Genomic DNA, 57,671 nt, shown 5'->3' with positions numbered 1-57,671 from the left:
TCTCTGCGTCTCGAGCCAATAAACTATACTCACCTTGATACACATCTACATAACCGTATTTGTTAGCTTCCTTTAACTGATCCATGGAAAAATTAGAAACCCCAATTGCTTTAATTTTACCTTGATCCTTCAAGTCCTTCAGCATGCCGACAGCTTCTTCCTTTGGCGTGCTTTCATCAGGAAAATGAATATAGTAGAGGTCAATATAATCTGTTTGCAGGCGTTTCAAACTATCTTCTACAGACTGCTTTAAAAAAGCTGGAGAGTTATCAAAAACCGTGTTTTCTCCTACAAATTTATGTGCGCCTTTTGTAGCAATAATGGTTTCGGAACGAAGTCCAGTTTCTTTTAAAACTTCCCCAATCAATTCTTCAGAACGCTCTGGTCCATAGATATAAGCAGTATCCAAGAAATTAATATCATTTTTCAAAGCAGTGCGGACTAATTCTTTCCCAGTATCTTCATTTAAATTTGGATACAGGTTATGGCCGCCAACAGCATTTGTACCAAGGCCAATTGGATTTACATATAAACCAGTTTTGCCAATCTGAACTTTATTCGTCAAACCTTCCACTCTCCTTCATTTTCTGGATAATTTTATGCTATCAAAAGATGAAAAGAAATGAAACTATCATGCCTGACATCCTGCTGACATGATCAAAGGGTAAACTCAGGTAGACGAAGGTAAAAAAGAAGGGGTATCATATACACAAACTAGTACAATGTTTTGCGGGGGATGAGCAGTGAAGACGATACTAATTGTAGAAGATGAATTAGCGATAAGCCAAGTACTGAAAGTATATGTACAGAAAGCAGGCTATACAGCTGTACAATCTTTTGAAGGCAATGAAGCCATTAGGAAATTTGAAGAACATAACCCTTCATTAGTCCTTTTAGATGTAATGCTTCCTGGAAAAGATGGCTGGACGATTTTAAAAGAAATCCGCAAAATCAGCAGCTGTCCTGTCATTATGCTGACAGCACTTGGAGATGTGAATTATAAATTGGATGGACTGAATGGCGGAGCTGATGACTATATTGCAAAACCATTTATAGCAGATGAAGTAATTGCAAGAATCAATGCCGTATTAAGACGAGCGCAGACAGACGATACGGACATTAAGCAATTCGGCTGCCTCCATATCGATATGAAAGCTCATCAAGTAAAGGTTAAGGATCAAATCGTGGAACTAACTCCCCGCGATTTGTCTTTACTGCTTTTTCTTGCAGAACATCCTAACCAAACGTTCACAAGAGATCAGCTGATTGAGCATGTTTGGGGATGGGAATATGATGGAAGTGATCGTGCAGTAGATTTGGCAATTAAACGTCTTCGAAAGGGGCTGCAATTCTGGCCAGAGGATGAAGGAGAGATTAAAACATTACGCGGATTGGGGTATCAGCTCAGTGTTTACAAAAAATCATAAAAGGGTTTCGCTGCTCCGGTACTGGACTACAAGATATTTAATTACTTTATGCATCGGTCTTATTGTGATAGCGATCATCTCAGCCGTTTGGATTCGGCATACCACATTGGAAAACCGCTTGAAAATTATGACACTCATGTCTGAAGAAGTGGCAGACCGATTTATAGATATTAGTGAAGGTCGGCCAATGCAAAATGGAGATGTTCCTGGCCTGCTGTCTGAACGAGGAAGATATATGGATCTGGAAAAAGACCCATATATGTACATTGTGGATGTCAATGGAAGGATACTAACGAGCAATCGCTCTAATGACCGTATATTTGCAAGGTTTCCGGGTGCCATTTTAACGAATGAAGAACAGGTGCAGAAACTGCAGTTAACTGACAGCGGTGAAGATTTTTACATTGTCAAAACGCCGATTCAGTCAGAAGCGATTTCTTACGGATGGGTGGTGTTTATTGAGCTGGAAGATAATCTCACCGAGGTAGATCAGGAATATACGCTGCTTGGGGTAATGATTATCAGTTTAGCGCTCCTTGGATGGGCGGCCATCTACTTTTTATCGCGGCGGCTTTCTAATCCGATCAAGGATGTTGCTTTTGCCGCGAAGCAGGTAAAAGAGGGAGATTACAATATCCATCTCCCAAGCAATATCAATGAGCAGGAAGTGTATGAGCTCGTGCATTCTTTCCAGGAAATGTCCGCAAGGCTGCAAAAGCTCGAATCTCTCAGAACAGAACTGCTTGCTGGAGTGACACATGAACTTAAAACACCTGTTACATCTATAAGCGGTCTCCTTCAGGCGATTAATGATGATGTGGTTACCGGTGAAGATGCTAAGGAATTTTTAACATTATCATTAAAAGAAACAGCTAAAATGAAAAAGATGGTGGAGGATTTGCTTGCTTTTAATACTTTTGCGGCAAACTCCATTCCTGTAGCCAAAGAAGAATACCATATAAATGAATTGATCCGGGAATTTACGCATGACTGGGAAATTGTTCAAGAAGACCAGAGAGTAACCTTAACAAGAGAGTATCTATCAGAGGATGCAGTGGTAAGTATTGATAAAATCCGATTGCAGCAAGTATTAACAAATTTGCTCAATAATGCGCGTCAGGCCATTGAGGATCACGGCCAAATTCATGTTACTGTTAAAAAAGATCAGTTCAACGTTCATATTCAGATACAAGATACTGGTTCTGGAATACCCCTAGAAGAACAGAAACTGATTTTTGAACGATTTTACAGAGGCGAAGGAAAGAAATATAAAGTGCGGGGGTTGGGACTTGGCCTGCCCTTCAGCAAAATGATTGCCAATGCACTTGGAGGAGACTTGGAGTTAACTGAAAGCTCAGCTGCCGGTACAACCTTTACGATTACCTTGCCCCAATATACTGTTTTAAATGAAGGTCAATAATAGTGGTGGCTGGGACATATAAATTTACCATTGTCATAGAACCGGGTGATTAGGAAGTGACTATTTCTAATCATCCGGATTTTTATTTATTTTAGAATTTATCTTACTAATATGAGTGAAATGGAGCGGAGGACCCTCAGGCTCCGGAGGGAAATAGAGGAAAAGGTGAGACCCCGCAGGCGCGCCGAGGAGGCTCTCCTTCCTCCCCTCGGAAAGCGAGGGTCCGCAGCGCAGGTGGAACGGACTTGTTTAAAAACCCAAACCAAGATAATGAATATTCGTATTTTAGAGATATGTATTTGTTTTTTTGTCCCAGCCTTATCTTTTAGAAGGAAAATGATAGCAGATGTTGGTATAAAGTAAATTCCCTCATCCATACTAATAAGGATATTAAATACATATGAGGTGAAAGCCATGCATCAGCTAACGATGAAGGAGCTTGCTTTAATAGAAGATGAAATCAGAGCAGAAGCGATAACTGCCAAAACACTTAACTGGTGTGCCACCCAATGTGAGGATCCGCAAGTGCAGCAGATGCTGGAGACAATTGCAGAAAGTCATCAGCTTAATGTCGCGAATCTTTCTCAATATTTTAACAGAACAAAAATGATGCAGTAATTGCAATTAAAGTCATTAAAAGATAGGAGCTGCAAATCCCAAATGCCTAACAATATGGATGAGAGAAGTTTGACAGAGCGAGAGATTCTTCAGCTTTGTCTGGAGCTTGAAAAAGCGAGATGCACTGGAAGCGGACGCAGTTTATTAGAATCAGCTCATGATGAACTTCGTGATATTTATAACCAATGCTTTGAACATGCCAGTACAAATCAATATAAAATCTTCAGTTACTTAGAGCAAAAAGGCTGGTATGAAACAGAACTTGCTGCACAGGAACAAGTTGTAAAAGTACAAGAACTTATGCAAAACAACCTGCACCCAAATTGATAATATCTATCGGTAAACCTTTCATCAGCATAATAGATGAAAGGTTTTTTCATTTTCACAGATTTATTTTCCCCTGACATATTCCTGACACATAACGTGTGTAAAGTATGAAATGTAAGGAACAGCTTATATAACAAAAACCATTTAGATATGGAAGGATGAATAGATTATGGAACACCAAAACGAAAATAAAAACAATCCATTTTCAGATCAAAACAATACAACTGAGAGTCAAAACGAAAATAAATATGACACATCATTTAACGTTCAACAGGAAAATGACAGAGAGGAAAATGCTCAAAGTGAGACTGTACATGAAAAGCCTTTTCAAGCAGCAAGCAGTGAGGGAAGCCGCGCTACTGTAAAAGAAACAAAAAAATCCGGCAAGTGGGGAGGATTTATGAAAACCATTGCTGCCGGAGTTGTTGGCTCAGCACTAACTTTAACTGCCCTGCCTTTTGTAGAATCAGCCCAGGATGATACACCTGCAGCAGTTAGTCAAACTGAAACTGCAGTATCGGATGTTAATGTTCAAAAAGTAAATTCGGCAGCGACTGGGAATTTAGCAGACACCATCGAACAAGCATCCAAGGCTATAGTGGGAATCGTAAACTATCAGGATCAGCAGCAGGTTGATCCTTTTGGAAGAGCGGTATCTGGTGAAGAAGCAGAGAGCGGTTCCGGTTCTGGAGTAATTTTTAAAATGACAGATGATGAAGCATATATTGTTACGAATAATCATGTCATTGAAAATGCCAGCAAAGTGGAGGTCACCCTTCATGATGGAGAAAAGCTATCTGCAGAATTAGTAGGCACAGATCCATTAACAGATATAGCTGTTATTAAAATAAAAGGAGATATTTCAGCAGAAGTTCTGCCATTTGGCGATTCATCAAAGCTTCGAGCTGGGGATCAAGTGTTAGCAATCGGAAATCCGCTTGGACTTGATTTATCAAGAACGGTTACACAAGGGATTGTTAGTGCGGTAGATCGTTCTATTGCTGTATCTACATCAGCTGGAGAATGGGACTTGGATGTTATTCAAACAGATGCAGCCATCAATCCGGGAAATAGCGGCGGTGCCCTTATAAATTCTGCCGGTGAACTGGTTGGCATTAACAGCTTAAAGATTTCTGAAAGCGGTGTGGAAGGGCTTGGATTTGCAATTCCAAGTAATGATGTAGAGGCATTAATCAATCAATTGATTGAAGACGGACAGGTCGAACGTCCTTACTTAGGTGTTGGGCTTGCAGCATTAGAGGAGATTCCGCAATTCTACTTAAGAGATGTACCAGAGAATGTAACAGCAGGTGCTATTATTACCAATGTTGATGAATCATCTGCTGCAGCGAAAGCAGGACTTCAGGCAGAGGATATTATTGTGTCCATTGGCGGAACAAAGGTTACGGGTCCAGATGATTTACGGAAAGCACTATATACCGATTTTAAAATTGGCGATAACGTAACAGTTGAGTATTACAGACAAGGTGAACTAAAAGAAGTGAAAGTAACGCTTGCCAGCAAACAGCTTGAAACAGAATAAGGAATATAAAGGAGATTTTATGAAGAATAAAAAGTGGATATACGTTGTTATTGGAGCAGTGTTAGTAATCGGGATTGGGGCCGCTATATTCTTTACTCCCAAGAATTTGGCTGCCAAGGTAGATGGAGAAGAGATTAGCATGAATGAGCTGCAAGAGCAGCTTGTCTCTCAATACGGAACAACTGCTTTGGATGCGCTGATTACAAATAACATCATTGAGCAGGAAATGAAAAAAGAAAATATAAAGATCACCCAAGAGGAAATAGATGAAGAGATGACTGTTTATATGGATTCATATGGCGGAGAAGATGCTTTTAATGAAATCCTAGCGACGAATGGCATTGAACAATCAGCCATTGAGAAGGATATTGAAATGTATCTGGCTACCAAAAAACTGATTGAACCTGCTATCGAGATTACAGATGAAGAAATGAAAGAATACTTTGATGAAAATAAGGATAGCTATGGTCAAGAAGAGCAAGTGGAAGCAAGTCACATTTTAGTTGAAGATGAAGAAACGGCAAATGAAGTGGTGAAAAAATTAACTGATGGCGGTGATTTTGCTGAACTGGCGAGCGAATATTCAACAGATGAAGCGACAGCAGAGTCAGGCGGAGAATTAGGATACTTCGGGAGAGGGGAAATGGCAGAGGCTTTTGAAGATGTAGCCTTTTCCCAAGAAGCAGAGACTATTAGTGAACCTGTAAAGACTGAATTTGGCTATCACATTATTAAAACAACAGGAAAAAAAGAAGCGAAGGAAGCAGTATTTGAAGACGTGAAGGATGAAATTAAGACGGCATTGCTTGATACTAAGATGCAGACAGAATATCCAGCTTGGCTTGATAAGAAATATGAAGAATACGAGATTACTAATTATTTGCAGGATTAATTGAGAATGTCACCAGAAACGATAATAAAAAAAAGCAAAGCTATTGGCTTTGCTTTTTTTTATTATCTGCTGTTCAAGCGTTTAATTCGTTCATCTATGTCAGGGTGTGTTGAAAACAGCATGGATTTGCCTTTGTTGTTTATTTTTAAAGTGGAAATGGCTGTTTGTTCTTCACCCTTCATACGGTTTGAATAGGCTTTTAACATTTGCAGTGCGTGTGTCATTTTATCTCTGCCCGCTAAGTCAGCTCCGCCTCGGTCAGCATGATATTCACGATGTCTTGAATATGCGTAGACCACTATGCTTCCTAAAATCGAAAAGGCGATCTGGAAAACGAGAACAGCAATAAAATGGACAATTGGCGCTAGCTCTTCTTTAACAAAACGCGATACAATCCACGCCGCAATACGTGAAAGAAAGACAACGAATGTATTGACCACACCTTGCAGTAACGTCATTGTAACCATATCACCGTTTGCAATATGTGCAACTTCGTGGGCAATAACGCCTTCAACAGCATCCTCGTCCATTTCTCGCAGCAACCCGGTGGATACCGCTACTAACGACCTTTTTTTAGACGGTCCAGTTGCAAATGCGTTTACTTCAGGAGAATCATAAATCCCAACTTCAGGCATATGTGTCAGACCCGCTGCTCTTGATAAGCGATGTACTTTCTCAACAATGTCTCTTTCATAAGAAGATAGTGCATCCTGCGGATTTAACACTTTGACATTCATCATGCGTTTTGCCATCCAGCGCGACATTGCCAATGAGATGAAGGAGCCAGAAAAACCAATGACAGCACTGAAAATTAATAACGATGTAAAATCAATATTGCCTGCTCCGTTAATATAATTCCCCCCGCCAATTAACGAGAAGATAATGCTTATAGTTACAAGAACTAAAATATTTGTCAGTAAAAAGTAAAAAATACGTTTCCCCATGTCTTCACCCTTTTATATTTTTTAAAAGATCATACTTTTACAATATACGAGAGGAGGAGATTCTGTCCATTCGCTGATGTTTCAAATCTACTTATCTCCAATCGAAATCATATTATGTTACGAATCAAGAAGGTAAAAGGTTTCAAATTACTTTAAAAATATTTTCAAAAAAGGGCAATTGATCTTCAGCTGAAGATCAATTGCCCTTCATATTATTCCAGCCCTTCAATCGTCATGGATTTTACAGGCAGGAAGGTTTCTCCTGTATCCAAGTAAGTTACTTCTACACTGTCACCTTCTTGCAAGTAGATGGCAAGCGGACTGCTTTCGGAAGAAATTAGGAAGTTATTGTTATTATCGAGCAGGAAGGAAATCGTTGTATAATCTCCTACCTTTTCCTTGTAAACTCGTACAACCGAACCGCTAATTGTTTTTTCTTCTGCATCTGAACTGCCATCAACTGAACCGCCGCCGCGCTGCAAGGCTGTTTTATATAATCGTAATGCTTCATTAGGTGTCGTGCCATATGCAGAAATCTCAGGATTTGCTGCTGAAACGATAAAGTAATTCTGCAAAAAGCCATTGGCATCAAGGACAGGTGTCAGCCAGCTTGCTTCTCCGTAAAAGTTGTATAGAATCGGCATCTTGCCTTCCCATTTCTTTTCAATAAATCTCTTCTCGATAATTTGCAGAGCCCCTTGTGAATCCATATATGATTCTTCCAGGTTGCCGGTGTAGTAAACCGCCTCACCAGTACGGGAGTTTGTTAAGGAGTAGCCGAGCATAGAATCTACGCCTTCTTTTGGACTGGTAAAGTCAGTAAAGTAATACATATCACCGTTTTCGTCAAAGATTGGACTGACATTTGCTTCTGTTCCTTCATCGGATGGAAGCTTAACATCTGATTTGCCAAACTTGCTGTTCCAGAAGCCATGAATATAGTTTCCATAATAGCTATTTGTCAGGCTAACCGCTTCAGGGGAAACAGCACCATCGATAAAGGCTGGCACATCTGCAAGTTTATATGTTTCTGTATTACCGTTTGAAGGGTCAACCATCACAATCCCTTTCACATCAAAACCATTTCGCGCTGAAACAAATTCACCATAAGAACGAATATAAAAAGGTTTGCCATCATCATTGATTTCGAGCTGAGGATCACCATAAAAGATGTATTCAGGGTGCTTCATTCGGATATGTCTCTCGATATTTTTATGGAAATAGGATGATGGAGTATATTCCATTTCTGTCTTCATAAACTTCGGATTTGCTGTTGAATCAGTGGCACTAACCGTAAAATAACCAGGTGTGGTATCTCCATTTAGCCATTTAAAAAGACCAGAGAATTCTACTGGAGCAATATATACATATTCACCGTTTACCTTTTGAATTTGCAGATTGCCTAGTTCATAGTAGCTTGTATTCGGAACCTGGCCGAAAGCCTTTTTCATTTTATTTCGGGCAAACTGCGGCGGAACGCTGGCAGGTGTTTCTGTTTCATCAAAAGCTTCAATTTCAGTTTGCTCATCCATGTTAGCTATTTCATACTTTTCATCAGCATTAAAAACAAAAGCTGTCAGCAAGTAAACTCCGAATAGGAGGCTGGCGATAAACAGGACTGTTTTTACCATCCGCTCTGCGCCGGTGGAAAACAGGGCACCCAGAGCAGAAACAACAATCAGAAGTCCCCATAGGGAAGTGAAATTCCGATCTAGATTTGTAAGATAATATACTGCAAATACCCCGACAGTAAATAAAATCACCGCAGCACCTAAAAGCTTGATATTAAACGTTTTCTTCTTATCGTCTGATTTAGCCTTGGGAGAAAAAGGCACAAGAATTAAAGCAGCAGCAAGGCCTGCTATGATTGAAAATAATAAAAATTGACTCATAAGATCCCTTCTTTCAATTGACTAATAAGTATTACGTAAAGCTGGGGAAAAAGTTTCAAAGTTTAACATCACTAATAGGATGAACTGCTAAGGAACATGGGAATCATCAATGCAAAATTTCTCTGTGAGCTGTTATTTCTGAGATTTATTATTCACTTGTGAATGAGGGCCAGTAAAAGTCAAGAGCAAGTACTGAGCTTGGGGTTGTACACTGTATAGATATTTTTAATAACTAAGAGTTATGAAATAAAAAAGAAAATATTGCCTTTATTTTATCGAATGTGTATATTAATAATTAACCACTGGTTAATAAAGGGGAATTAGGATGTCAGCAAGAAGAGTAAATGCAGATGAGCTGTCACGGGATAAAATCATTCGTAAAGCTCGTTTTCTATTTGAAGAAAAAGGATATCGTGCCGTATCAATGCGCAGTATTGCTGCTGAATTAGGCTGCAGTCATGGAGCTCTATATTATCATTTTAAAAATAAAGAACAGCTTTTTTATGGCATGATTGAAGAAGATTTCGCACAACTTAATCAGATCATTGATACGGTTATGGCTAGTGAAGAACATAGGGCACAGAAACTTCGGACACTCTTCCTGAGATTTATCGAATACGGATTAAATAATCAAAATCAATATGAGTTTATGTTCTTGATGAAGGGTGAAGGAGTGGATGGGTTAATGCAGTCTCCTGCAAATGAAAGCTATGAAAAATTCGCACAAGCGGTTTTTAAGTTAATGGACCGCCCTCCAGCCATCTATTTAATATGGTCTGCTTTTCTTTCTTTACATGGATTTGTTTCACATTTCTTAGGCTATGCCCAATCCTATTCAGAAGCAGAAGCGGCAGCAGAAAATCACGTTACATTTGTGCTGAGAGGATTAGGGAATGAAGGATCTTGTTAGATGCTTGAAAAAATAATTAGCCCACGTATATTAGACTCAAATAGAACCGGACATATTGTTCAGTTCTATCTTTTTACTATTAATTGACCATTGGTTAATAAAGGGGGATGAAAAGATGAAAAAGGTATTGGTAGCAGGAGCAACTGGAGGAATAGGGTATGCTCTGGTAAATGAATTGACTGCTAGAGGAATTGAGGTAATTGCCTTTGCACGAGGGGAACAAAAACTTACAGCGTTATTTAATGACAATCATTTGGTAACCATTTTTCCAGGAGATGCTCTAGTAAAGGAAGACATGATGGAAGCGGCAGAGGGAGCTGAAATTCTTTTTCATGCGGTCAGCTTTCCGTATCAAAACTGGTTGGCACAGCATCCGCTATGTATTGAAAATATGTTGGCTGCAGCACAGGCGCATTCAGCAAAAATAGTGCTTGCCGATAATATTTATGCATATGGCTTTCAGGATCAACATGTTAAAGAGAGCAGTGCAAAAAATCCGCAAACGAAAAAGGGGAAGATTAGACTTGAAATGGAGAAAAGGCTATTAAGCAGCGATATAGATGTGATTATTGCTCATATGCCGGATTTATATGGACCATTGGCGGTTAATACAATCCTTTTTGAAACGATTAAAGGAGCTGCACAGAATAAGAATGCTATTTATGTAGGGAATAAACAAAAACGAAGAGAGTTTCTATATACAATCGATGGAGCAAAAGCGATCATTGAGCTTGCGCTTAAGGATAAAGCCTACAATCAAAACTGGAATATCCCTTCTGCCCATCCTATCTCAGGAATTGAAATTGAATCCCTTTTACGGGGGGAACAATACAGGAAAAAGATCATGTCCGTATCTGCAGGGATGATTGCCTTACTGGGAATCTTCAATCCGTTCATGCGGGAAATGAAGGAGATGATGTATCTAACAGAAAAGCCTGTCATTCTCAATGGGGAAAAGTATGAAGCTGAAGTGGGACCAGTTCCAAGAACCCCCTACAAAGATGGGCTCCGCAAAACATTAGAGTGGACGAAGGAATATTTAGCAGAGAAAACGAATAAGTGATTAGAGGGAACTCTTGATTTTAGTAGACAAGAATCCAAGAATACAGCTGAAATGGGGGCCTGCTGTGAACAGTCATATTAGAGTGAGAGCTGCTGCAATGATCATTAATAAAAATAACGAGATTTTATTAGTGGAATATGAAGATGAAAATGGAGTTCATTATAATATACCAGGCGGGGGTGCAGAGCCTGGAGAAACAATTATTGAAGCAGTCAGGCGTGAGGCTATGGAGGAAGTTTCGGCTAGAGTGGAAGTCGGAGATCTTGTTCTTGTTTACGAATATGAACCAGTTGAAAATCATTCAAAATATGGTCCGCAGCATAGCATCTGCCTTATGTTCGAATGTACAATCCCAGATGGAGAAACAGCTCAGGTGCCAGAATACCCAGATTCCAATCAAACAGATATTAAATGGATATCTTTAGCACATTTAAAGAATATTATCCTATATCCTGATATTAAGGAGCAGATACTTGAGTTTGCTTGGGAGAAAAGAAGTTTACCAATCATTGAGGAAAGCCAGCTAAATATATTTGAAAGTTAGCAGCTTAAAAAACTGGATAAAACAAGAAAAAGGATCCAAGTATTCATCCGGATCCTTTTATGTATGTATTAAAATATGCAGGTGCCTTTGTGGGAAACATTAAAACCTTTCATTTTTACTTGAGTGATTGTATGTAGGGAAAGTAAACGAAAAGGTGGTGCCTTGATTTATTTCGCTTTCAACCCTTATCGTCCCTTTCATTGCTTTTACAATGCTGAACACAACCATCATTCCTAATCCAGTGCCTTTAGACCCCTTCGTAGAATAATAGGGTTCGCCGAGACGCTGAATTTGCTCTTGGCTCATGCCGACTCCAGTGTCTTCTATCTCAATAATGATATGTGTTTTTGTATAATGTGTATAAATATAGATATGTCCGCCTCGAGGCATGGATTCAATTGAGTTTTTGATGACATTTAGGAAACATTGATGAAATTTTTGCCGATCGCCTTCAATGGAGCCCAGAATAGCAAAGTTCGTCGTAATTTCTACTGAATTTTGGTTAGCTGAAGGCTTTAAGATATTTATGACTTTTAGAAGTTCTGTTTTAACTGGTATTTCTTCTATATAACCAAGTGATGGCTTAGAAAACGTTAAATAGTTTTGAATAACACGTTCTGCTGATTCAAGTTCCTCTTTTACGATAGATAAATATTCCATCCGTTTTTTGGGTGATATCGCTGGCTCCTTCATTAAATGGACAAATCCCATTGCTGCTGTAAGTGGATTGCGGATTTCATGTGATATTGCAGCCCCCATTTGCTCAACCGCTTCCATTTTCTCCGTAAGAATCACTTTTTTTGAATATCTGCATTATGAAGAATAAATTCAATGGTATAAGCGATCATGCCGACACCTAAGGCCGGTATAATCAAGTACGCAAACCATAAATCAAAACGATTCTCTACTATAATGGTTAACTCGATAACAAGTAAGCTTATAAGTGAGAACATAATGGTGCTTAGAATAGAATAATTGATTCTTTTTGAGGCAGGGAGTTTCCAAAAACTAGAATAATGGAACCAAGTAATAAGACCGAAAATAGTAAATAGTACTGTATGAAGCAGAAATCCTTCATCCAATCCATAAAACCCCCGCAGGATAATCGCCAATACAGCCACAATAGGACCAATTCCAATATATAATCCAGCGATCGCTATGGGAATAATCCGTAAATCATAATGCAATTCAGGATGCGGTTTATAGGACAATTGTATACAAATAAAAAGCATAAACATCACGCAGCATAAAGCTCCAAACTTAGGTACAGTAGTGTAATTAAGCTTTCTGGCAATAACCAAAGAAAAAAAGAGCACAATAATGAGCAATGAAAGGTTAAAGAAAAAATGAGTTGTTATTTCCATTTTTTCACGTCCTATTGAAGTATTAAGAAAATTTTATATTGTTTTTCAATATTTAACAACACCCTATTCCTCAAATAGGAAAATATTTTGTCGATTTATAGAAAAATGGGAAAAAAATGACGCGATTTACCTAGTAATTTAGGAGACTATTATCAGAAACTGTATTTTTTGTTTATTAGAAGAATTGGACGGGTAAGGGACAAATAAATATACATAGCAGCATATTTGGCGGCTAATAGTAGGAGGTACAGTTCAATTGAGCAATGAAAATCGCAAAGACGAACAATTAGAGCAGTTCCGCAGTGATAACAAAGGCCAATATATGACAACCAATCAGGGGGTTAAGGTTTCAGAGGACGAGCACTCTCTGAAAGCAGGCAGCAGAGGACCAACGTTAATGGAGGACTTTCATTTCAGAGAAAAAATGACTCATTTCGATCATGAGCGTATTCCTGAGCGGGTTGTTCATGCTCGCGGCTTTGGAGTACATGGATTCTTTCAGCCGTATGAATCAATGGCAGAATATACGCGTGCAGGCTTCCTCCAAGATCCTAATGTGAAAACACCTGTTTTTGTCCGGTTTTCAACAGTCGCAGGCTCAAAAGGTTCAGCAGATTCTGTCCGAGATGCCAGAGGTTTTGCGGTGAAGTTTTATACAGAAGAAGGAAACTATGATCTTGTCGGCAATAATATTCCTGTGTTTTTCATACAGGATGCCATCAAGTTTCCTGACCTTGTTCATTCATTTAAGCCAGAGCCTCATAATGAAATGCCGCAGGCTTCTACTGCACATGATACTTTTTGGGATTTTGCCGCCAATAACCAAGAGTCAGCACATATGATCATGTGGACAATGTCTGACCGTGCAGTACCGAGAAGTTTACGAATGATGGAAGGCTTTGGTGTGCACACCTTCAGATTTGTTAACGAACAGGGCAGAGCACGCTTTGTGAAATTTCACTGGAAGCCAGTGCTTGGCGTTCATTCGCTTGTTTTTGAAGAAGCCCTTACTCTAGCTGGAAAAGATCCGGACTATCACCGAAGAGACTTATGGGAAGCAATTGAAAGAGGCGATTTTCCAGAATTTGAACTGGGTGTTCAAATGATAGATGAGGAAGAGGAATTCAATTTTGACTTTGACATCTTAGATCCGACGAAAATTTGGCCTGAGGAAGTTGTTCCTGTTAAGAAGATTGGTAAAATGACACTTAATCGCAATCAAGACAATGTGTTCGCAGAAACAGAGCAGGTTGCTTTTCACCCAGGCAATGTGGTGCCGGGAATCGATTTTTCCAATGATCCACTGCTGCAGGGCAGACTGTTTTCTTATACCGATACACAATTGATCCGTCTTGGCGGTCCAAATTTTCATGAATTGCCAATCAATCGCCCGGTTTGTCCATTCCATAACAATCAATACGACGGCTACAATCGGATGACAATTAATAAGGGACAAGTCGCTTATCATAAGAATTCCCTGCAAAATAATGATCCTCGTCCTGCCACAGAGGAAGAAGGCGGGTATGTACATTATCAGGAAAAGGTAGAGGGCCGAAAAATTCGTGCACGGAGCGACAGCTTTAAAGATCATTTCAGCCAGGCAAAACTCTTTTGGAATAGTATGACAGAGCCTGAAAAGATGCATATAATTGGAGCCTTTCAATTTGAAGTCGGCAGGGTGAAAAGTAAAGACGTACGGCAGCAGGTTGTAAATATGTTCAGTCATGTTGATACGTATTTGGCAGAGCAAATTGCTAAAGGTGTTGGCGTTTCAATGCCTGAGAATGCTGAAGAATCAAAAGTGACCGCATCCTCTCCTGCATTGAGCCAGGAGAATACAGCAAAACGGCCACAGACTAGAAAAGTGGCTATACTTGCTGCCGACGGTGTACGTGCTGAGGAAGTAATGGAAGTGATGAAGGCCTTTAAAACTGAGGGTGTTCTAGCTGAAATTGTCAGTACACATCAAGGAATGCTGAAGAGTGAAACAAACGAACAAGTAGAAGCGCACCAAACATTCCTTACAGCGGACTCTGTTCATTATGACGCTGTTTTTGTACCCGGAGGTCAAGGAAGCATCGATCAGCTAAAGACAGAAAGAGAAGCAATAGATTTTCTTCGACAAGCACATAAGCACTTTAAGCCGATTGGATTTGTAAACGAGGGTGCGGAGCTTGCACAATCTGCTGGGTTAAACGACCTTGAACTTGAACCTAGAAAGGTATGTGAGCAAGAGGGCGTTGTTTGCATCACAAACGCAGAAGAACTGAGTATGTTTAATAAAGCCTTTATTCAGGCTATTGGCCAGCATCGTTTCTGGAATAGAAAAGTATAGGCTATAATATTGCAGCTATTGAAAAACCGAACCATTAGTAGATATTTATCTGTCTAATGGTTTGGTTTTTTTGCTGTTTCTGAGTTTATTAATGAAATATGTAAGTAATGCCACTTTAAAATTCGCTTTCCGGCTGGGCTGATGTGCTGAGTCTAAGCAGGAGTCTTGCACTCTTTCGTTTCAAGTTTTCTTGCCAAATCAAAAATTTAAATTTTCATAAATAGGCGGAAGAATTCCGCTTAAATCGTAAAATCACTTAAAATAGGCTTAAATAAACGGAAGAATTCCGTCTAACTAACCAAAAATCAAGAAAAAAAGCGATTTTATTCTATATAACCGGAATTTCTCCTCTTATTTCGCCCCAAAATAGCTCAATTCTATTAATAAGGGTAAAATCTCCGCTTATTCCACTGGTTCCTTCAAATGAAGAGCAAGAAAAAACCAGATAAGAACCATACTCGCTCAAAAAAGAACCATTTTTTAATGAGTGAGTTACATCTGTCGAATTTTCGTTCTAAGTTATTATTGCATTCTAAAAAGTTAGAACATATAATAATTTTGTAATATACGATTAACTCAGACTAATTTATCTTTATTAGTTTACTAAGGATCAGAGCTTTAATACTCAACATAAAAGAAGAAAAGCGGATGTGAAAAAAATGAAATTTGAAAAGAAATCAATGGAAATCAATCTAGAACAGCAAAAGCTCATTTCCAGCACGCTGCGAGTGAAAATTATTTATCTGCTGGCTGAAGAACAGATGACAGCTAAACAAGTGGCAGATGAAATGGGGAAAACGCCAGGAAGTATTCATTACCATATTCAGCAGCTGTACAATGGCGGCATTTTAGAAATCACTGAAACGAAAGAAAACAGGGGAATCATGGAAAAGTATTATCGCTCTAAAGCAACCCATTTTGTTTTAAAAGGGGAGGAGTTAGCAGATGTAAAAAAAGGAACAAGCAGAACGAATTTGTCCTTAACTGAGGAGGAGAAGCAAGCGTTTGATGCTGACATTGATGCACTAATTATGAAGTACATTAAAATGACGGTTAAAGAGCGTGAAGGCAGAAAACCGTATGTTTTTGATTTTAGGGTTGAGGAAATGACTGAGGAGGAAAAAGAATGAATGCTGCTGTCAAAAAGAATCTAATCCTTTTTGTCTCTGGAAAGATGATTGCAGTTTTAGGATCTTCTCTTTATGGGTTTGCGATTGGTTTATATATTCTTGCTGAAACAGGATCAAGCTTAAATTTTGCGATTACATTAATGCTGAGTGTTCTCCCGCGTATTCTTCTGGCCCCGGTGGCTGGAGCACTTAGTGACAGGCTTGACCGCAAAAAAATCATCATCATTTCAGACTTTGCTTGTGCCGTTTGGTTAACGATTATTTTGCTGCTGTTTCACTTTGTATTTCCTGAAATTTGGCTCCTCTATACGGCGACAGCAGTTTTAAGTACCCTCAACACCTTCTATACTACAGCAGTGACCTCATCCATCTACAATATGATTGGTCCAGATCATTTACAAAAAGCTATGTCACTCAATCAAGCCGCAGCATCATTATCGACGATTTTAGGTCCAGTATTAGGCGGAGTATTATTCGGCTTTATGACGCTGCCTTTTTTTATGATGATTAACATCATCGCCTTTACCGTATCTGGGATTGCCAGTATTCTCATTAACTATCATTTGTTTTCCGAGAAAAAAGAGGAAAATGAACACAATAATTTCTTTGAAGATATGAAAACCGGATTTGTTTATGTGAAAAATCAGCCGTTTATTTTTAATCTCATTCTTGTTTGTATTTGGATTAACTTCTGGTTTGCAGTATTCCCAGTGGCAATGCCATATTTAGTTCTGACGGTTAAGGGGATGGAACCTTTTCAATTAGGGATTATTGAAGGCTCTTTGTCTGTAGGAATGCTTATTATGGCTATATTCTTATCTTCACGCCCTGAGATGAAAAAGAAAGAGAATGCCATTATCGGCGGAATGATTGCATTATCTCTTGTTTTAATATTGCTGGGAATTCCGAGTATGCCCGGATTAAGTGCCATTTCGAATAACTTTGTGTTTATTTACTTAATCATTTTGGTGCTCCTGCTATCGACCTTTGTTATGCTGATCAATATGCCTGTAATGGTTTTACTGCAAAAGAGCACACCAGACTCCTATAGAGGCAGAGTTATGTCCATTATGGAGATGGGTGCAAGTGCAATGACACCGCTTGGTTTTATTATCTTTGGTGCATTGCTTGAGAGTGTGCCTGTCTGGTTATTATTTGCAGTATGCGGATTGAGTATTTTCCTTCTGCTTTGTTATCAATTATGGAAACGGACGCTGATCATTCATTTAAGGGAATTGGATGCTAAACCAGATCCAGCAGTAACTGCTGAGTTATAAAGCTGTATTTAAAAAGCCGGTTCAGCTGAACCGGCTTTTCATCTAATTTCTCATGATAATATAAACGAGATAAATGATATATGCTGCTGCTAATATAATTCCTTCGAATTTGCCAATTTTATAATGAGAACGAGAGAAAATAAGAAGTACAACGGTTAACAGTATCATAATGGTAATATCAATGAAAATTTTCGGGTCTGCAGGCAGTGGTGCGATGGAAGCCGAAGCACCAAGCACAAACAAAATATTAAAGATATTACTTCCAACAATATTTCCTAGCGCAATTTCGCTTTCTTTCTTTATCGCTGCAGCAATTGAAGTAACAAGCTCAGGAAGAGAGGTACCAATTGCAACAATGGTTAATCCGACTAATGTTTGGCTCATCCCTAAGGAATAAGCAATTTCAGTACTGCTGCTGACAACAAGATCGCCGCCAAATATAATTGCCGCAAGGCCGAGCAGGGTGAAAACAATCTGTTTTAGCCAGACTGCAGAAGTTGGTTTAACGTGATCAGCTGGTGCTTCTGTTCTGTTTTTTCTGGCCACTTCAAACAAATAGTAGAGAAAAACGGCAAAAAAGAGCAATAGAATGAATCCGTCGCTTCTGGTGATAACATTGGCAGAGCCGCCGTCAAGAAGAACATCACTGATAAAAATAAATAAAGCAGCACTTGCCAGCAGAGTGAATGGGATTTCTTTTCTTATTGTTGTACTCTCAACTTGTAAAGGAAAAATAACGGCTGTTAGTCCAACAACGAGGGTAATATTAAAAATATTGCTTCCAACAACGTTTCCGATCGCGACATCTGCACTATTATCTAATGCTGCTAAAATACTAACTGTAGCCTCCGGAGAACTCGTTCCAAAAGCAACGATGGTTAAACCGATTAAAAGAGGGGAAATTCTAAGAAAGCCTGCAATTTTAGAAGCACCATCAACAAAGAAGTTGGCTCCAAAAATTAACAGAGCAAAGCCTGCAATTAACAATATGTATGACATGTATGGTTATCCTCCCAATTTTACTTGATCTATTCATAACTATATCATTCCCAAAAAAATATTCGTGAAAACACGGGATTTTTATTGCAAGTACTTACGAAGCTTGTTAAACCAATCCTTTGTGACAGATGTAGATTGATTGTTTAGAAAGATGGGGTTTTCATTTGTTTGGATTAAGATAATTGGCAGGCTATCACTATGAATATAGAGCAAACTATTTCCATAACCTTTTACATTGAAATGCCCTTTAGCCAATGTTCCAACTCCAACACCGTTTGTTTTAAATTCGATTTCAGGCATTTCATCCAGAAGCTCCACTGATTTCAGGTCATCAATTGGCAACTGCTGTCCATACATTCCGGTAATTTCAAGCTGATCATTATCCAAGGTTACTTCATAATCCTGGTAAGTAAAAATCATTAATGCGCTCACCCCTCCAACGACTAGAACAAATAAGGAAATACTAATAATATAGCTTTTTTTCCGTTTATGCTTTAGTTCATATTTTGACAGATAAATAAAACCTCCAAATATAAAGAGCAAAGTGTAGCCAAAAATAATCTCAGCTGCATACGGGAATGAAGTAAAGAGTAAAGGCAGAAGCAGCAGTGTTCCAACTGCTGTAATGATCAGCATGCTGCCGACCTTTTGAGGATATCTATTCTCCAGAAACTCTTTTTGTTCAGCCTCGGTCATAGTGGCAAACCCTGATAATAGAAAGTAAGCCTCTTTATATCGAATTGCCCATCCAAGTAAACCAAATATAATGACCATAATAATTAAAGTTACGATTAATCCAATCAAAATTGTCCTCCTATCTTGATTTATCTTGATAAACGTACTTTATAGCGATTATAAAAATTGACTGACATGTCATATTTTACATGAGAACAAATAAAAAGGTGAAAAAAGTAAAAAGCAGCAGTGTAATCCTGCTGCTTTTTACCTTTAAAGTGACTTTTCGTAAATAGTGATATTTGAATAAATAGCTGAAAGAACAGGTGAAGAGGTATATGAATTCTTTTGTTCTAGCAAATACCCAAAGAAGTGATCGCCTTCAGTTGGAAGGTTTTTTTCCATATCACGCTGAAGAGACGATTTCATTTGAAAACCAAGTATTTGCAGTTTATTTAAAACGATCCCTTGCAGATTATCTGCCACGGGAGCGTTTATCGCTTTTGCAATCTCAGTAACCTCCTCTACGACAGATTGAATAACGCTTTGCCCATTCTGATCGTCTCGGATCGGACCAATAGGCGAGCGAAAGAGAGAGGTCACACCAGATAAGGCAGAAATAAAAACATATTTATGCCACATCTCCTGTTCAATCGAATCCGAGTAGCGGATCTCTGCCTTCGTGCCTGACAATACCTCTTTTAATTGAGGCAGGTTTGCGCGTTCTGTTGAAGGCAGCGGTCCAAACACAAGCTCATGAAGTGGACTCATTTGAACAATATTTCCGGATTAGATCAAGATGAGCGATCCCATTTAGAAGGGGAAGAATATATGTATGTTCTCCAACATAAGGCTTCATACTCGCGACAGCCTGATCGAGGTGATAGGATTTTACAGAAAGCAAAATAATATCAAATGGATCAGCTTTCTCTCCGCTTAAAATCATCTTAGGAGCAAGCTGCATGCTGCCATTCACACTTTCAATCGAAAGCCCATGCTGATCAAGGTATTCCTTTCTTTTCTCCCTTACTAAGAACGTTATATCTTCACCCTTTTCAGCAAGTCTGCCGCCAAAATAACCGCCGATCGCTCCAGCACCAACAACTAAAATTCTCAATTCCAATTCCTCCTTATAAGGTAAAGAGCACATGCTTTCTGCACGTGCCCTTCTTCTAAAACAATTTTTATGATGCGATATTTTTATTATAATCAGAGATGTCAATCTCAAGCGGAAGATTATTGGCCCGCGCTTTTTTCGCTGCTCTAAAGAATAGTACAACTAATACTGTGGACGCTACAGCAGATACGATCCATGAAATATTCATCGGAAGATTAAATCCAATCTGTGCATTTAAAATATAGGTCCATACCATGACGAGCATAAATGTTCCTGGTATTAAAGAGATCCAATAATTCTTTTTCGCAATATATAGATACATTGCTCCTACAAACAATGCAATAACGGCCGTTGCTTGGTTTGCCCAGCTGAAATATCTCCACAGGATGTTAAAGTCAATTTGCGTAAGAACAACAGAAATTGCGAATAGTGGAAGTGCAATCCAAAGGCGGGAAGAAAGTTTCTTTTGCGCCATGTTGATATACTCAGCAATAATCATACGAGCACTTCTAAAAGCTGTGTCTCCAGAAGTGATTGGTAAAACGACAACCCCTAAGATGGCAAGTGTACCGCCGATAGCGCCAAGAAGTGTTGTTGAAACTTCTGAAACAACAGCACCAGGACCACCATTTGCAAGCATGTCACTTAAACCGTTGTAACCATCAAACATACTCATCGCAGCAGCTGCCCAGATCATAGCAATAATACCTTCAGCAATCATCATTCCGTAGAAAATTTTACGGCCTTGCTGTTCTTTTTGAGTTGTTCTAGAGATAATAGGTGTTTGTGTTGCATGGAATCCAGATAATGCACCGCAAGTAATCGTAAAGAAAATCAGCGGGAAGATTGGTAAATTGTCAGGATGGAAATTTGATAATGAAATCTCAGGAATTTTTGCACCTGTTACAATTAGGCCAATTCCTACTCCTAGTGCACTAATAATCAGAAGTGCCCCGAAGTAAGGGTATAAGCGACCGATAATTTTATCAACTGGCAGTAAAGTAGCCAAAACATAGTATAAGAAAATGGCTGCAATGATAATCCATAAAGCAACGCTTCCATCTGAAAGTACATATAAAAGATCTGCTGGTGTAGAAACGAAAACAGTTCCGACTAGTAACAGAAGAAGTACTGCAAACGCGTTAACAACGTGTTTCATTACTTTACCAAGAAACTTGCTCGCAAGCTCTGGTAAATGGGCACCGCGGTTGCGGATGGAGATCATCCCTGTTAAATAATCATGAACAGCACCTGCAAAAATACAGCCAATAACAATCCAAATGAAAGCGACTGGTCCGTAAAGTGCTCCCATGATTGGACCAAATATCGGCCCTGTACCTGCAATATTCAAAAGCTGGATCAATGAGTTTTTCGGCGTGCTCATTGGCAGATAATCGACTCCGTCAGAATGGGTATATGCTGGAGTTGCTCTCGCCGTTTTAACGCCGAATACTTTTTCTACATACTTGCCGTAAGTAAAATATCCGATAATTAAAAGTGCGATAGAGGCAAGAAAAGTAATCATAAATAATTCCCCTTTGTATGCGTTTACATTAAGTATAAAAGATCAAAAAAGAAATATGAACATTTTGTGACTAAGATGTAAGATTAAGAGGTTAATATGTTGAAAAGGCTTTCTAAGATGCAAAATAACGGATAAATGCGGGTGTATGGAAGGATTGTGTATAAGTAAAAAAAGAAAAAGGCGAGCTGCCGTCCAGAATATAGACGGCAACTCACCTCATAAATCTGTGTGTAAGTTAGATTTCTAATTTAGCACGCAGAGCCTTAACATAATTTCGGCTGACAGACAATTTTTCACTGTTTCCTTCAAGTTCAAGCTGATATGCCCCGTTAAACCATGGGCTGAGCTTGCTGACATAATCCAGATTAACAATATAGCTTTTATGAATTCTGAAAAAACGATAGGAAGAAAGGCGATTCTCTAAATCCTTGAGCGGAAGCTTTGTTTCAAAGGATCCTTGTTTTGAAATGATTTTTGTGACTTTATCATCTCGGGAAACATACAAAATCTCAATGGGATCGACATATAAGATCTCTCCATCTTCTTCGACGGCGAGTTTTCCTGCTGGCCGAAGCTGTGTGCTCTCATTTACCGTCAGCAGTTTAGAGATCCTCCCGATTGTGTCAGCAAGCTGTTCTTCGTCATACGGTTTAAGTAAATAGTCTGTTGCTTCGTAGCGAAATGCCTCTGCAGCAAACTGCGGATAAGCGGTTGCAAAAATAATAATAGGCTTCTTCTTCAATTCCATTAATATCTTTGCAGCTTCCATTCCGTTCATCTTTGGCATTTCGACATCAAGGAAGACAACATCAGGCTGCAGCTGAACTGTTTTCATCACAGCACTTTCTCCTGATTCCGCTTCTCCAATTACATTGATGTTCGGAAAGGAAGAGAGAAGATGCTTCAGCTCTTCACGGCTATAGTGTTCATCATCGGTAATCAACACGGAAATTTGCTTTTCCAATTAAGTTTCCTCCATCGTATTTAATAAAAAATGAATGCTTGTACCTTCATTTATTTTTGAGTGTATTTTTAAAGCTGACTGTTTGCCGAACATCATGGTGAGACGGCGATTTACATTATACAAGGCAAGACCAGAGCCTGTTTGTGATTGAACTTCTTTAACGCCAAGCTCCTTGATTCTTTCTTCTGTTATGCCATTTCCGTTGTCTGTAACCGTTACTTTTACTGCTTCATAATATTTTTTTATTGAGACGGAAATAATACAATTTTCCTCTTTATCCATAATTCCATGCTTAATTGCATTCTCCACAATCGGCTGCAGTGTCAGCGGAGGAATCTTTTCGAGGAGCGTTTCTTCATCAATATCATATTCTACAGTAAGCTTATGGAAAAAACGTGTTTCCTCAATAGCCAGATATGCTTTTGTGTGCTTTAATTCCTGTTCCAGTGTGGTCATTGTTACTGTGGTCGCCGTTAAGTTTTTTCTGAGAAAGTGAGAAAGTGATACGAGCAGGCTGCGTGCTTTATCAGGATCAATTCTTGTTAAAGAGATAATGGTGTTTAACGTATTAAATAAGAAATGAGGACTGATTTGCGCTTGCAATGCCTTAATTTCTGCCTCTTGTGCCAGCTGATACGCTTTTTCGGCTTGTGCAATTTCAAGCTGATTGCTTAAGAGCAGGCTTAAACCTGTAATAAGTTCGATGGATAGATTGGTAATTTCTTTTTCCGAGCTGAAGTAGAATTTAAGTGTGCCAATCGTTTCCCCGCGCTGCTTTAAAGGTGCAATAACAGCTGCTCCAAGCGGGCAATCCTTATTTCGGCAATGGATCGTATCATCCTTTGCAATCACAAGCTCGCCATTTTGGATTACATCCCTTGTGATTTGTGTTTGGATTGTGCTGTTTGCTTTATGATGGTCATCACCAAGCCCCAAATGAGCAAGAATCTCAGTCGTGTTTGTAATGGCGACAGCGCTTGATTGTATTTCTTTATGTAAAATATGACAAACAGCATTTGCAGATTGGGCATTCATCCCTTTTCGCAAGTATGCAAGTGTTTGGTCTGCAATCCTTAGTGCTCTTTGTGCCTGTGCTGCCCCGGCTTTTTCTTCTTCATTGATCACATTTTTAATAATTAATAAGAAGAGAGCAGAGCCAAGTCCGTTGGCTAATATCATGGGCAGACCAATAATTTCAACAAGTGTTAAGCCTTATCGAATGGTTTGGCTATTAAGAGAATGATCAGCATTTGTACAGACTCGGCTAATGCGCCAATGAAAAAAGCAGCAGGGAGCTTTACATGGCGATCTTTTTTATGAAAAAATCCCGCAATGATCCCAGCTAACATCGCAGCCAAGCCACAGGCAAGTGCTGTAAATCCGCCTAATGTAAAACGGTGAATGCCCGCAATGATTCCTGCTCCAATCCCGACCTTATAGCCGCCCAGCAGGCCGGCTAGTACGACGCCAACCACACGTGAATTGGCAATCGCTTCATCTGAAGTAAGTTCTGCCACCCAGCGGTCAAATTGCTGTGTGCCAGTATCTAACGCCATTCCAGAGTATGTACCGATAATGCCAAAGAAACCGAAAAAAATGATCGCTTTATATTGCTGCTGTGTATCTAACCGTTCTTGATGAATCATGTCACGAAAGAAGCTAAAACGTGTTAAGACAAATGCGATCGTAACAATAATTCCAAGACGCTCAACCATGGTGATCAGGAGCTCAAACATGCCAAGCCTCCTCTGAAAGTATAATATTTAAACATATTAAGTCAGCTGAATCTCATACATTATATTACATTTTAACATGATTAAAGAAGAGGAAGCTTCTCAAATCAGAGAGTGGTTCATTCACAATTGAAATTACGTTGAACGTCTTTAGCTGTCCAGCTGTACGATGACACGGGTGTCTGCTCTTAAACTAAGTGCATTCATTACTACTCTCCAGCAAAATAGACTATAATAATGATACAACTTTTAAAAAGGTAGGATGTAAAATGATTATTAAAACGGAAGAAGACTTAGCAGCTCTAAAAGAAATTGGCCGCATTGTAGCGGAAATCCGAGATAAAATGATTGAAATGACAAAGCCTGGCGTAACCACTAAAGAACTTGATGATTACGCAGGAGAACTTTTTGAAAAAAACGGAGCTATTTCAGGTCCGAAAGGCGAATATGATTTTCCTGGCTTTACTTGTATTAGTGTTAACGAGGAAGTCGCTCACGGAATTCCTGGCAGCCGCGTAATCCAAGATGGAGATTTAGTGAACATAGACGTTTCTGGTTCGAAGAATGGCTATTTTGCTGATACGGGACGTTCATTTGTTGTTGGCGGCCAAAATGAAAAATTAACGCATTTATGCGAGACCGCTCAAAAAGCGTTTGATGAAGGTCTAAAGAAATTGAAAGCAGGCTCAAAGCTTAGTCAGGTTGGGAAAGTCGTTCATAATACAGCGAAAAACAATGGCTATACCGTTATTATGAATTTAACCGGTCATGGAATAGGACGCTCGCTTCATGAAGCTCCTGATCATATCCTTAACTATTTCGAACCTTGGGATAACCAGCTTTTAAAAGAAGGAATGGTTGTCGCTTTCGAACCATTCGTTTCATCTGGAGACGATCAAGTCATCGAGCTTAGTGATGGCTGGACATTTGTAACACCAAATAAAAGCTTTGTTGCTCAATGTGAACACACGGTGGTCATTACTAAAGATCAGCCTATTATTTTAACTTTATAAGTAAGAATGAGGCATGCCTGCATTAGGGGTATGCCTCTTTTTTTCTCTATAAGGTTTTGTGAATTGCCACTAATCAAAAAATAAAAAGTCAGATTGTTGATCCTAAAGTACTTTTCCTTGTAGTATGGAACTAAGAATTTGAATAAGGAGTGGTATAAATGAGAGCGTTAGCACATGAAGGCACAAATGGAATGGAAGGCCTCTCGTATAGGACATTAGATAAACCGGAACCTGCTCAAGGAGAAGTAAGGGTAAAGCTTCTGACAGCAGGACTAAATCATCGTGATTTATTTGTTCTTCACCGCCATCATTCTGCTGATCCTGCCCTAGTAATCGGATCTGATGGTGCAGGGATCATTGATGCTGTTGGAGAAGGGGTGGAACCATCGCTGATTGGCAAAGAAGTCATGATTAATCCTGGTCTCGGCTGGAAGGAGAACAGCGATGCACCGCCAGCTGGCTTCGAGATTGTGGGATTGCCTTATCACGGCACATTTGCTGAGTATATTACCATTCCGGCAGAAAATGCTGCTGCTAAGCCAGGTTTCTTAACATGGGAGGAAGCGGGCGTTACATCCCTTGCCGGAATAACAGCATACCGCGCCTTATTTACTCGAGGAAAGCTGAAAGAGGGGATGAAAGTATTCATTCCAGGGATTGGAGGCGGAGTAGCCACATTCCTGCTCCAGTTTGCAGTTGCTGCAGGAGCTGAAGTATATGTTAGCTCCCGTTCCAAAGAGAAATGTGACGCTGCGCTGAAGTTAGGAGCAAAACAAGCAGTTGACAGCAATGAAGACTGGCAAGAGGCACTTGGGGGCATAGGAATGGATTTAATTATTGAATCTGTAGGTGCTGCCACCTTTAATCAGTCTATGTCTTTATTGCGAAAAGGCGGAACCATCGTAACATTTGGATCATCTACAGGTGATACATTTCAATTTAATTTAAGGGAATTTTTCTACGGCCAGTTTAATTTGCTTGGATCAACAATGGGAAGTGCAGAGGAATACTTAGAAATGCTCTCATTTATTGAGAAACACGGCATCAAACCTGTTCTTGATGAAGTCTACACTTTAGATCAATATGAAGCAGCCTTTACTAGACTTGAAGAGGCGAAACAACTTGGAAAAATTGCTTTTCGAATCGGTGAATAACGAATTAGGACAGGTAGAAAGATAGATTAGCTGCGAGCTAGTCTATCTTTTTTATTTCGATTATTTCCTAAAGAGTATCAATCCCTTTCCCGATTTTTTCGGGTCAATTCGAAGATATTTTCGATCATTCCAGGCAGACGTTCAATCATTTCTCTGCATTTAACGGTCAATTCCTAGTGCAGGATCCACCATATTAAAGATTTCTGAAAAAGTTACACTCTACTAGCTGGAATATATTGGACTAAATTTAATGCCGTGTAAATCCACACTATTTATCCAACAAAATGCCCTCATTTTTAGTTGCTTTCTTTGCAGCTTCACAGCAGATTAGTTAGCGCTTTTAAGCTAATATCCCACTAAATCAATATGAATTAATCCATTTTTCCTGTTACTTTTTTATATCTATGAAACTTCACTTAATTTTCACAGTTTAAATGTTGCATAGATTGACATATGTTTTAATTTGGAAATTTTCACTATACTGAGGTCACATCCATGAAACACAAATAAATAAATGGAGAGGAGAAATAGGATGAAAAAAAGAAAGCTTGGTGCCGTGCTACTTAGTTTGACTTTGGGCGTATCTCTGTTCACAGGAAATGCATTTGCAAAGGAGGATTCTGCAGCAGAAGCGAAAGAAACCTATCGTGTGTTAATTCAAGGATCTTCTTCAGCAAAAGCAAGTCTGCAGTCGCAGCATGAACCCCGCTGGAATTTTGGCAATGATGGATTCACTACAACAGTAAATGCAAAGCAATATCAAGCACTGCAGAACAATAAAAATATTAAAGTAGAAATTGTTCAAGAGGTAAAGTTAGAAACGGCTTCGACAAAGCGCAAACAAAATAGCCTGTCAAATGACATAAACGCAGTTCCTAGTGACCAGACACCATGGGGCATTCAGGCGATTTATAATGATAGCGGCATTAGAGCCACATCAGGGGGAAGCGGCATTAAAGTAGCTGTTCTTGATACAGGCGTATATACATCGCATATTGACCTGGCAGGATCAGCTGAGCAATGTAAAGACTTCACACAATCGAATCCGCTCGTAAACGGTTCTTGTACGGACAGACAAGGGCATGGAACACACGTGGCTGGCAGTGTATTAGCGCATGGAGGCCATGATGGATTGGGTATTTACGGTGTTGCTCCTCAATCGAAGCTCTGGGCATATAAAGTGCTTGGTGACAATGGCCGAGGTTACTCGGATGATATTGCTGGAGCCATCCGCCATGTAGCAGATGAAGCATCAAGAACAGGCTCTAAAGTAGTTATTAATATGTCTTTAGGTTCAGCTGGTAAGGACACATTGATCACAAATGCGGTTAACTATGCATACAGCAAAGGTGTATTAGTTGTTGCTGCATCAGGTAATAGCGGTCCTTCTAGCAATACAATTGGATATCCTGGCGCCTTGCCAAACGCAGTTGCTGTTGCCGCTCTTGAAAATGTACAGCAAAACGGAACTTATCGGGTTGCAAACTTCTCTTCAAGAGGAAATCCAAATACAGATGGTGACTATGTCATTCAGGAGAGAGATGTTGAGGTTTCTGCACCTGGTGCGAACATTGAATCAACATGGATAGGCGGTGGCTATAATACAATTAGCGGAACATCAATGGCGACTCCGCATGTTGCAGGATTAGCAGCTAAAATCTGGTCTTCTAATCCATCTTGGTCACACACACAGCTTCGCACAGAATTAAGAAACCGTGCCATTCAATACGATATTAAAGGCGGAACTGGTGCTGCAGCTGGAGATGATTATGCTTCAGGATTTGGCTTTCCGCGTGTAAGATAATTCGAAAAAGAAAGAAGCAGTCCAATTCCTAGTTGAATTGGACTGCTCTTCTATTTTTGCATATTCATAAAATCATAGGACTCATTATAGAGGAGAAATTCCGGCTATTTGGTATAACAGGGAAAAATAAGCAAAAATAAAGGGAGAATTTCCGGCTATTCGTTATAACAGGGCAAAATAAGCAAAAATAAAGGGAGGAATTCCGGTTAACTCCTCTATTTAGAGCAAAATTCATTGAATATGTGCATATAGTCGGAAATACTCCGCCTATTTTGGGGGAAATGTAGGTATTTCTCTAAATAAACGTAATTTCTCCGTCTATTTCTAAACCAATTATCATTCCAGTGTGAACAAAATTGAAAACAGCCTGGAGAGATCTTACTCCAAGCTGTTTTCATATCAAGTATAAATGGACATTGGAAATACAAGGTCTGTTCAAATTCCGCCTTCAAAATCAGGCTTTCTTTTTCAAATTCAAGTCACCGAATCCTTCGATAGCTCTGGGTGCCGATGTGTTGATGCAAGTAAAATAAGACCGCTTATAATCAGAAGTGAACTTGTAAGCAGGAAGACGGCTGTAAAACCAAAATAAGCAGATATGATTCCGCCCATTGCAGGTCCAATAACATTGCCTAGGAATCGCAGGCTTGTATTGTAGCCGAGCACCTCGCCTTGCATGGTGAGCGGTGCCTCTTGGCGAATATATGCGACACGCACTGGTATAATGCCGCCGATGGTTACTCCGAGCAGAAAACGAACAAGCACAAGCTGCCACATATTGGTGACAAATCCGCCTGGAATATAGAAAATACCAGCCAATAATAATAGGATTATAAGCACCTTAATATAGCCATGCTGATCTCCAATTTTCCCCCATTTACGTGCCATTAATAAATTTCCTGCTCCTGCTGCAGAAAAGGCAACTCCAGCGAAGAAAGCGAGATTTTCTGGGCCATGTAGCTCGCTGACATATAGAGATAAGATAGGCTGAATACTAAAATGCGCGATTTGAACTAAGGAGGAAATGAGCATAACGGTTAATAAAACCGGATGGCGGATGATGTGTAAAATAACTTCTTTGCTTGAATACTTTTGCTTGGTTCCCTTCGTGCGTTCGATTACATATTCTTTTGTAAACATCACGAGGATCGCGGAGAGAATAATGGCAAAGGAAGTTCCCTGGAATGTACTTGCGTAGCCATAAGTATCTGCGAGGATACCGCCTAGCAGCGGTCCCATTAAGGAGCCGGTAATGCTTCCTGTCTGAAGCGTGCCGAGAACACGTCCAGCAATTTCTTTAGGAGTTTGTGTGGAGATATAAGCCTGCGAGACACTGATAAATCCTGTGAATATACCCATGAATAGTCTTAATGTAAAAAGCTGTCCGACAGAAGTGACATAGCCCATTAAAAAGATGGATACCCCCATGCCCAGACCGGAAATAATCAATATTTTTTTGCGGCCATATAAATCCCCAATTCTTCCCCATATAGGTGAGAAGATAAAAGCAGTCACAAATGTAATGGCGAATGTCCAACCTGACCAATGCTGAACATAAGCGGAGGAGAAGTCTCCGAATGTCTCAATGTACAAGGAGATAAACGGCAATACCATTGTCATGCTTCCAGCTATGAAGAAATTGGCAAACCACATGATGAAGAGATTTCTCTTTGATTGCTGATTCAATAAAAACACTTCTTTCTTGAAGATATTTCGTTTTCCTAAATATAAGCATAACGGAAATTTCAGAAAAATGAAAGTGATTTAAGTATGACCTAACAAGACAATAACTAGTCCAAATTCTTTTCTAGTGAAAATGTCAAAAAAAATGATTGTATTGAATTTACATATGTCCTATAATTCTTAATATGGTAAAAATTCAGAATAAAGAGGAGGTTTTTGCTTGGAAGAATTCGTAGGCAGTCTTAATAATGTTTTATGGAGCAACCCCGTCATTTATATTTGTTTGGCAATAGGACTATTTTTTACAATCATGACAAGATTTCTTCAAGTAAGGCATATTAAAGATATGTTCTTGCTCATGTTTAAGGGGAAAAGCTCGGATGCAGGTGTTTCTTCGTTTCAGGCTTTATCGCTAGCATTATCCGGCCGAGTAGGGACAGGTAATATTGCTGGTACTGCAACAGCGATCGCAATGGGTGGTCCAGGTGCTGTATTCTGGATGTGGACTATTGCATTCATTGGTGCAGGAAGTGCGTTTGTTGAATCAACGCTTGCCCAAATTTATAAGGTTAAGAAAGACGGTGTATACCGAGGCGGACCAGCATATTATATTGAAAAAGGCATTGGGGTGAAATGGTATGCCGTTCTATTTGCACTTGCAGCTTTACTAGCAATGGCAATCCTCATGCCTGGTGTTCAATCCAATTCAATTTCTGTCGGGATTGAAAACGCATTTGGTGTCAGTAAGTATATAACGGGTGGAGCTATTGTCATTTTATTAGCTTTAATCATCTTCGGCGGTGTTAAGAGAATAGCAACTGTTGCTCAGTATGCTGTGCCTTTTATGGCAGTCGGGTATATGATTGTTGCTCTTATTATTATCGGAATGAACATTAGTGCAGTTCCGGAAGTGTTTTCACTAATATTCCGCAGTGCCTTTGCAGCTGATTCGATGTTTGGCGGTATTGTGGGCAGTGCGATTGCATGGGGAGTAAAGCGGGGTATTTACTCTAACGAAGCTGGTCAGGGTACTGGTCCTCATGCGGCGGCAGCAGCAGAGGTATCACACCCTGCTAAACAAGGACTTGTTCAGGCTTTCTCTGTATATATTGATACGTTATTAGTGTGTTCAGCAACCGCATTTATGATTTTATTTACGAATATGTATAATACAGTTGGCCCTGATGGAAGCTTCCTTGTAGAAAATCTTCCAGGTGTTGAAGCGGGTGCGGGATTCACTCAAGAAGCTGTTGAATCCGTGCTTCCTGGATTTGGAGCAGGTTTTGTTGCTGTATCATTATTTTTCTTTGCATTTACAACAATTATGGCTTATTACTATATCGCAGAAACGAATGTTGCCTATTTAGTAAAAGGCAAGAATATTAAGCCGGCAATGTTTATATTGAAATTAGTCCTCCTAGGTGCAACATTTTATGGAGCTGTTAAAACAGCAGGGCTTGCCTGGGCGCTTGGAGACGTTGGTCTCGGATTGATGGTATGGCTGAATTTAATCGCCATCCTCATTTTAACAAAGCCAGCTCTTATTGCCTTGAGAGATTATGAAGCACAAAAGAAACAAGGATTGGATCCTGTATTCAACTCAACGAAACTTGGCATTAAAAATGCTGAGTATTGGGCAGATGGATATAATCTTGAAGAAGAGAAGGATAAGGTTTCATAAATAAAACCACCAGAGGTGTCCAGCGCTATTGCTGGGCACCTTTTAGTTTGTTAGAATAAAAAAGCTTTATGTTGTAAATAAAAAGTGAGTATGACAATGAAAATGCAGAAACTGCACAATCAAATATATGATGTTTAGCGTTTAACCGAACATAACAGTGGTATTTTTAGGTATGACATCCTCGAACAAATCCTATTTAATACACTGATTAATACAGAAAACTGAAGGTGACAGAAATTGGATACACTTATAAAAGATATGAAGCCATTTATTCAAGAAGCATGGACTAAAAGCGGCTTTCAGCAGCCTACGACTATTCAGCAGCAGGCTATTCCACTTATTATTGATGGAAAAGATATTATTGCTCAATCTCCAACCGGTACCGGGAAGACATTAGCATACCTATTGCCGCTTCTGGAAAAAATTGATGTTGAGAAAAAAGCTGTACAGGCAGTTATTATAGCTTCCTCGCAAGAATTAATTATGCAAATTTTAGAGGAAATAGGGAAATGGGCAACTGGCAGCGGAATTCGAGCAGCGTCCTTTATCGGCGGAGCCAATGTGAAGAGACAGCTTGAAAAATTAAAAAAACATCCTCATATTGCTTTAGGAACACCAGGAAGAATGCTAGAGCTTATTAAGCAGAAGAAGCTGAAAATGCATGAAGTAAAAACCATTATTTTAGATGAGTGTGACCAGCTGCTTGTACCCGAGCATACATCCACTGTAACAAATATCGTGAAATCCACTCTAAGTGACCGGCAAATGGTTATGTTCTCAGCAACATTACCATCTCACATTGAAAAAATTGCAGCAGAAATGGCCAAGTCGCCAAGTATGCTTAAAATTAATAAAGACGAAACCATAGTAGCAGAAGAAGTTTCACACTTTTACTTTATCGCAGAGCAAAGAGATAAAATGAAAATGCTTGAAAAGATCTCCAGACTTAATGGGATAAAAGGACTGGTTTTTGTAAGAGATATCGGCAATTTAACGGTGCTTTCTGAAAAGCTGGACTTCAAAAATATTAAAGTAAGTACTCTGCATAGCGACCTGGATAAAACCGAACGTCAAAAAGCACTTAAGGATTTTAAAGAAGGCAGAACCAATCTTCTGCTGGCAACTGATGTGGCTGCAAGAGGCTTAGATATTAAGGGAATTACCCATGTAGTTCATTATGATTTTCCAAAGGATATGGAGCAATATGTTCATAGATCTGGCAGAACTGGCCGATTTGGTGCCAGCGGAACGGTTCTTTCCATTATTAATGAGCGCGAAGAAAGAGAATTAAAAAAGTTTGGAAATCAGCTGAATATACCTGTGCAAAAAATGATGATCAGAGGCGGAGACATTACGGAATACAGTACGCGTGATCAGCGTAAATAAGTTGTTAATGACAAAATAATTAAACAAGATTAATTTCCGAATGATTAGAAATTGCATGCTAATCATTCGGTTTTTTATTTCACATTATAATTACAATTCATTCTTAGACCGGAGTAAAATGGAGCTTGCATATAAACTTATAGAAGCTATGTTTACCTGAAAGGAAATAGTAAAGGCTTTCAGTTATTTTTTTGTAAATTTTAATGAAAATCTATAGAAAATAAGGGGAAACGCTGATATATTTTCTACAAACAGTGTCGAAACATGTAGAACACCGTTAGTATTCTGAATATTATGAACTATGAGGTGGGATTAACCTGAATAACCATTCTTTCCTTGACTCATACTACTTTTGATTAAACGAAAGGAGTGAGTGTCTTGGGACGTACTAAAAAGGCTAATCAAAACGCGCAGCGAAATAATAATAAAAAACATCCAGACCGTACAAGTGAAGAATTAGTTGAATTTACAACAGGCAGCAGAGAAGCAAAAAATAAAAATGTTCAAGATTAATCAAATACCTATACCAATCATGCGATTGGTATAGGTATTTGGCACCAAAAATTCACATATTATCTTATTGCATTATGTTATTTTATAGTATATAGAGATTTTATAAACAGAGGTGCTATCACCTTTAGGGGCGGGGAAAACATGTTAAAATTTAAGAAACACCCAAAAAGAGAGAACTGGCAAATAGCAGCAAAAGAAATTCAAGTGAAAATTGACATTAAAAATAACCAAAACATACTAGAAAAACTGCAAATGCTTAAAATATCAGAAAAAGATTTGCAGCATATTAAGCTGGTGCAGCCTTTAATAGAGCATCAGGTTGATTGGTTAACAGAAGAGTTTTATGGAACTATTCTTCAAGTACAGGAGCTGCAGGATATAGTAAACAAACATAGTTCCGTTTCAACATTACGAGGAACTTTAAGGCAGCATATCATTGAATTATTTAATGGAGAAATTACAGAAGAGTTTATAAATAAGAGATTAAGAATTGCATTTATACACTATAAAATTGGCTTAAAACCTGCATGGTATATGGGATCGTTTCAAAATCTTCAAAATGCTATTCTGGAGGTCATTTGTGAAAGTGCACATTCAATTATCGAATTAAAAGAAATCATTGCCTCCGTAAATAAGCTTTTAAGTCTGGAGCAGCAGCTTGTCCTTGAGACCTATGAAGAAGAAAATATGAGGATGATGAAGGATACATTTCAGCAGGGGAAAAATGAATTAAAGGATAAAATCCTCGATGTCAGTGAGGATCTCGTTGCTTTAGCTGAGGAAACGAGTGCATCAGTTGAAAATTTAATTGCACGAAGTCATGAGTTTAATAGTCTTATTAAGGATAGCGGAGCACATTCAGAAACCATTCAGTATCAAGGTGGAATTGGGAAAGAAAAGCTTTCCGACCTTTCTATTAAAATTGAGCAGATTCAGTCTGAGACTGCGATTATGACAACAACCGTTGAGCAGCTTAACGGAGCATCTGAAAAAGTAAATTCTGTTATAGCATTTGTTCAAAGTATTGCCGATCAGACAAACCTGCTGGCCTTGAACTCAGCGATCGAAGCTGCCAGAGCCGGAGAACATGGCAAGGGATTTGCAGTAGTTTCACAGGAAGTAAAGAAGCTGGCTGAGCAGACTAAATTATCAATAGGCGAAATCCAGGAATTGATTCAAACATCTTCCTTGCTGACAAAAGCAGTTAGTGAGTCTCTATTAAATGTAGCATCTTCTGTTACAGAAGGGATGGAAACATCTCTGCAAACCAATGAAGCCTTTGATGCGATTGCAGCATCCATATCTTCAAACGCTAACTATCTTAGTTCGGTAGGGAATCAAGTAAATGAACTTATTTATAGCATTAATGAAATAGGAACTGCCTCTACAACGGTTGCCTCTTCAGCTGAAAAGTTAAATGATGCGGCAAATAATGCATAAAGGATATTAAGGAACCAGCTCTCCTAATTGCAGGGGAGCTGGTTCTCTTTATCAGGTGCATTAACCAGTAACATCATTCAATTTTTTTAATGGCTTGTCTGCTGGACCTTCCACAACCTCTCCATCATAGGAGAACCGTGATCCATGGCAAGGGCAGTCCCATGTTCTTTCTCCGTGATTCCATCGTGTTTCGCAGCCCATATGTGTACAGGTAGTGTCGACAACATGCAATTTCCCATCCATATCCTTATAAGCACCAGATCTTTTTCCATCCACAATGACAACAGCACCTTCATCATTCGAGAGATCGCTGATTTCTTTTGGCACATACTCGAGCTTGCCTTTTAACAGCTGTCCAGCGGTATCAGTGTTATAGTAAATGACCTTTTTAATGCTAGGATCAGCCACAAAACGGGACGGTGAGAATAACTCACTGTACGGATTTTCTTTTTCAAGGATTTGGTCTCTTAAAAGCAAAGCTGCTGCAGTACCATTTGTCATGCCCCATTTTCGGTAGCCTGTTGCGACAAAAATATGTGGCTGGTCAGCAGTAATTGGCCCGATATATGGCATTTTATCAAGTGAAGTCAGATCTTGTGCAGACCATCGATAAGGATATTCTTTAATGCCAAAAAGGCTGGAAGCAAATTGTTCTAGTGCTTCGTAATGCTTCAGCGTGTCAGGTCCTTTACCTGTTTTATGACCTTCTCCTCCTATTAATAAAAGTTTTTCCCCATTAACAGGAGTATATCGCAAGGATCTCTTGGGCTGATCAGCGCTGTAATACATTCCTTCGGGGTACTCTTTCTCTGCCTTGATCGCAATAACATACGATCTTTCAGGTAGCAGTCGGGCAAAATAGAATCCTTTCATATCTGCGAAAGGAAAATGAGAAGCTGCTATTACATATTTACTCTTGACCCGATGTCCTTCTCTTGTTACAACATCTGGACGTTCCCCTTTTTCAAGATCCACAGCTGTTGTATTCTCGTATATAGTGCCGCCCATATCCGTAAATGCCTGAACAAGCTGATGCAAATATTTCAGAGGATGAAATTGAGCTTGATTATTCATGGTTAAGACAGCCTTAGTTTCGATAGGAAATGGAAAATCATTGCCAAGATGGCCGGTAATGCCAAGCTTTTCATATGCACTCATCTCTTTTTTTAGCTTTTCTCTATATTCATCCGATTCTGCATAAATTATGGCATCTTGCTCGCTATAATCACAATCAATATTTAATTCGTTCTTTACTTTTAAGATAAATTCCTGAGCTTCTTTGGAAGCCTCATAATAGAGTTTCGTCTTTTCAAGTCCAAAATGCTGAATGAATTCATCGTATATAACTCCATGCTGTGCAGTTATTTTCGCCGTTGTATGTGCGGTTGTGCCATTTAAGATTTTCCCAGCTTCTAAGAGCGTAACTTTAAGTCCTTCTTTAGCCAGCAAATATGCCGATGTGATTCCTGTAATTCCTCCGCCTACAATCACCACATCTGCAGAAGTATCTTCCTTTAAGGGCTGAAAAGAGGGCAGATCAATATCTGTCCAATATGATTCTGGAAATCTTGGCATTTGATTCGTCATAAATATCCTCCTCTTACATTATCTGATTGTATGTTTTCCTATATTAAGACTTTGTATACGATAAGTACCCGAAGCTGGAAGCTTTCACACATTGACGTTATAAAGATTCGTTGCTATAATCCTTATCAGAATTTACAAATATTTTAACGAGCTAAAGTCTTTTGCTCAAAGGGAGATCAAGCAAATGAATTTCGAAACATCGGTGTTACATAATCAAAATAAAAAGGAACGGATCATTAAAAGCAAGGTAACACCAATCTACCAAACGTCTGCTTTTGCCTTTTCCAATTTAGAAGAATTAGAAGGCTTCTACCAGGGGAACGGCAATTATCTTTATTCGAGAGTTGGCAACCCAAATACAGATGAATTGGGCCAGCTAGTTGCCCGTCTTGAGGGCACACCAGAAGGAGCAGCAGCTTCATCAGGCTTATCTGCTATTCTGGCAGCTATTTTATCAATAGCACAAAACGGCGATCACATTGTGGCAGCAGATGATGTATATGGAGGCACTTTTCATATGCTAAAAGAGGAGCTTTCCTCATTAGGAATTAGTGTCACGTTTGTTTCATTTGCAAATCCGGCTGAAGTGGAAGCAGCCATCCAAACAAATACAGTTCTTTTATATACAGAATCAATTACTAATCCACTCTTAAGAGTAGAAGATCTGACTCAGCTTGTTCAACTAGCGCAAAAGCACGAGCTGAAAACGATTGTTGATAATACATTTGCGACACCATTGCATTGCCAGCCATACCGATTAGGAGTTAACATAGTTGTTCATAGTGCAACGAAATACATTGGCGGACATAGTGATGTGACAGCAGGTGTCGTAGTTGGCGATCAGGAACTTGTGGAAAGAGCTAGAACCAAAATTGTGAATCTTGGTGCCAATTCCACTCCATTTGAAGCATGGCTGACATGCCGCGGCGCGAAAACATTAGCATTAAGAATGAAGGCACAATCTGCAAACGCTCGCGCTGTGGCTTTATCCTTAAAAGAAAATGAACATGTTGAGACGGTTTACTACCCTTTAGAGCATGGTGAACAAGGATTTGGCGCCATGGTAACAATCAAGTTAGCGGAAACAGTTAACATTAGCTTATTTTTTAAAAATTTGGAGTGGATCAAAATTGTTCCAACCCTTGCTGGTGTGGAAACATCGGTTTCACATCCATTAAGAACCTCTCATCGGGCATTGCCGCCAGAAGCATGCGCTGCACTTGGCATTACAGATCAAGTAGTGAGAATTTCAATTGGAATTGAAAATGCAGAAGATATCATTGCAGTATTCAATCAAGCTATTTCGAAATCTATTTAAAGGCTAAGTTTCTACATGCAGATAATGGGGTATTAGAGTATAAATTCCTTAATAAAGGAGGAGTTTATATGAATCAGCAGCATTATAGGCTTGCTGGCGCGTATCAAGTGGAAGAAGATGCAGTCGCCGCAGTCAAACAACTGCAGGATCAAGGCTTTAAACCAGAAGAAATTGCTGTCATTGGTGAGCAGTATGCAAGCTTAGAGCAGATTAATACAGAAGATGACAATTATCAGCAGCAGGTTGAAGAAGGGAAAACACTTGTCTTTGTTGATAGCCAGTCGCCACTATTGCGGCAGCAAAAACAAAATCCTGGTGAAGCAGGTCTAGAACGTAAACAATATTAAGATGATATGAACACTTCTGCTGTTAGAGATATCTAACAGCAGAAGTGTATTTTTTTGTTCTGCGGCAGTTAAGCAAATTTTTCTTCCGGCATAGGGAATCCTACTTTCATTCTCCAGTCAATCCATCCTTCGTGCATAATTTCTCGGAGTCAATCAACATACTATACAAAAAAGTGCTAAAGGGGAGCGAAAGAATATGCCGGAACTGCCGGAAATGGAAACCTATAAGCAGCAGCTTCATGCCATCCTCGCAGGAAAAAGAATTATCCAGACAGAAATTCAGCGTGAAAAATCAATAAATGTGACTGCTGACTTGTTTAAACAAGAACTCAATGGAGCGGTAATTGTTAAAATTGAGAGAAGAGCGAAGCATTTAATTTTCCACTTAAGCACAGGGAAATTTCTGTTGCTTCATCTAATGCTTGGAGGCTGGATGTATGTGGGGAACGATCAAGATGCACCAAACAGAACAAAGCAGATCACTCTTACTTTTGACAGCATTAAACTTTATTTTATTGGATTGCGGCTAGGTTATTTGCACTTACATAACAAACAGACGCTTGAGGATGAACTTGCAGATTTAGGACCGGAGCCGCTGCAGGATCATTTTAATCGTGAGGCATTTCAGCAGCTATTAGAAGGAAGAAGGGGCATGCTGAAAACAACACTTGTAAACCAGCATGTGATTGCTGGAATTGGAAATTGCTATAGCGATGAAATTTGCTATGAAGCCTATCTGCTTCCAGATCGAGGAATGGATATGCTGAGTGAAGAGGAGAAAGACAAGTTGTATTCTGCGATGGTATCCGTTTTAACAAATGCAACTCAGCTTGGAGGTTATATGGAAAATCCCTTATTTCAAGATGATCAGCTCACTGGGTGTTATAATGACCACTGTCTTGTTTATGATCGTGAAGGCATGGAGTGTAACAGATGTCATAGTAAAATTGTTAAAACAGAAATATCCTCCAGAAAGACATTTTTTTGTCCAGGGTGTCAAAAATAGCACAGAAATACAATAAGCGGCTGCAGCAGCATCCGCTTATCTTTCATTCATCCACTGTATTAACTGCTGTTGATCTTCTTCTAATTCATCAGTTTTAGGAACTTTGCGGGGTTCTAAGTCAATTTCATCTGAAGAAAGAACTTTTACAACCATTTGACCGCCGTAAACTTTTGCACGAAGCAAGATTGGATGAGTGTACAGGTTTTGGAAAACGAAATCGGGTCCATACCAGCTGACCGTTGCATCTCGGCCAGGCGGAACATAATGGACACGCTTGCTGTGTGAATAGCGCTCGACGATGGAAAGGCCTTCTTGGTCAACAGCATTAAATAAAGTAGAAGAGACTTGGCAGATTCCTCCGCCAATGTCCTCTGATAATTCTCCCCTTACAATAACAGGAGCACGCTGAAAGCCACGGTTGGTTGTTCGCTGCCCGACACTTTGATTAAAGGAAAACAATTCACCGGGAAAAACAACTGTATTATCAATTTCTTTAGCAGCTAAGATAATATTATTCGTGCGGCTGACATTGCGGCTATTAAAATAAGTAGCATATTGGCCGATCATCTTTACATTTATCTGCAGCAGCAGGTCACGATCTACTCTTGGATGAATGGGCAGAGTAGGGATTTCCATTTTCTTTAGATTATTATTATAGAAATAGTGAGAAAATAAATGGGCAAATTTCTCCCTGTGTAATTTTACGCCAACCTTCTCTTCAATAATTTGCCCATATTCACCTATATAAGCGTCTGCAGGTGGCAGGTAGATTTGCTTTTCAAGAGTACTGAGTAATGTATTGTATTGCTCTATATTTAGAAGCGGGATACTTGATAATGGAATTTCATACTCTTCTTTTTGAATTTCTGCAATCTTTTTGTTCTGATGATGAATGATAAGTCCTTCATTTGGATGAAGTGAATGTGCACTTAAAAGCAAAGCGCATAAAGTGGCTTTTAGCATGAAATCCGCACCTCCGAATTTTATTATTTGCGGAGGTGCGGATTTTCATGTGATTTGTTAATTGGTAAAACTTTGACAATCTTGAGAGGTTTGTTTGCACTCTTTTCCCTTCAAAGTCGAATAGATCATTTTCCCATCACTTGCCGTTCCATCCGGAAAGTCCATCGGCAATAAAGCGAAGAAAACATAATAGATGGAGAAATAAATAAACTGATACGTGAGCATAGAAGGGTTAATGATACTCTCATGAATCAATATATTTACAATCAGAATACCAAGCAGATTAAATAGAGAACCTCCAATCAAGATCAGACATTGAGAGTATTTATTTGTGTATTTCAAAGGTCCAAGGCTGCAGCTGCCATGCCAAAAATAATATAATCTGACTTCAATGTTTCGCACTGAAAATAATTTTTTTCCTACTCCAATTACTACCTTCATTTTCTTACAGCCAAAAAAATAGGCGAAGGTTAGATGACCGATTAAATGCAAGATCGTTACAATCGGAAATACGACGAAAAATGCTTGAATGAAATGATAAAAGTCTTCGATTCCAAACATCTTTTTTCCTCCTCCTTACAGTGCGATTATCCTTTTACTACCCCTCCATAAATTGTTCATAACCAATATAAAGGACATGGATGAATGTTCCATGAGTTACAGTCTTAAAGGCTTATACGCCTTAAGTCTTATATGAAAATACGCTTGAGGCTCGTTATAGAAGTTTTGAAATCACGGTAAGATGATATCAAGAAAGGAGGAAACGAAATGAAAAAATTCGGTTTACTAATGGCAGGAGGCATAGCGGCGCTGATCTTGATTGGAAACATTGGACCAATGCTCGCGCTGGCAATCAGCATCACCATCCTATATTTCGTCTATAAACAATTTATTAAAGCAAACTCAAATTGGGAGAAAGCAGGATGGGGGATTATCGGTTTAGCGGCGCTCCTTGCATCGGCATCTAACATTCCGGCAATTATCGGTATTGCCGCAGCATATGTGCTATATCTCGTATATAAGAACTGGAATAAAACAAAACAGTCGTTTCCAAAAGAAAATCATAATGATCCATTCGCAAACTTTGAAAAGCAATGGGCTGAAATCAATAAAAAATAACCTAAAGGAGAGCATATAAAATGTCAAATCTATTCACACGCATAAAAAATACAATTGTAGCGGACTTAAATGAGGCTTTGGATCATAAAGAAAAGAAAAATCCAATCGCGTTATTAAATCAGTATTTAAGAGAAAGTGAACAAGAAGCTGAAAAAGTCCGCAAGCTATTAGAACGCCAATACCAACTAAAAGAAGAATTCACAAGTGAGTATAACGAAGCTGCAGACCTTGCACAAAAAAGAAAGAAGCAAGCTGAAATTGCGGCTGCTGCCGGCGAGCAAGAATTGCAGGCATTTGCTCAGCAGGAATACGAACATTATGAGCAGCGTGCAAGCCGCCTGCAGGAAATGCTGAAACAGGCTAATACTCAGCTTCTGGAATTAGAAAGAAATTATGAGGATATGAAGCATAAATTAAAAGATATGCACTTGCGCCGTATGGAATTAATGGGCAGAGAGAATATTACCCGAGCCAATCATCAGATGAGCAAGGTCCTTCATAACGATGAATATTCAGATCAGCCATATTCGCGCTTTAATGAAATAGAAACATACATTGACAGACTAGAACACGAAGTCAATACATCCTATTACCGCAGCACCATTGATGCTAAAATCGCTCAGCTTGAAAAAGATATGAAAAAAGCAGAATAACACTCAAAACAGAATAAAAAAATGGTAGTATAAAAAGAAAAGCGGAAACGCCTTGCTCGTTTAAGGAACGCAGACTAAAACCGCCACGTCCTGTGGCAACGTCTGCACAACCCACATCCTGTGGGCCCCAAGCTTAAGGCAAGATGGCAAGAAGGTTGGTCTTCAACCTTCTGGACAGATTGTCTTAAGACCTCGAGGGGCTAGGCGTTGGAGCTAGCCGAAAAGAAAAGCGGTAACGTTGGAGCTAGACCCATCTTAGAGGCGCAGGTATGCTGCGTCTTTTCGATACGAATATAAATTTTCACCATCATTAAGAAAAAAGAATGCACCACTGATATAAAGGAGGGAAGCCCGATGAAAGAAAAAATAAAGAGTGATTATACGAGCTGGCTGATTATCATAGGGATTGTAATGCTCTTTTTAGAATTTACCTTTTTTAATTCGGGACTCATTTTTTCTTTATTAGTTCAAGTGGGCATGATCTATATTGGAAGCAAACGGATGTCGAAAAAGCTTGGCAAACTGCTTTTTTGGGGAGGTATTGTCTTTCTCGTCATCTCTGTTTTAAGCATGCTGACATTCCGCTTTTTGCTGCTGGCCATTTTAATACATTTTCTCATTCAATATTCCCAGACGAAAAAAAATCCTATTCAAATTAAACCAGTGATAGATTTGTCAAAAAGCTCTGTAAAAGATGAAAATCTTGTTAAGAAAAAACCACTGGTTACAAATGTCTTTTTCGGGAAGCAGAAGACTCCTCAAGCTGTATATGAATGGAATGATATAAATATTCAGGCTGGCCTTGGCGACACGGTTATTGATTTAAGCTACACCGTTCTGCCAAAAGGAGAAACGATTATTTTTATCCGCAATATTGTAGGTAATATTGTAGTGCTGGTGCCTTACGATATGGAGGTATATGTAAACCACACCTCCTTTGCGGGTACAGCCCGTATTTTAGACTTACAGGATGAAAAGATGTTCAATCAATCTCTTCAGCTTCATACAGCTGATTATGAAAATGCTCATCAAAAGGTGAAAATTGTGAGTTCTATGTTCGCCGGGAATATAGAGGTGAAAAGAGTATGAGTGCAGTTCAGCGCCAGGTAATGTGGGGAGCTGGATTGTCATTATTCCTGCTTGCTGCTTTTTCCCTAGCCTTTTTTACCGTTTTCCCTCTAAATAATTGGCGAGACCTTTGGGAACTGGATATTATGGATATTCCTTTTATTATCTTTATGCCTAGTATCTGTTTGGCTATTGGCATTATTTTTGGCATTTTCTCAGGCTTTCATTGGAGAAAACAGATTGACACAGCAGATGAATGGCTGCATCAGCTTGAGGAAGGACGCCAGCTTGATTTGACCAAGCTGCCGGTATCCGGAGAACTGCAATCTGTATCCGAGCGTGTAGGCAAGATTCAAAAACAAATTGCTGAACAGGCAAAGTTATCTCAAAAGCTTGCAACAGAGAAGGCGGAGGAAATTGAAAACAGAATGCAAGAAATTGTTTCACAGGAGCGGAACCGTCTGGCAAGAGAACTTCATGATTCAGTCAGCCAGCAGCTTTTTGCTGCTTCCATGCTTATGTCCGCATTAACAGAAACAAAGACAAAGGATGAAGACAGACAGGCAAAACAGCTTAAAATGGTAGAAGCAATGATTCATCAGTCACAGCTGGAAATGCGTGCTTTGCTTCTGCATTTGAGGCCAGCGGCTTTAAAAGGAAAATCTCTAAAAGAAGGAGTTGAAGAACTGCTGGTTGAGCTTCTGCAAAAGGTAACGATGAATATTAATTGGAAGCTTGAAGAGTTTCCTCTTGATAAAGGAGTAGAGGATCACTTATTCCGTATTCTGCAGGAATCTGTCTCGAATACTCTTCGTCATGCAAAATCGGAAATGCTTGAAGTTTTGCTGATTGAAAGAGATGGTTATGCGATTCTGAGGGTTGTAGATGACGGAGTAGGGTTTGATGTAGAGGAAGCAAAAGCAGGTTCTTATGGCCTTCAAAATATGTATGAACGTGCTGTTGAGGTAGGCGGAACACTCAAGATCATTAGTTTAAAAGATAAAGGAACAAGACTTGAAGTGAAGGTGCCATTAATCTGATCAGCCAGAATAGAGTTTTAGGAAGGATGGACAGTATGATTAAAGTGCTATTTGTTGATGATCATGAAATGGTAAGAATAGGGGTTTCCTCTTATTTAACAGCACAGCCGGATATTGAAGTGGTAGGCGAGGCAGATAATGGACGTACAGCGATTGAAATGGCGCTGGAATTGCGCCCGGATATCATTCTGATGGATCTTGTAATGAAGGAAATGGACGGAATTGAAGCAACAAGAAATATCATTGAGCGCTGGCCAGAAGCTAAGATCATTATTGTAACGAGCTTTCTGGATGATGAAAAAGTTTATCCTGCACTTGAAGCAGGTGCTACTAGTTATATGCTTAAAACCTCAAAGGCAAGCGAAATTGCAGAAGCAGTTCGCCAAACCTATTCTGGCCAATCCGTTCTCGAGCCTGAAGTCACGGGAAAAATGATGGTCAAAATGCGCCAAAAAAAGGAGTACCTGCCCCATGAAGAACTAACCAGCAGGGAAATGGAGATACTCCTCTTAATGACCGAAGGAAAAACGAATCAAGAAATCGCTGACGAGCTTTTTATTGCCTTAAAAACAGTTAAGACGCATGTAAGCAATATATTAAGTAAGCTTCAAGTGCAAGATCGCACGCAAGCTGTCATTTATGCTTTTAAACATTCACTCGTAACCTGAATTTGTGTTGGACTTTGAGTGAACTAGGAATATGCTGGCTAGGATGGCGATTGCCAGTCCTAAGGCAACACTGCCTACATAAGGAGCATCTTCTATGTTTCTGACAGTAATGCCAATAAATGCCCAGACAAACACCAGCGGATATACCCAATCATTCCAATTTTTTCTCATAAAGACGGGAACTAATCCAGAAACTAATAGTAACCCGATCGTCCAATAAATCTGTGTTTCAACAATTAAGTCAACATCCGTGAAGACGGCATAATAGCTGATATTAGCCAAGAAAGCAACTGAAATCCATCCTAGATAAAGGGAAAAAGGAAATCTAGTGATTTTAGAAGAATGTTGGATAGTTATTTTGTAAATCATGATTAACGTGATAAGCAACAGAATCATAATGGCTACTGATAGGAGAAATAACCCGTTATGCCATACGAGAATCCAGCTTGCGTTCAAAATAGAACTGAAGATAAATAGAGTATGCAGGCGGCGGTTGATATGTCCTTCTTTCCTATATTGAATCCATTCCCGAATGAGCCAAACGGCCAGGAGAATATAAATAAGGCTCCAAATAGAAAATACATAACCTGCCGGTGTAAAAAGCACCTCAAGGGCATTCGAAATCTCCCCAGTTGTTCTGCCGCCAATCGGCAGTATATTGGAGAGCGCATTAATAACAATCATCACTATATAGGATAGAGTACTAATCCATAACATGCAGAAAACCTCCTTCTCTGGAGTATATTCCACATATTTTTCCTTCTTAATCCTCGTTTCGTGATGATTTTCACATAGGATTGATATGTGCATGAGAATGCTATGAAAAATGGGCCGTAAATTAGCTGTTAATCTTCGTGAACCACTTCGACGATATAGTCCTCCAGCGGGGAGCGGATGGATTTGATAAAGTTTTTGCCAGATCCTAACCCCAAATTAAACAATCCGTCTCCATTCCCAGCAGAAATACATTTCATAACGGTCTCACCTTCGAAATTATCAAAGACAACAGTTAAAGAGGCAAAGCTTGTTGTTCTAAAGTAAAATTTCTCAAATATTAAAATACTTATTTGTTTATCCTGTCCTTCTGTCAATTTATAATCCTGAAAGACAAGTAAATCCTTTAATTCTTCAATTTCAGTTAATAACACGGCCGCGTCGAAAGGTGTTATTTTTAATTTGAATTCACTATATTTCTTCATTGTGCTGACTCCAATCATTAAATATGCCAATACATTTCTTGTCTGTATATACGATGCAAATGCTAAAACGTTCCAAAGAAATAAAAAACTTGTTCTCTTTTAATTAAGTACAAAAGATTGTTGTTTCTTACTCTTAGAACAATGGTCACTTTAGCAATATGCTTGTTGATTGGAACGGAAGGGTGCGAGACTCCTGCGGGACGAGTGGGGAGCTGAGACCCCGCAGGAGCGTGTAGCGACGAGGAGGCTCAGCACCCGCCCCGCCGGAAAGCGAGTACCCTGGAGTGGAAATCTAATTTCTCTTATCCTAGAACAGTAAAGTTTACAAATATAGCTTTACATTAAGTTTTATCCAAATAGAAAAAACCTCATCATATTCTTGTCATGTTCACAGGGACTTGTCTCATATGCTATAGAGAATGTGAATATGGGGGAGAGTTTAGATGAAAACATTTTTTAAAGGGACAATTTTGCTGGCAGTTGCCGCATTTGCTGGAGAGTGTATTGAGTTTGTTGTAAACATGGTGCTGGCGAGGGAACTTGGTGAGCAGGGGCTCGGTATGTATATGTCTATTCTCCCGACAGTGTTTCTGATCATATTGCTGGCAAGTTTTGAACTGCCTGTATCTATTTCAAAGTTTGTCGCTGAAAAGGACAAGAACCAGCATTACAATATGCTTAATTATGTATTGAAATGGACCGTGATTTTCACCATTATCGTGCTTCCAATCGTTACATTTATTATCCCTCATATCAGTGTATTCAACGAATTCCATCCAGCTTTAAAATGGATCGTCATTGCCTTTATTCCATTTGTATCCTTTTCCTCTATTGCCAGAGGCTATTTTATGGGGAAGAATCTAATGGGGAAAATTGCGGCTGCAAATCTATTAAGAAAGCTGATGCAGCTGATTTTACTGGCCAGTCTATACCAAATGTTTGAATTTAGCATTGAAATGGCTGTATTTGTTGCTTTCTGTACATTGATTGGCAGTGAAGCCATTGTGTTTATTTATTTAATTCATATGTTTGTGATTCATTACCAGCAGATGAAAAGATCGCCAAAAGAAGCCTTAGCAGGGAAAAGTGTTCGAAATGATTTACTCTCTGTTTCAATCCCAACGACTGGATTGCGTGTATTTCATGCCATTACACATGCGATTCAGCCTTTCCTCATAAAAGCAGCTCTTATCAAAGCAGGTGTTGGGGCTGAGGTAGCAACAGAGCATTTTGGGATGGTAGCAGGAATTGCGATGACAATTGGGTTTTTCCCAGCATTTATTGCTCATTCCTTTATGATTATGCTAATCCCAACTGTGTCAAAGGAATATGCTGATAGAAACCTGCCAAGACTGCAGCATTTGCTTCAGCAAGTATTTTTTATCACTTTCATATACGGAGTTCCTGCTGTTCTCTTTTTCTATATTTTTGCAGAAAAATTAACGACGGAGTTTTTTCATTCGCCAGACGCCTCTGTCTACTTGCAGCTGCTATGGCCGTTTTTCTTGCTTCATTTCTTTATTATTCCCATGCAGGCCTTTCTCATTGGTCTCGGCTTAATGAAAGATGCATTCTTCCATTCGGTGTGGTCAACGATCGTATCCTATGCTGTTATGTACTTCTTAGGCTCAATGCCTTCCTTTCAAATGGATGGAATCATTATGGGGATCAATGCCGGAGCAGTCTTATTAATGCTGATGCACTATGTGACCATATGCAAAGTCATCGGTGTCAACTTAAACTTAATGCCTGTTAAGCGCATTGACTTTAAATCATAAAAATTAGAAAAAAGTGTAGGGAAAGGTAAGTCAGATTTCGTTTAATAGAGTGAAAGATAAATAGAAAGGAGGCAGGCCCGTTATCATGATGGACCTCCAATTGAATCAAAAAACGAAGCAGCAGCAATTTGAAGAATGCATAGAAGAGCATGGTAACGCGCTGTTCCATTATATCTATTCACTCGTAAAACATAAGCAGCTGGCTGAGGATTTATATCAGGATGTGCTGATGGCAGCTTTTATTGCCTTGCCGTCCTTTCAGGAACAGACAAAGATGAAAAACTGGCTATTTAAAATAGGTATTAATAAATGCCGTGATCATTGGAGAAAACAAAAGGCACAGCAGCGGTATTGGGAGGAGAAGGCGTATATGAATGATGATTACTCCTTAGTAAATACAATTTTAGAAGATGAGATCATCCAAAAAGATACCAATAAGGAAGTTAAAGAGACGTTAGAGGATTTACCTGAAATTTATAAGGAACCACTGCTTCTATTTTATTATCATAATCAAACTCTTGTTGAAATTAGCCGCAGTTCGAACATTCCCTTGTCGACAGTGAAAACAAGAATTAGAAGAGGCAAGGAACGTTTAAAACCATTAGTAGCGGGGATGCAATAGCCTATGAGCCAAATGCATCCTCGATTTCCTTTTGGTTTCCAAATAGATATAATATATCACCCTCGTGCAGGCTAGTGTGTAAGATGTCATTTCGGATAATTTTCTCACCTCTTTTAATGAAAAGTACTGTCAGATCAAACTCTTGAATAAGCTCTTTTGCAAGTTTACCATTATATTTAGAAGAATCTTCAATCGTATAATTAACTAATGCATCGTCTTCATCCATTAAGAAGACATCCTTCATTGGCATATCCTGCAGATCAAACTTTTCCTCAAGTTCATGTGTCATCTCTTTTGATAACAATTTTCTGATTTTGGGTATTTTCAAAATAAGCAGCAGGATGAAAAGGACACCAGCGATAATTGCGATTTTTGATGTATAAAAATCGTCTGCTAATATATTCGAAATAGCCGAAATAATGACGGCAAGAGAAAACGCTCCAAAAAAAATTAAAAAACCGCAAATTTTTCTTCTAATCGGATGATCAATGATTAATTCAGACTCTCCAGTAGTAAATCCCGTGCCTGTCAGCATAGAAGTTGCCTGAAAACGGGATATTTGCTTATCCAATCCGGTATACTCAAATAACATCGCACTTATCTCAATAACGATTAATACAACAGCCAAATAAGCACCAATGAATAAAAAGCCCATAGTATCCCCCTAACCAAAATGATATTCCATACTGTATTTATTCGTCATAGAGTAACAAATTCAAAAAACACCTAAGGGCAAGAGGCCCTTAGGTTATTTCTGCTGTTCATTTTCATTATAGTAGGCGACTGAATACATTGCCCCTTCACTAACCATTTTGTTATCTTCAATATCTTGAGGATCCGGATGGCCAGCTTTTTTGAGCGGAAGATCTTCGTTGGCAAATCTGTCTCTAATCATGTTTTTAAATTTAACCGTTACGGTTTGCACCTTGTTTCTGTTAGCTTTGCTTGCAAGTAATAAAACACTTGTGATTCCTACTCCTGCCAATAAATATGAGTTAAGTGGACGAGAATTCATAGTCAAAACTCCTCCTATTGTTTAGATTTTTCTAGCATGTTTAATGAATACCCCGCCAAGAATGATAGGAAACATCCAAAAATAAGAAAAAGGCAAACAACAGAAGAATAGGTTTTTAGAATAATGGGTTTTATAGAAGAGAAGAAAAGGGAAATATTTTGTAATAATCCTTAAAAAAATGAGAAAGTATCATAAAAAACGGAGGAATTGATAATGGGGCAGGCATTTAAATATTCGAATTGGAAATGGCTTCACTATAATCATGAGGAAGAACTGGATATGAAGATCGCTCCGCCTTTTCAAGAAGTATTTAAGATATGGATTGATTCTTTGCAGGACAGTGAAACTAATGTTTTAACCATAGATTCAACAAAGCGAAATGCAGAATCGGTAAGAGGTTCATTGATTTATCAGCAAACAATTGATGAGCAGCGTGAGAATCGAATTTTCCATTATTTCATAACAGAGAACTCATTATATACAGTAGGTTTCGATTTAGAAGCCATAGATGTAATAGAAGAGGATACATTAATGAAAAAGATGGAGCATGCTCACAATGGAATTGAAGGTTTTTTTGTTCTTCTTGGAGAAATATTGTCGTACAGCATAAAAAAAATTGACCAATTTGAAATAAGGCTAAATGATTTGTTATGGAAAGTGAAGAAAAAAAATAGCATAAAAAGATTGGAAGAAATCTATAAATTACGACATGAACTTTTGGTATGGAAAAATTTAATGATTCCTATTAAAGAGCTTGAGATCGGCCTTAATGAAGCTTTTGGAAGTGAGGAGTCAAATTTGCCTGAATATAAACGAGTATGTAATAGAATTAAACGGGGCTCAATGCTAATTCAAGAGTATCAAGATGAGATTAATACATTAGTTAATTTTGAAGAAATGGTTTCCACACATAGAGGGAACGAGATTATGAAAACGCTAACTGTTATTACGACTCTTTTTACTCCTGTAAGTGCTTGGGGAGCTTTGTGGGGCATGAATTTTAAGCTTATGCCTGAGCTTGATTGGAAACTGGGATATCCGCTCTCATTATTGATCATCATTGGATCAACTGCTGCGCTTTATATTCTACTCATAAAGAAAGGCTGGATGGGAGATATTTTAAAAGGACGAAAGAAGAATTCTTTCTTTAAGTAATTGTCTATTTGGAGGGGTATGGGATGAGTAAACAAAAGAGATGCAAAGAATCATTTGTGGTGAAAACGAGTATTGTACAGCCGCCAGATACAAATAATTATGGAACGTTATTTGGCGGAAAATTGATGGCGTATATTGATGATACTGCCGCAATAGCAGCGATGCGCCACGCACGGAAGGCTGTTGTAACAGCATCAACAGATTCGGTGGATTTTCTTCACCCCATTTACGAAGGAAATTCTGTCTGTTTAGAGGCATACTGTACGTATACAGGCAGAACCTCAATGGAGATTTTTGTGAAGGTGATTGCGGAAAATCTTTTAAGCGGGGAACGAAATGTCTGTGCAATTTCGTTTTTAACAATGGTGGCGATTGATGAAGATGGCCGTCCAGCTGAAGTGCCACAAGTCATACCGGAATCGGATGAAGAAAAAAGCCTTTACGCTACAGCAAAGGATCGAGCAGAGAACCGGAAAAACAGAAGAAAAGACAGTGAAGAAAGAGCCAAAAAGTATGGATCAAAATATCCATGGCAGTAAAACAAAAAATGAATTTACATTCATTTTATGAAGGTTTTTCCGCTTTCTTTGTCGTAATTAATGTAGAAAGAAGGTTCATAATCTTGAAAAATCAACGAAAAGATTATGTGTTTTCAATCATAATAGGACAGAAAAGGCGGGGAAATTAAAAATGTCTGTTATAGCTGAATTAAATGAACTTGTCTCTAAAATGAATGAACATCCAGAGTTTATTCAAGATGAAAAAAATCGAATTTTTCAAGTGAATTTAGCAGAGTATGGGCCATTGCAGATTATTATTCAAGATGGAAGAGTTTTAATTGAAGAAGGTGAAGCTGAAAACACCGAAGTCATACTTCATTTGAATGAAGAAAACTTTTCGAAACTATTAAATGATAATCTCAACACAACAGTCGCGTTTATGACTGGAGGACTTAAAGTTGAGGGGAAAATGGGGCTGGCTTTGAAGCTGCAGGAAATCGTAAAGAAGTATCAGTGAAAGAGGAAAAGGTGAGTACGGCCACTGCCATGGTGACCGAAATTCACCTTTTATTCGTTTTGTGAATGGATCAGATAAAACAGGTTGTCTGGAATTAGTGCCTCAATATTAACATCATATGATCTTCGTCATAATAAGCTCCATCTACCTTTAAAGCATTTTTTTCAACCCCATAGGTTTTGAAACCATAAGATTCATAAAGCCTTTTCGCTGAATGATTTTCAGACATGACAGTTAAATAGAGCTGTTCAATATCAGTACACTCTCTTGCCTTTTTAATTGCTTCACTTATCAGAGTCTTAGCGATACCCTTTCCGCGGTGTGCTTCCGATACATACATAGCGAATAGATAAGCTTTATGCTGCATCTTTACCTTGCTATCCTGAAACAAGGTAACACTTCCTGTTAATACATCTCCTGCAAAGGCGCCAAAGGTAATAGCATTACTAGAAGAAAGGCGTTCCTCAAACGATTGTACAGATTGAGATTTTTCTTCCTCATAACTTGCTGCAAATGCCTCAGGGTGCTGCTGTAAGGCATCAAGTCTATGTACTTTATAAAGTTCCCCGTCTTGTTTAAGCAGGGGACGTATGCTGATCGCAGCTGCAGCCATTTAAAATATCCTCCTTTCATTCATTCCATTAGTATATACCATAAAGCAGATTAACGTTAAAGGCACAGTCATTTGGAAATACTAGAAGACAATTGTTTCTCCGATGCCCTCATCAGGGTATACAAAATGTATGATCTTGAATGAGAGAAGGAAAAAAGGATGAGAAAACGACGCAGAATAGAAATTGCTTTTGTAATAATTATTATTTTGATTGCCTATATCGTTTTGTTTACAGACATTGGCCAGCCGTATAAGATTGGAGCATTGATTTTATATGGAAGTATTATCTTCATAACCGTTTATTCTCTCATGCTTGAAAACCGTTCTCCCCAGCATACACTCCTTTGGATGTATGTACTGTTATTTTTCCCAGTGGCAGGCTACTTATTTTATTTATTTTCTGGTCAGCTGTATTTAAAGGGCTATTTATTTAAAAGCAAAAGACGGCGAGATCGTGAAGAATGGAAAAGGATGATAAAAGGAGAGGAAACGCCTGATATCTCATTTTTAAATGATAATCAGAGAAACTTTGCCTGGTATGTGAACGAGTCCGCTTTAACCCCAATGACAACAGCATCAAAAGCGACAATTTTAAAAAATGGACAACAAACGTTTCAAGCTATTAAAGAGGAATTGCTTCGTGCCGAAAGATATATTCATATGGAATATTATATTTTTCGCTCGGATCGGCTTGGAAAAGAAATTATAGATATTCTAATGATGAAAGCGAAAGAGGGCGTTGAAGTTCTTTTTACATATGATGCAGCAGGAAGTATGACAATGTCCCCAAAACATGTGCGCCGTATGGAGGAAGCAGGTATTCAGGTGAAGATTTTTTCCCCTCTTAAATACGGCTTTTTCAATCAGAAATTTAATTTCCGTAATCACCGGAAAATTGTGGTCATCGATGGGAAGGTTGGGTTTGTCGGCGGATTAAATGTCGGTGTAGAGTATTTAGGTGAGGACGAACGAATAGGCTTCTGGCGCGACACACATATGATGCTTCAGGGGGAAGCGGTATACACACTGCACACAATTTTCTTGCTGGATTGGGAGTATGTGAGCGGAGAAGATGTGCTGGAGTTGTACCGTGAAGAAAAAAAGCACCCTGTCAATGAAGATGTTGTTGATGGAGCTATTCAAGTTGTAGCAAGCGGACCAGATACTCAGCCTGGAATCATGGGTGATTTATATTTTGCCATGATCGCTTCAGCTCAGCATTCTATCTGGATTGCCACTCCCTATTTTGTGCCAGATGAATCAATCCGGACAGCTCTTCGGGTAGCTGCTGCAAAAGGGGTTGAAGTGCGCATCCTCGTTCCAGAAATTAACGATGGGTTCCTGACCCAATATGCGAGCCGATCTTATTTCTCTGAGCTGCTTCGATATGGTGTGGAGATATATTCGTATAAAAAGGGATTTTTGCACCAGAAGCTTATTATCATAGACGGCAATTTGGCAACCATTGGGACAGCCAATCTTGATATGCGCAGCTTTCACTTGAATTTTGAAGTGAATGTATTTCTGCTGGAGACAAGCAGTATTCGTGAACTTGTGGCTCATTTTGAGGAAGACATGCGCGAAAGTGAGAAAATCAGTCCCGTCCAGTATTACAAACGCGGTTTTGTGGAGAGAACGAAGGAGTCATTTGCAAGATTATTTTCTGGAGTTTTATAAACATAAATATTGTTTTAAAGATAACCCGAACGATTTAGAGAAATTTGCAGGAATCTCTCTAATCGTTCTTTTTTTTGAAAATAATTGTTTCGTCTGACGAAATAAGGTATGATTTGAATAGTTAGAATTGTATAAAAATAATTAATATTTAGCGCAATTTTTGTCTTTTATAAGGAGTGAATTTTTCACCGGTCAATGAGGTATTGCGCTTTTCTATTTAGGAGGGGAATTATGCTTGCAAAATCCGTAATTGAAGATGTATTAACAGCAGCACTCCAAACGGGGGGAGATTTTGCTGAGGTATTCGCAGAGGATCGATTTGCCAACACGCTGTTACTAAGAGAGAACAAAGTAGAGGGCAGTCTATCTGGCCGCGATTTTGGCATTGGCATTCGAGTATTTAAAGGTTTTCAAAGTGCTTATGCCTATACAACGGATGGTTCAAAAGAAGGCTTGCTAAAGGCTGCCTATCAGGCTGCAGCAGGAATTAAAGGGGAGAGGAATGTCACAGCCAGCCCTTTAGTACAAGAAAAAATCGTATCAGCTCATTCAATTGCTGCTTTTCCAAGAGAGGTTGAAAAACAGCGTAAAGCCGATGTAATGAGAAAAGCTTATGAAATAGCAAAGAATTATCATTCCAGCATTCAGCAGGTTGGTATTCGTTATTTAGACGAAGAACAACACGTACTTATTGCGAATTCTGAAGGGAAGTTTGTAGAAGATAAGCGTGTGCGAAGCAGGCTGTCAATTCAATCGATTGCTTCAGACGGCAATCAAATGCAGTCAGGCTATTATGGACCAGGTGCACATCAGGGCTTTGAATTTATGGAGAGTCTGGATTTAAATCATTACGCTTCAGAAGCATCGCGAATTGCGGTGACGATGCTAGGTGCCGATCCATGTCCAAGCGGAAAGTTTCCCGTTATTATTGATAATGAATTTGGCGGCGTTATTTTCCATGAAGCATGCGGGCATGGTCTTGAAGCAACAAGTGTGGCAAAAGGCAATTCTGTGTTTGCTGATCAGATTGGAGAAAAAGTAGCATCTGATGTTGTTACCTATATAGATGACGGAACGCTTGCAAATGAGTGGGGTTCTTTAGCGATTGATGATGAAGGAGAAGCCGCGAGAAAGAATGTCCTGATTGAAAATGGAATTCTAAAAGGATATTTAATTGATAAGCTGAACGGACGAAGAATGGGAATGCCCTCGACAGGCTCAGGCAGACGACAGTCTTATCGTTTCGCTCCAACTTCAAGAATGACGAATACATATATCGCCAATGGAAAGTCGACACCAGCGGAGATCATTGCCAATACCGAGCATGGAATCTATGCGAAATACATGGGCGGCGGACAAGTGAATACAACGACAGGTGATTACAACTTTGCGGTCATGGAGGCTTATGCTGTAAAAGACGGAAAAATAGGCAAACCGTTAAGGGGTGCAACTTTAATTGGAAATGGTCCTGAAACATTGAAGCTTGTTGATATGGTCGGAAACAATCTTGCCCATGGAGCGGGCATGTGCGGGTCGTTAAGCGGCAGTCTCCCTGTAAATGTTGGGCAGCCGATGATTCGTGTAAGCGAGATGACCGTTGGCGGAAGAAAGGGGGAAGAATAAGATGAGAATAGAAGATTTTCAGGAGAGAGTATTCCAACTTGGAAAACAGCTTGGTTTCACAGATATGGAAATCTATACGGAAAAAGTAGAGAGTTTAGGCTGTAAGCTTTACAAAGGAGAAATCGATTCATATCAAACATCTGAAACATTAGGCGTCTCTTTTCGGGGAAAAATGGACGGAAAGATGGGCTATGCTTATACAGAAAATACAGATGAAGATTCTGTTCAATATTTGGTTAAAGAAGCAAAAGTGAATTCTCTTTTAATTGAAGAGGATGTTCAGGAAGAGATTTTTAAAGGATCAGAACAATATGGCGACCATACCTTTTATTCTGAGGAATTAAACGATGTATCTATTGAGGAGAAAATTGAGTTTTTAAAAGAGATAGAAAAAGAGGTTTATGCTTTTGATGAGCGCGTAACAGGTACAAATACTCTATCTTTAAGCAGCTCAGAAAAGGAAAAAAGATTAGTGAACTCCAACGGACTGGAGCTTAAAGATCGAACAAATCATATTGGCCTCTCCGTATCCGTTATTGTAAAACAAGGAAAAGAAGTGAAAAATGGAGTGTTTTCACGCGTCACTCGAAACTACCATTCACTAGCAGCAAAGAACGTTGCGGAGCATGCTGTAAAAGAGGCGTTGTCTAAGTTGAATGCTGAAAGTGCAGATAGCAAAAATTATTCTGTCATCCTGCGCAATAAAGCTGCCGCAGCTTTACTTCAAACATTTTCACCGATTTTTTCTGCTGAACAGATTCAGAAGGGCCAATCACTTCTAAAGGGGAGATTAGGGCAAAAAGTAGCGGCAGAGCATGTGCATATTGTTGATGATCCATTTTACGGGGATGGAGTTAGAAGCGGAAATTTTGACAGTGAAGGATATGCAACAAGGAAAAAAGATGTCATTAAAGACGGGAACCTCCTTACATTTTTGCATAATAGCATAACAGCGAAAAAGGATAATGTGGAATCTACGGGAAATGCTTATAAAGCATCATATAAAGGAACTATAACAGTCGCACCTTCTAATTTTTATATTATCCCTGCTGAAAAAGATTTGCCTGATCTGGTAGCTCAAGTGGGTGATGGTATCTTGGTAACTTCTTTTTCGGGACTGCATTCAGGAACCAATACTGTCTCCGGTGATTTCTCGATTGCAGCAGGCGGTTTTCTTATCGAAAATGGAGAAATCAAAACGGCACTAAAACAAATGACGGTTGCAGGGAACTTTTTTGACTTGCTTCAGCAAATTGAAGAAGTTGGTTCAGATCTTGAATTTTCGCTTGCCTTTGGTTCGCCATCACTGCTGATCAAAGAGCTGGCTGTAACGATTGAATAAGTGCTTTTCTAATAAAAATGAAAGAAATAGAATCATTTGGAAATTTCCTGACCCAAGGCAGCGAGAAATCAATTTCTTGCTGCCTTGGGTCATTTTGAATAGATGGAATAAGAGCAATGGTGTTTAAAGGAGAGACAACCGTGGTACCTTTATTTTGGTGTCTATTTTAGTCAATAATAAGCTTCACTAGTGTAAAATTGTTGTAAATGGAACAAAATTATAGTTGGCTTAATGGGAGAGGTGTAGTGAAAAAAATAGTAGAGGAGTGATTTGTTGCGTTTTATTGCACAGCATCCGTATATAAAAGTCAGCAGGCAGATCAAATGGACTGAGCAGAAAATCATTGAGGAAGAGCTTTCGCTTATACTATTTGAAGATCGCATTGAAACACAATTTCATGTTCATTATATAAGAGACGTATGGGATGTTTCCTATAAGAGCACCAGCGCAGGTACTGGTCTGCTTTATTTACATACAAAGAGCGGTGT

At 39.1% G+C, this 57,671-nt stretch carries 56 protein-coding genes and 1 pseudogene (2 of these 57 only partly in view); 36 read left to right on the top strand and 21 right to left on the bottom strand.

Annotated features, from left to right (window positions below; all coding sequences use genetic code 11):
- Nucleotides 1-565: the 5' portion of an aldo/keto reductase gene (locus A6754_RS19415; RefSeq protein ID WP_066449817.1), read on the bottom strand. Its footprint begins 368 nt before the window's first position; the window shows 565 of its 933 coding nt (coding positions 1-565); it begins with the start codon at nt 563-565; its stop codon lies beyond the left edge, outside the window.
- A 178-nt stretch (nt 566-743) separates the two neighbouring features.
- Here A6754_RS19415 and A6754_RS19410 point away from each other — a divergent pair, with 178 nt between their 5' ends.
- The 6 genes from A6754_RS19410 (at nt 744) to A6754_RS19385 (ending at nt 6,227) form a co-directional block, all read left to right on the top strand.
- A complete protein-coding gene (locus A6754_RS19410) occupies nt 744-1,427 on the top strand; it encodes a response regulator transcription factor (RefSeq protein WP_066449814.1) in 684 nt (227 codons plus the stop codon).
- The gene (locus tag A6754_RS19405) at nt 1,408-2,847 is read left to right on the top strand and encodes a HAMP domain-containing sensor histidine kinase (protein ID WP_066449812.1); all 1,440 of its coding nucleotides are present in this window, start codon (nt 1,408-1,410) and stop codon (nt 2,845-2,847) included. The genes A6754_RS19410 and A6754_RS19405 overlap by 20 nt, the downstream gene beginning before the upstream one ends.
- A gap of 414 nt (nt 2,848-3,261) precedes the next feature.
- Nucleotides 3,262-3,465, top strand: a complete 204-nt coding sequence (locus A6754_RS19400) for a hypothetical protein (protein ID WP_066449810.1) — start codon at nt 3,262-3,264, stop codon at nt 3,463-3,465.
- A 42-nt stretch (nt 3,466-3,507) separates the two neighbouring features.
- The gene (locus A6754_RS19395; RefSeq protein ID WP_066449808.1) at nt 3,508-3,792 is read left to right on the top strand and encodes a spore coat protein; all 285 of its coding nucleotides are present in this window, start codon (nt 3,508-3,510) and stop codon (nt 3,790-3,792) included.
- 169 nt (nt 3,793-3,961) lie between these two features.
- Nucleotides 3,962-5,335 carry a S1C family serine protease gene (locus A6754_RS19390; protein WP_066449807.1) on the top strand — a complete coding sequence of 458 codons (1,374 nt, stop codon included), beginning with the start codon at nt 3,962-3,964 and terminating at the stop codon, nt 5,333-5,335.
- Nucleotides 5,336-5,354: 19 nt separating this feature from the next.
- Nucleotides 5,355-6,227, top strand: a complete 873-nt coding sequence (locus tag A6754_RS19385; RefSeq protein ID WP_066449805.1) for a peptidylprolyl isomerase — start codon at nt 5,355-5,357, stop codon at nt 6,225-6,227.
- A gap of 62 nt (nt 6,228-6,289) precedes the next feature.
- Here the strand turns inward: A6754_RS19385 and htpX are convergent, their stop codons facing one another.
- Both htpX and A6754_RS19375 read right to left on the bottom strand, forming a co-directional pair.
- The gene (htpX, locus tag A6754_RS19380) at nt 6,290-7,171 is read right to left on the bottom strand and encodes a protease HtpX (protein ID WP_066449804.1); all 882 of its coding nucleotides are present in this window, start codon (nt 7,169-7,171) and stop codon (nt 6,290-6,292) included.
- A 212-nt stretch (nt 7,172-7,383) separates the two neighbouring features.
- A complete protein-coding gene (locus tag A6754_RS19375) occupies nt 7,384-9,063 on the bottom strand; it encodes an MFS transporter (protein ID WP_066449802.1) in 1,680 nt (559 codons plus the stop codon).
- Between the two features lie 325 nt (nt 9,064-9,388).
- On the opposite strand from A6754_RS19375, the gene A6754_RS19370 reads away from it, so the two are divergent.
- The 3 genes from A6754_RS19370 (at nt 9,389) to A6754_RS19360 (ending at nt 11,580) form a co-directional block, all read left to right on the top strand.
- On the top strand, nt 9,389-9,973 hold the full coding sequence (locus A6754_RS19370; RefSeq protein WP_066449799.1) for a TetR/AcrR family transcriptional regulator: 585 nt from the start codon (nt 9,389-9,391) through the stop codon (nt 9,971-9,973).
- A gap of 115 nt (nt 9,974-10,088) precedes the next feature.
- Nucleotides 10,089-11,036 (top strand): SDR family NAD(P)-dependent oxidoreductase, encoded by a 948-nt coding sequence (locus A6754_RS19365; RefSeq protein WP_066449797.1) that lies wholly within the window; start codon nt 10,089-10,091, stop codon nt 11,034-11,036.
- A 64-nt stretch (nt 11,037-11,100) separates the two neighbouring features.
- Complete coding sequence (locus A6754_RS19360; RefSeq protein ID WP_082851842.1) at nt 11,101-11,580, top strand: NUDIX domain-containing protein; 480 nt, start codon at nt 11,101-11,103, stop codon at nt 11,578-11,580.
- 99 nt (nt 11,581-11,679) lie between these two features.
- Here A6754_RS19360 and A6754_RS23285 read toward each other — a convergent pair whose 3' ends face one another.
- Together A6754_RS23285 and A6754_RS23280 are read right to left on the bottom strand one after the other, a co-directional pair.
- Complete coding sequence (locus A6754_RS23285) at nt 11,680-12,339, bottom strand: ATP-binding protein (RefSeq protein WP_257298672.1); 660 nt, start codon at nt 12,337-12,339, stop codon at nt 11,680-11,682.
- Nucleotides 12,340-12,371: 32 nt separating this feature from the next.
- Nucleotides 12,372-12,944: a hypothetical protein gene (locus A6754_RS23280; protein WP_257298670.1), complete on the bottom strand. Its 573-nt coding sequence runs from the start codon at nt 12,942-12,944 to the stop codon at nt 12,372-12,374.
- A gap of 256 nt (nt 12,945-13,200) precedes the next feature.
- On the opposite strand from A6754_RS23280, the gene A6754_RS19350 reads away from it, so the two are divergent.
- From A6754_RS19350 to A6754_RS19340, 3 genes are all read left to right on the top strand, one after another.
- Nucleotides 13,201-15,279 carry a catalase gene (locus A6754_RS19350; protein WP_257298668.1) on the top strand — a complete coding sequence of 693 codons (2,079 nt, stop codon included), beginning with the start codon at nt 13,201-13,203 and terminating at the stop codon, nt 15,277-15,279.
- Nucleotides 15,280-15,938: 659 nt separating this feature from the next.
- On the top strand, nt 15,939-16,409 hold the full coding sequence (locus A6754_RS19345) for an ArsR/SmtB family transcription factor (protein WP_246586671.1): 471 nt from the start codon (nt 15,939-15,941) through the stop codon (nt 16,407-16,409).
- The gene (locus tag A6754_RS19340; protein WP_066449788.1) at nt 16,406-17,686 is read left to right on the top strand and encodes an MFS transporter; all 1,281 of its coding nucleotides are present in this window, start codon (nt 16,406-16,408) and stop codon (nt 17,684-17,686) included. The genes A6754_RS19345 and A6754_RS19340 overlap by 4 nt, the downstream gene beginning before the upstream one ends.
- Before the next feature lie 42 nt (nt 17,687-17,728).
- Here the strand turns inward: A6754_RS19340 and A6754_RS19335 are convergent, their stop codons facing one another.
- The 7 genes and pseudogenes from A6754_RS19335 to A6754_RS19310 form a co-directional block, all read right to left on the bottom strand.
- A complete protein-coding gene (locus A6754_RS19335) occupies nt 17,729-18,685 on the bottom strand; it encodes a calcium/sodium antiporter (RefSeq protein WP_066449786.1) in 957 nt (318 codons plus the stop codon).
- 81 nt (nt 18,686-18,766) lie between these two features.
- A complete protein-coding gene (locus A6754_RS19330) occupies nt 18,767-19,489 on the bottom strand; it encodes a DUF3784 domain-containing protein (RefSeq protein ID WP_066449784.1) in 723 nt (240 codons plus the stop codon).
- 144 nt (nt 19,490-19,633) lie between these two features.
- Nucleotides 19,634-20,131 carry a ketopantoate reductase C-terminal domain-containing protein gene (locus A6754_RS23365; protein ID WP_306806931.1) on the bottom strand — a complete coding sequence of 166 codons (498 nt, stop codon included), beginning with the start codon at nt 20,129-20,131 and terminating at the stop codon, nt 19,634-19,636.
- On the bottom strand, nt 20,115-20,477 hold the full coding sequence (locus tag A6754_RS23360; RefSeq protein WP_306806930.1) for a 2-dehydropantoate 2-reductase N-terminal domain-containing protein: 363 nt from the start codon (nt 20,475-20,477) through the stop codon (nt 20,115-20,117). The genes A6754_RS23365 and A6754_RS23360 overlap by 17 nt, the downstream gene beginning before the upstream one ends.
- Nucleotides 20,478-20,544: 67 nt before the next feature.
- Nucleotides 20,545-22,002: a carbon starvation CstA family protein gene (locus A6754_RS19320; protein WP_066449770.1), complete on the bottom strand. Its 1,458-nt coding sequence runs from the start codon at nt 22,000-22,002 to the stop codon at nt 20,545-20,547.
- A 235-nt stretch (nt 22,003-22,237) separates the two neighbouring features.
- Nucleotides 22,238-22,966 carry a LytR/AlgR family response regulator transcription factor gene (locus A6754_RS19315; RefSeq protein WP_066449769.1) on the bottom strand — a complete coding sequence of 243 codons (729 nt, stop codon included), beginning with the start codon at nt 22,964-22,966 and terminating at the stop codon, nt 22,238-22,240.
- Nucleotides 22,967-24,702 (bottom strand): annotated as a pseudogene (locus A6754_RS19310) (LytS/YhcK type 5TM receptor domain-containing protein). It abuts the gene before it with no gap.
- A 266-nt stretch (nt 24,703-24,968) separates the two neighbouring features.
- Between A6754_RS19310 and map the strand changes: the two are divergent.
- The 3 genes from map to A6754_RS19295 all read left to right on the top strand — a co-directional run bounded on the left by map (nt 24,969) and on the right by A6754_RS19295 (nt 28,670).
- Entirely contained in the window at nt 24,969-25,712 is a 744-nt protein-coding gene (map, locus tag A6754_RS19305; RefSeq protein ID WP_066449766.1) for a type I methionyl aminopeptidase, read from the top strand.
- A 158-nt stretch (nt 25,713-25,870) separates the two neighbouring features.
- Nucleotides 25,871-26,866, top strand: a complete 996-nt coding sequence (locus A6754_RS19300) for a zinc-binding dehydrogenase (RefSeq protein ID WP_066449763.1) — start codon at nt 25,871-25,873, stop codon at nt 26,864-26,866.
- Nucleotides 26,867-27,398: 532 nt separating this feature from the next.
- On the top strand, nt 27,399-28,670 hold the full coding sequence (locus tag A6754_RS19295; RefSeq protein WP_066449759.1) for a S8 family peptidase: 1,272 nt from the start codon (nt 27,399-27,401) through the stop codon (nt 28,668-28,670).
- A 474-nt stretch (nt 28,671-29,144) separates the two neighbouring features.
- Here the strand turns inward: A6754_RS19295 and A6754_RS19290 are convergent, their stop codons facing one another.
- Nucleotides 29,145-30,356, bottom strand: a complete 1,212-nt coding sequence (locus A6754_RS19290; protein WP_066449752.1) for an MFS transporter — start codon at nt 30,354-30,356, stop codon at nt 29,145-29,147.
- 217 nt (nt 30,357-30,573) lie between these two features.
- Here A6754_RS19290 and A6754_RS19285 point away from each other — a divergent pair, with 217 nt between their 5' ends.
- The 4 genes from A6754_RS19285 (at nt 30,574) to A6754_RS23065 (ending at nt 35,373) form a co-directional block, all read left to right on the top strand.
- A complete protein-coding gene (locus A6754_RS19285; RefSeq protein ID WP_066449748.1) occupies nt 30,574-32,034 on the top strand; it encodes an alanine/glycine:cation symporter family protein in 1,461 nt (486 codons plus the stop codon).
- A gap of 258 nt (nt 32,035-32,292) precedes the next feature.
- On the top strand, nt 32,293-33,420 hold the full coding sequence (locus A6754_RS19280; RefSeq protein ID WP_066451758.1) for a DEAD/DEAH box helicase: 1,128 nt from the start codon (nt 32,293-32,295) through the stop codon (nt 33,418-33,420).
- Between the two features lie 378 nt (nt 33,421-33,798).
- Entirely contained in the window at nt 33,799-33,933 is a 135-nt protein-coding gene (locus A6754_RS23275) for a hypothetical protein (protein ID WP_257298658.1), read from the top strand.
- 141 nt (nt 33,934-34,074) lie between these two features.
- Nucleotides 34,075-35,373, top strand: coding sequence for a globin-coupled sensor protein (locus A6754_RS23065; protein WP_066449745.1), 1,299 nt, complete (start codon nt 34,075-34,077; stop codon nt 35,371-35,373).
- 60 nt (nt 35,374-35,433) lie between these two features.
- On the opposite strand, the gene A6754_RS19270 is transcribed toward A6754_RS23065, so the two are convergent.
- A complete protein-coding gene (locus A6754_RS19270; protein WP_066449736.1) occupies nt 35,434-36,960 on the bottom strand; it encodes an FAD-dependent oxidoreductase in 1,527 nt (508 codons plus the stop codon).
- Nucleotides 36,961-37,144: 184 nt separating this feature from the next.
- On the opposite strand from A6754_RS19270, the gene A6754_RS19265 reads away from it, so the two are divergent.
- The 3 genes from A6754_RS19265 to A6754_RS19255 all read left to right on the top strand — a co-directional run bounded on the left by A6754_RS19265 (nt 37,145) and on the right by A6754_RS19255 (nt 39,631).
- Entirely contained in the window at nt 37,145-38,278 is a 1,134-nt protein-coding gene (locus tag A6754_RS19265) for a trans-sulfuration enzyme family protein (RefSeq protein ID WP_066449733.1), read from the top strand.
- A 68-nt stretch (nt 38,279-38,346) separates the two neighbouring features.
- Nucleotides 38,347-38,625 carry a general stress protein gene (locus A6754_RS19260; protein ID WP_066449730.1) on the top strand — a complete coding sequence of 93 codons (279 nt, stop codon included), beginning with the start codon at nt 38,347-38,349 and terminating at the stop codon, nt 38,623-38,625.
- A 196-nt stretch (nt 38,626-38,821) separates the two neighbouring features.
- Complete coding sequence (locus A6754_RS19255; protein WP_066449729.1) at nt 38,822-39,631, top strand: Fpg/Nei family DNA glycosylase; 810 nt, start codon at nt 38,822-38,824, stop codon at nt 39,629-39,631.
- Between the two features lie 36 nt (nt 39,632-39,667).
- On the opposite strand, the gene A6754_RS19250 is transcribed toward A6754_RS19255, so the two are convergent.
- Nucleotides 39,668-40,594, bottom strand: coding sequence for a VanW family protein (locus A6754_RS19250; RefSeq protein ID WP_066449726.1), 927 nt, complete (start codon nt 40,592-40,594; stop codon nt 39,668-39,670).
- Nucleotides 40,595-40,651: 57 nt separating this feature from the next.
- Nucleotides 40,652-41,155 carry a hypothetical protein gene (locus tag A6754_RS19245; RefSeq protein ID WP_066449724.1) on the bottom strand — a complete coding sequence of 168 codons (504 nt, stop codon included), beginning with the start codon at nt 41,153-41,155 and terminating at the stop codon, nt 40,652-40,654.
- 207 nt (nt 41,156-41,362) lie between these two features.
- Here A6754_RS19245 and A6754_RS19240 point away from each other — a divergent pair, with 207 nt between their 5' ends.
- The 5 genes from A6754_RS19240 to A6754_RS19220 all read left to right on the top strand — a co-directional run bounded on the left by A6754_RS19240 (nt 41,363) and on the right by A6754_RS19220 (nt 45,142).
- Nucleotides 41,363-41,713 carry a lmo0954 family membrane protein gene (locus tag A6754_RS19240; protein WP_066449714.1) on the top strand — a complete coding sequence of 117 codons (351 nt, stop codon included), beginning with the start codon at nt 41,363-41,365 and terminating at the stop codon, nt 41,711-41,713.
- Nucleotides 41,714-41,733: 20 nt separating this feature from the next.
- Nucleotides 41,734-42,366 carry a PspA/IM30 family protein gene (locus A6754_RS19235; RefSeq protein ID WP_066449713.1) on the top strand — a complete coding sequence of 211 codons (633 nt, stop codon included), beginning with the start codon at nt 41,734-41,736 and terminating at the stop codon, nt 42,364-42,366.
- Nucleotides 42,367-42,720: 354 nt separating this feature from the next.
- The gene (liaF, locus tag A6754_RS19230) at nt 42,721-43,455 is read left to right on the top strand and encodes a cell wall-active antibiotics response protein LiaF (RefSeq protein WP_066449711.1); all 735 of its coding nucleotides are present in this window, start codon (nt 42,721-42,723) and stop codon (nt 43,453-43,455) included.
- Nucleotides 43,452-44,474: a sensor histidine kinase gene (locus tag A6754_RS19225; protein WP_066449703.1), complete on the top strand. Its 1,023-nt coding sequence runs from the start codon at nt 43,452-43,454 to the stop codon at nt 44,472-44,474. Before liaF ends, A6754_RS19225 begins: the two co-directional genes overlap by 4 nt.
- A 35-nt stretch (nt 44,475-44,509) precedes the next feature.
- The gene (locus A6754_RS19220) at nt 44,510-45,142 is read left to right on the top strand and encodes a response regulator transcription factor (protein ID WP_066449700.1); all 633 of its coding nucleotides are present in this window, start codon (nt 44,510-44,512) and stop codon (nt 45,140-45,142) included.
- Here the strand turns inward: A6754_RS19220 and A6754_RS19215 are convergent.
- Together A6754_RS19215 and A6754_RS19210 are read right to left on the bottom strand one after the other, a co-directional pair.
- The gene (locus A6754_RS19215; protein ID WP_066449697.1) at nt 45,128-45,859 is read right to left on the bottom strand and encodes a TspO-related membrane protein; all 732 of its coding nucleotides are present in this window, start codon (nt 45,857-45,859) and stop codon (nt 45,128-45,130) included. The genes A6754_RS19220 and A6754_RS19215 overlap by 15 nt on opposite strands.
- A gap of 128 nt (nt 45,860-45,987) precedes the next feature.
- Nucleotides 45,988-46,341 carry a DUF6054 family protein gene (locus A6754_RS19210; RefSeq protein ID WP_066449694.1) on the bottom strand — a complete coding sequence of 118 codons (354 nt, stop codon included), beginning with the start codon at nt 46,339-46,341 and terminating at the stop codon, nt 45,988-45,990.
- A gap of 443 nt (nt 46,342-46,784) precedes the next feature.
- Here A6754_RS19210 and A6754_RS19205 point away from each other — a divergent pair, with 443 nt between their 5' ends.
- Together A6754_RS19205 and A6754_RS19200 are read left to right on the top strand one after the other, a co-directional pair.
- On the top strand, nt 46,785-48,119 hold the full coding sequence (locus A6754_RS19205) for a polysaccharide biosynthesis protein (RefSeq protein WP_066449691.1): 1,335 nt from the start codon (nt 46,785-46,787) through the stop codon (nt 48,117-48,119).
- An 85-nt stretch (nt 48,120-48,204) separates the two neighbouring features.
- A complete protein-coding gene (locus A6754_RS19200) occupies nt 48,205-48,741 on the top strand; it encodes an RNA polymerase sigma factor (RefSeq protein ID WP_066449686.1) in 537 nt (178 codons plus the stop codon).
- A gap of 1 nt (nt 48,742) precedes the next feature.
- Here the strand turns inward: A6754_RS19200 and A6754_RS19195 are convergent, their stop codons facing one another.
- Both A6754_RS19195 and A6754_RS19190 read right to left on the bottom strand, forming a co-directional pair.
- Nucleotides 48,743-49,396 carry a cation:proton antiporter regulatory subunit gene (locus tag A6754_RS19195; RefSeq protein ID WP_066449681.1) on the bottom strand — a complete coding sequence of 218 codons (654 nt, stop codon included), beginning with the start codon at nt 49,394-49,396 and terminating at the stop codon, nt 48,743-48,745.
- Between the two features lie 93 nt (nt 49,397-49,489).
- On the bottom strand, nt 49,490-49,756 hold the full coding sequence (locus tag A6754_RS19190; protein ID WP_066449679.1) for a YbyB family protein: 267 nt from the start codon (nt 49,754-49,756) through the stop codon (nt 49,490-49,492).
- 213 nt (nt 49,757-49,969) lie between these two features.
- Between A6754_RS19190 and A6754_RS19185 the strand changes: the two genes are divergently transcribed.
- From A6754_RS19185 to A6754_RS19175, 3 genes are all read left to right on the top strand, one after another.
- On the top strand, nt 49,970-50,911 hold the full coding sequence (locus A6754_RS19185; RefSeq protein ID WP_066449678.1) for a magnesium transporter CorA family protein: 942 nt from the start codon (nt 49,970-49,972) through the stop codon (nt 50,909-50,911).
- 23 nt (nt 50,912-50,934) lie between these two features.
- Nucleotides 50,935-51,450 (top strand): acyl-CoA thioesterase, encoded by a 516-nt coding sequence (locus A6754_RS19180; protein ID WP_066449675.1) that lies wholly within the window; start codon nt 50,935-50,937, stop codon nt 51,448-51,450.
- Between the two features lie 151 nt (nt 51,451-51,601).
- Nucleotides 51,602-51,928, top strand: coding sequence for an SCP2 sterol-binding domain-containing protein (locus A6754_RS19175; RefSeq protein WP_066449669.1), 327 nt, complete (start codon nt 51,602-51,604; stop codon nt 51,926-51,928).
- Between the two features lie 94 nt (nt 51,929-52,022).
- Here A6754_RS19175 and A6754_RS19170 read toward each other — a convergent pair whose 3' ends face one another.
- Nucleotides 52,023-52,541: a GNAT family N-acetyltransferase gene (locus A6754_RS19170; RefSeq protein WP_156495826.1), complete on the bottom strand. Its 519-nt coding sequence runs from the start codon at nt 52,539-52,541 to the stop codon at nt 52,023-52,025.
- Between the two features lie 159 nt (nt 52,542-52,700).
- Between A6754_RS19170 and cls the strand changes: the two genes are divergently transcribed.
- The 4 genes from cls to A6754_RS19150 all read left to right on the top strand — a co-directional run.
- A complete protein-coding gene (cls, locus tag A6754_RS19165; protein WP_066449666.1) occupies nt 52,701-54,218 on the top strand; it encodes a cardiolipin synthase in 1,518 nt (505 codons plus the stop codon).
- Between the two features lie 231 nt (nt 54,219-54,449).
- Nucleotides 54,450-55,841 carry a TldD/PmbA family protein gene (locus A6754_RS19160; protein WP_066449663.1) on the top strand — a complete coding sequence of 464 codons (1,392 nt, stop codon included), beginning with the start codon at nt 54,450-54,452 and terminating at the stop codon, nt 55,839-55,841.
- A 1-nt stretch (nt 55,842) separates the two neighbouring features.
- Nucleotides 55,843-57,183: a TldD/PmbA family protein gene (locus A6754_RS19155; RefSeq protein ID WP_066449660.1), complete on the top strand. Its 1,341-nt coding sequence runs from the start codon at nt 55,843-55,845 to the stop codon at nt 57,181-57,183.
- A gap of 273 nt (nt 57,184-57,456) precedes the next feature.
- On the top strand, nt 57,457-57,671 hold the 5' portion of the coding sequence (locus A6754_RS19150; RefSeq protein ID WP_066449658.1) for a hypothetical protein. Its footprint extends 73 nt past the window's final position; the window shows 215 of its 288 coding nt (coding positions 1-215); its start codon is at nt 57,457-57,459; its stop codon lies beyond the right edge, outside the window.

The organism is Cytobacillus gottheilii, from assembly GCF_001636345.1.
In the GTDB taxonomy this organism is placed as follows: domain Bacteria; phylum Bacillota; class Bacilli; order Bacillales; family Cytobacillaceae; genus Cytobacillus; species Cytobacillus gottheilii.
The sequence above is the reverse complement of the archived record's forward strand: the minus strand, read 5'-3'. Positions and strand labels throughout refer to the sequence as shown.

Coding starts and splice junctions, on each gene's coding strand:
- A6754_RS19250 (WP_066449726.1), bottom strand. CDS start 40,594: ATGCTAAAAGCCACTTTATGCGCTTTGCTTTTAAGTGCACATTCACTT.
- A6754_RS19300 (WP_066449763.1), top strand. CDS start 25,871: ATGAGAGCGTTAGCACATGAAGGCACAAATGGAATGGAAGGCCTCTCG.
- A6754_RS19225 (WP_066449703.1), top strand. CDS start 43,452: ATGAGTGCAGTTCAGCGCCAGGTAATGTGGGGAGCTGGATTGTCATTA.
- A6754_RS19370 (WP_066449799.1), top strand. CDS start 9,389: ATGTCAGCAAGAAGAGTAAATGCAGATGAGCTGTCACGGGATAAAATC.
- A6754_RS19155 (WP_066449660.1), top strand. CDS start 55,843: ATGAGAATAGAAGATTTTCAGGAGAGAGTATTCCAACTTGGAAAACAG.
- A6754_RS19270 (WP_066449736.1), bottom strand. CDS start 36,960: ATGACGAATCAAATGCCAAGATTTCCAGAATCATATTGGACAGATATT.
- A6754_RS19175 (WP_066449669.1), top strand. CDS start 51,602: ATGTCTGTTATAGCTGAATTAAATGAACTTGTCTCTAAAATGAATGAA.
- cls (WP_066449666.1), top strand. CDS start 52,701: ATGAGAAAACGACGCAGAATAGAAATTGCTTTTGTAATAATTATTATT.
- A6754_RS19195 (WP_066449681.1), bottom strand. CDS start 49,396: ATGGGCTTTTTATTCATTGGTGCTTATTTGGCTGTTGTATTAATCGTT.
- A6754_RS19365 (WP_066449797.1), top strand. CDS start 10,089: ATGAAAAAGGTATTGGTAGCAGGAGCAACTGGAGGAATAGGGTATGCT.
- A6754_RS23365 (WP_306806931.1), bottom strand. CDS start 20,131: ATGAGTCCACTTCATGAGCTTGTGTTTGGACCGCTGCCTTCAACAGAA.
- A6754_RS23280 (WP_257298670.1), bottom strand. CDS start 12,944: ATGGAAATAACAACTCATTTTTTCTTTAACCTTTCATTGCTCATTATT.
- A6754_RS19340 (WP_066449788.1), top strand. CDS start 16,406: ATGAATGCTGCTGTCAAAAAGAATCTAATCCTTTTTGTCTCTGGAAAG.
- A6754_RS23065 (WP_066449745.1), top strand. CDS start 34,075: ATGTTAAAATTTAAGAAACACCCAAAAAGAGAGAACTGGCAAATAGCA.
- A6754_RS19185 (WP_066449678.1), top strand. CDS start 49,970: ATGGGGCAGGCATTTAAATATTCGAATTGGAAATGGCTTCACTATAAT.
- A6754_RS19260 (WP_066449730.1), top strand. CDS start 38,347: ATGAATCAGCAGCATTATAGGCTTGCTGGCGCGTATCAAGTGGAAGAA.
- A6754_RS19400 (WP_066449810.1), top strand. CDS start 3,262: ATGCATCAGCTAACGATGAAGGAGCTTGCTTTAATAGAAGATGAAATC.
- A6754_RS19215 (WP_066449697.1), bottom strand. CDS start 45,859: ATGTTATGGATTAGTACTCTATCCTATATAGTGATGATTGTTATTAAT.
- A6754_RS19190 (WP_066449679.1), bottom strand. CDS start 49,756: ATGAATTCTCGTCCACTTAACTCATATTTATTGGCAGGAGTAGGAATC.
- A6754_RS19335 (WP_066449786.1), bottom strand. CDS start 18,685: ATGTCATACATATTGTTAATTGCAGGCTTTGCTCTGTTAATTTTTGGA.
- A6754_RS19375 (WP_066449802.1), bottom strand. CDS start 9,063: ATGAGTCAATTTTTATTATTTTCAATCATAGCAGGCCTTGCTGCTGCT.
- A6754_RS19210 (WP_066449694.1), bottom strand. CDS start 46,341: ATGAAGAAATATAGTGAATTCAAATTAAAAATAACACCTTTCGACGCG.
- A6754_RS19385 (WP_066449805.1), top strand. CDS start 5,355: ATGAAGAATAAAAAGTGGATATACGTTGTTATTGGAGCAGTGTTAGTA.
- A6754_RS19265 (WP_066449733.1), top strand. CDS start 37,145: ATGAATTTCGAAACATCGGTGTTACATAATCAAAATAAAAAGGAACGG.
- A6754_RS19170 (WP_156495826.1), bottom strand. CDS start 52,541: ATGGCTGCAGCTGCGATCAGCATACGTCCCCTGCTTAAACAAGACGGG.
- liaF (WP_066449711.1), top strand. CDS start 42,721: ATGAAAGAAAAAATAAAGAGTGATTATACGAGCTGGCTGATTATCATA.
- A6754_RS19295 (WP_066449759.1), top strand. CDS start 27,399: ATGAAAAAAAGAAAGCTTGGTGCCGTGCTACTTAGTTTGACTTTGGGC.
- A6754_RS19200 (WP_066449686.1), top strand. CDS start 48,205: ATGATGGACCTCCAATTGAATCAAAAAACGAAGCAGCAGCAATTTGAA.
- A6754_RS19205 (WP_066449691.1), top strand. CDS start 46,785: ATGAAAACATTTTTTAAAGGGACAATTTTGCTGGCAGTTGCCGCATTT.
- A6754_RS19220 (WP_066449700.1), top strand. CDS start 44,510: ATGATTAAAGTGCTATTTGTTGATGATCATGAAATGGTAAGAATAGGG.
- A6754_RS19180 (WP_066449675.1), top strand. CDS start 50,935: ATGAGTAAACAAAAGAGATGCAAAGAATCATTTGTGGTGAAAACGAGT.
- A6754_RS19280 (WP_066451758.1), top strand. CDS start 32,293: ATGAAGCCATTTATTCAAGAAGCATGGACTAAAAGCGGCTTTCAGCAG.
- A6754_RS19345 (WP_246586671.1), top strand. CDS start 15,939: ATGAAATTTGAAAAGAAATCAATGGAAATCAATCTAGAACAGCAAAAG.
- A6754_RS19395 (WP_066449808.1), top strand. CDS start 3,508: ATGCCTAACAATATGGATGAGAGAAGTTTGACAGAGCGAGAGATTCTT.
- A6754_RS19160 (WP_066449663.1), top strand. CDS start 54,450: ATGCTTGCAAAATCCGTAATTGAAGATGTATTAACAGCAGCACTCCAA.
- A6754_RS19235 (WP_066449713.1), top strand. CDS start 41,734: ATGTCAAATCTATTCACACGCATAAAAAATACAATTGTAGCGGACTTA.
- A6754_RS19245 (WP_066449724.1), bottom strand. CDS start 41,155: ATGTTTGGAATCGAAGACTTTTATCATTTCATTCAAGCATTTTTCGTC.
- map (WP_066449766.1), top strand. CDS start 24,969: ATGATTATTAAAACGGAAGAAGACTTAGCAGCTCTAAAAGAAATTGGC.
- A6754_RS19390 (WP_066449807.1), top strand. CDS start 3,962: ATGGAACACCAAAACGAAAATAAAAACAATCCATTTTCAGATCAAAAC.
- A6754_RS19240 (WP_066449714.1), top strand. CDS start 41,363: ATGAAAAAATTCGGTTTACTAATGGCAGGAGGCATAGCGGCGCTGATC.
- htpX (WP_066449804.1), bottom strand. CDS start 7,171: ATGGGGAAACGTATTTTTTACTTTTTACTGACAAATATTTTAGTTCTT.
- A6754_RS19255 (WP_066449729.1), top strand. CDS start 38,822: ATGCCGGAACTGCCGGAAATGGAAACCTATAAGCAGCAGCTTCATGCC.
- A6754_RS19320 (WP_066449770.1), bottom strand. CDS start 22,002: ATGATTACTTTTCTTGCCTCTATCGCACTTTTAATTATCGGATATTTT.
- A6754_RS23285 (WP_257298672.1), bottom strand. CDS start 12,339: ATGGGGGCTGCAATATCACATGAAATCCGCAATCCACTTACAGCAGCA.